The organism is SAR324 cluster bacterium (assembly GCA_015232315.1).
GTDB lineage: Bacteria > SAR324 > SAR324 > SAR324 > NAC60-12 > JADFZZ01.
Genome location: JADFZZ010000028.1, coordinates 1 through 57,671, shown reverse-complemented (window position 1 = coordinate 57,671; position 57,671 = coordinate 1). Strand labels below are relative to the sequence as shown.

The 57,671-nt window shown below is 45.1% G+C and carries 47 protein-coding genes (1 of these 47 running past the window's edge); 42 read left to right on the top strand and 5 right to left on the bottom strand.

All coding sequences use genetic code 11. From position 1 onward, the window contains the following. The 14 genes from HQM11_16345 to HQM11_16280 form a co-directional block, all read left to right on the top strand. Positions 1-613, top strand: partial view of an ATP-dependent 6-phosphofructokinase gene (locus HQM11_16345; GenBank protein ID MBF0352604.1) — the 3' portion only. 686 nt of this gene lie to the left of the window's left edge; only the last 613 of its 1,299 coding nucleotides appear in the window; the start codon falls outside the window, past its left edge; the stop codon is at positions 611-613. A gap of 101 nt (positions 614-714) precedes the next feature. Next, positions 715-1,020 carry a DUF4160 domain-containing protein gene (locus HQM11_16340; protein ID MBF0352603.1) on the top strand — a complete coding sequence of 102 codons (306 nt, stop codon included), beginning with the start codon at positions 715-717 and terminating at the stop codon, positions 1,018-1,020. Continuing rightward, on the top strand, positions 1,017-1,277 hold the full coding sequence (locus HQM11_16335) for a DUF2442 domain-containing protein (GenBank protein ID MBF0352602.1): 261 nt from the start codon (positions 1,017-1,019) through the stop codon (positions 1,275-1,277). Before HQM11_16340 ends, HQM11_16335 begins: the two co-directional genes overlap by 4 nt. 90 nt (positions 1,278-1,367) lie before the next feature. Beyond that, the gene (locus HQM11_16330; protein ID MBF0352601.1) at positions 1,368-1,589 is read left to right on the top strand and encodes a hypothetical protein; all 222 of its coding nucleotides are present in this window, start codon (positions 1,368-1,370) and stop codon (positions 1,587-1,589) included. Next, positions 1,579-2,013, top strand: a complete 435-nt coding sequence (locus tag HQM11_16325) for a type II toxin-antitoxin system VapC family toxin (protein MBF0352600.1) — start codon at positions 1,579-1,581, stop codon at positions 2,011-2,013. Before HQM11_16330 ends, HQM11_16325 begins: the two co-directional genes overlap by 11 nt. 174 nt (positions 2,014-2,187) lie before the next feature. After that, positions 2,188-2,820 (top strand): YchE family NAAT transporter, encoded by a 633-nt coding sequence (locus HQM11_16320; protein ID MBF0352599.1) that lies wholly within the window; start codon positions 2,188-2,190, stop codon positions 2,818-2,820. Positions 2,821-2,871: 51 nt separating this feature from the next. After that, positions 2,872-3,399, top strand: a complete 528-nt coding sequence (gene moaB / locus HQM11_16315; GenBank protein MBF0352598.1) for a molybdenum cofactor biosynthesis protein B — start codon at positions 2,872-2,874, stop codon at positions 3,397-3,399. 41 nt (positions 3,400-3,440) lie between these two features. Beyond that, on the top strand, positions 3,441-4,151 hold the full coding sequence (locus HQM11_16310; protein ID MBF0352597.1) for a sel1 repeat family protein: 711 nt from the start codon (positions 3,441-3,443) through the stop codon (positions 4,149-4,151). Beyond that, positions 4,129-5,391, top strand: a complete 1,263-nt coding sequence (locus tag HQM11_16305; GenBank protein ID MBF0352596.1) for a hypothetical protein — start codon at positions 4,129-4,131, stop codon at positions 5,389-5,391. The genes HQM11_16310 and HQM11_16305 overlap by 23 nt, the downstream gene beginning before the upstream one ends. Before the next feature lie 34 nt (positions 5,392-5,425). Next, positions 5,426-5,887: a cupin domain-containing protein gene (locus tag HQM11_16300; protein MBF0352595.1), complete on the top strand. Its 462-nt coding sequence runs from the start codon at positions 5,426-5,428 to the stop codon at positions 5,885-5,887. 215 nt (positions 5,888-6,102) lie between these two features. Continuing rightward, positions 6,103-7,077: a selenide, water dikinase SelD gene (gene selD, locus HQM11_16295; GenBank protein ID MBF0352594.1), complete on the top strand. Its 975-nt coding sequence runs from the start codon at positions 6,103-6,105 to the stop codon at positions 7,075-7,077. A gap of 74 nt (positions 7,078-7,151) precedes the next feature. Continuing rightward, positions 7,152-8,027 (top strand): putative selenate ABC transporter substrate-binding protein, encoded by an 876-nt coding sequence (locus HQM11_16290; protein ID MBF0352593.1) that lies wholly within the window; start codon positions 7,152-7,154, stop codon positions 8,025-8,027. A gap of 3 nt (positions 8,028-8,030) precedes the next feature. Beyond that, positions 8,031-8,687, top strand: a complete 657-nt coding sequence (locus tag HQM11_16285; GenBank protein ID MBF0352592.1) for an ATP-binding cassette domain-containing protein — start codon at positions 8,031-8,033, stop codon at positions 8,685-8,687. Beyond that, positions 8,684-10,174 (top strand): ABC transporter permease, encoded by a 1,491-nt coding sequence (locus tag HQM11_16280; GenBank protein ID MBF0352591.1) that lies wholly within the window; start codon positions 8,684-8,686, stop codon positions 10,172-10,174. Before HQM11_16285 ends, HQM11_16280 begins: the two co-directional genes overlap by 4 nt. A 17-nt stretch (positions 10,175-10,191) precedes the next feature. Here HQM11_16280 and HQM11_16275 read toward each other — a convergent pair whose 3' ends face one another. Next, positions 10,192-11,178, bottom strand: coding sequence for an SH3 domain-containing protein (locus HQM11_16275; protein MBF0352590.1), 987 nt, complete (start codon positions 11,176-11,178; stop codon positions 10,192-10,194). Positions 11,179-11,567: 389 nt separating this feature from the next. Between HQM11_16275 and HQM11_16270 the strand changes: the two genes are divergently transcribed. From HQM11_16270 to HQM11_16250, 5 genes are all read left to right on the top strand, one after another. Next, positions 11,568-13,646, top strand: coding sequence for a GAF domain-containing protein (locus tag HQM11_16270; GenBank protein MBF0352589.1), 2,079 nt, complete (start codon positions 11,568-11,570; stop codon positions 13,644-13,646). Between the two features lie 16 nt (positions 13,647-13,662). Next, positions 13,663-15,426, top strand: a complete 1,764-nt coding sequence (gene ispG / locus HQM11_16265; protein ID MBF0352588.1) for a (E)-4-hydroxy-3-methylbut-2-enyl-diphosphate synthase — start codon at positions 13,663-13,665, stop codon at positions 15,424-15,426. A gap of 22 nt (positions 15,427-15,448) precedes the next feature. After that, positions 15,449-18,109: a PAS domain S-box protein gene (locus HQM11_16260; protein MBF0352587.1), complete on the top strand. Its 2,661-nt coding sequence runs from the start codon at positions 15,449-15,451 to the stop codon at positions 18,107-18,109. Positions 18,110-18,361: 252 nt separating this feature from the next. After that, positions 18,362-18,649: a type II toxin-antitoxin system HigB family toxin gene (locus HQM11_16255; protein MBF0352586.1), complete on the top strand. Its 288-nt coding sequence runs from the start codon at positions 18,362-18,364 to the stop codon at positions 18,647-18,649. Beyond that, on the top strand, positions 18,624-19,091 hold the full coding sequence (locus HQM11_16250) for a helix-turn-helix domain-containing protein (protein ID MBF0352585.1): 468 nt from the start codon (positions 18,624-18,626) through the stop codon (positions 19,089-19,091). The genes HQM11_16255 and HQM11_16250 overlap by 26 nt, the downstream gene beginning before the upstream one ends. A gap of 60 nt (positions 19,092-19,151) precedes the next feature. On the opposite strand, the gene HQM11_16245 is transcribed toward HQM11_16250, so the two are convergent. The 3 genes from HQM11_16245 to HQM11_16235 all read right to left on the bottom strand — a co-directional run bounded on the left by HQM11_16245 (position 19,152) and on the right by HQM11_16235 (position 22,142). After that, positions 19,152-21,068, bottom strand: a complete 1,917-nt coding sequence (locus HQM11_16245; GenBank protein MBF0352584.1) for a DUF4105 domain-containing protein — start codon at positions 21,066-21,068, stop codon at positions 19,152-19,154. Between the two features lie 69 nt (positions 21,069-21,137). Then, positions 21,138-21,629 carry a DUF3015 family protein gene (locus HQM11_16240; GenBank protein ID MBF0352583.1) on the bottom strand — a complete coding sequence of 164 codons (492 nt, stop codon included), beginning with the start codon at positions 21,627-21,629 and terminating at the stop codon, positions 21,138-21,140. 318 nt (positions 21,630-21,947) lie between these two features. Next, positions 21,948-22,142: a hypothetical protein gene (locus tag HQM11_16235; protein MBF0352582.1), complete on the bottom strand. Its 195-nt coding sequence runs from the start codon at positions 22,140-22,142 to the stop codon at positions 21,948-21,950. 678 nt (positions 22,143-22,820) lie between these two features. On the opposite strand from HQM11_16235, the gene tssI reads away from it, so the two are divergent. The 19 genes from tssI (at position 22,821) to HQM11_16140 (ending at position 48,627) form a co-directional block, all read left to right on the top strand. Continuing rightward, positions 22,821-25,463, top strand: a complete 2,643-nt coding sequence (gene tssI, locus HQM11_16230) for a type VI secretion system tip protein VgrG (protein MBF0352581.1) — start codon at positions 22,821-22,823, stop codon at positions 25,461-25,463. Positions 25,464-25,486: 23 nt separating this feature from the next. Beyond that, positions 25,487-28,468, top strand: coding sequence for a DUF2169 domain-containing protein (locus tag HQM11_16225; GenBank protein ID MBF0352580.1), 2,982 nt, complete (start codon positions 25,487-25,489; stop codon positions 28,466-28,468). Positions 28,469-28,501: 33 nt separating this feature from the next. Continuing rightward, positions 28,502-29,575 (top strand): pentapeptide repeat-containing protein, encoded by a 1,074-nt coding sequence (locus tag HQM11_16220; GenBank protein ID MBF0352579.1) that lies wholly within the window; start codon positions 28,502-28,504, stop codon positions 29,573-29,575. A 16-nt stretch (positions 29,576-29,591) separates the two neighbouring features. Beyond that, complete coding sequence (locus HQM11_16215; GenBank protein MBF0352578.1) at positions 29,592-30,002, top strand: DUF4150 domain-containing protein; 411 nt, start codon at positions 29,592-29,594, stop codon at positions 30,000-30,002. Positions 30,003-30,059: 57 nt separating this feature from the next. Continuing rightward, entirely contained in the window at positions 30,060-30,743 is a 684-nt protein-coding gene (locus HQM11_16210; GenBank protein MBF0352577.1) for a DUF3540 domain-containing protein, read from the top strand. A 2-nt stretch (positions 30,744-30,745) separates the two neighbouring features. Next, a complete protein-coding gene (locus HQM11_16205) occupies positions 30,746-31,105 on the top strand; it encodes a hypothetical protein (GenBank protein ID MBF0352576.1) in 360 nt (119 codons plus the stop codon). A gap of 250 nt (positions 31,106-31,355) precedes the next feature. Further along, positions 31,356-32,666 (top strand): hypothetical protein, encoded by a 1,311-nt coding sequence (locus HQM11_16200; GenBank protein ID MBF0352575.1) that lies wholly within the window; start codon positions 31,356-31,358, stop codon positions 32,664-32,666. 156 nt (positions 32,667-32,822) lie between these two features. Then, a complete protein-coding gene (gene tssB / locus HQM11_16195) occupies positions 32,823-33,302 on the top strand; it encodes a type VI secretion system contractile sheath small subunit (GenBank protein ID MBF0352574.1) in 480 nt (159 codons plus the stop codon). A gap of 77 nt (positions 33,303-33,379) precedes the next feature. After that, positions 33,380-34,855 carry a type VI secretion system contractile sheath large subunit gene (gene tssC, locus HQM11_16190; protein MBF0352573.1) on the top strand — a complete coding sequence of 492 codons (1,476 nt, stop codon included), beginning with the start codon at positions 33,380-33,382 and terminating at the stop codon, positions 34,853-34,855. Positions 34,856-34,950: 95 nt separating this feature from the next. Beyond that, complete coding sequence (locus tag HQM11_16185) at positions 34,951-35,553, top strand: Hcp family type VI secretion system effector (protein MBF0352572.1); 603 nt, start codon at positions 34,951-34,953, stop codon at positions 35,551-35,553. A 40-nt stretch (positions 35,554-35,593) separates the two neighbouring features. After that, entirely contained in the window at positions 35,594-36,109 is a 516-nt protein-coding gene (gene hcp, locus HQM11_16180) for a type VI secretion system tube protein Hcp (GenBank protein ID MBF0352571.1), read from the top strand. Positions 36,110-36,149: 40 nt separating this feature from the next. Then, positions 36,150-36,674: a type VI secretion system tube protein Hcp gene (hcp, locus tag HQM11_16175; GenBank protein ID MBF0352570.1), complete on the top strand. Its 525-nt coding sequence runs from the start codon at positions 36,150-36,152 to the stop codon at positions 36,672-36,674. A 104-nt stretch (positions 36,675-36,778) separates the two neighbouring features. Continuing rightward, complete coding sequence (tssK, locus tag HQM11_16170) at positions 36,779-38,185, top strand: type VI secretion system baseplate subunit TssK (GenBank protein ID MBF0352569.1); 1,407 nt, start codon at positions 36,779-36,781, stop codon at positions 38,183-38,185. Positions 38,186-38,196: 11 nt separating this feature from the next. Then, positions 38,197-38,874 carry a DotU family type IV/VI secretion system protein gene (locus tag HQM11_16165; protein MBF0352568.1) on the top strand — a complete coding sequence of 226 codons (678 nt, stop codon included), beginning with the start codon at positions 38,197-38,199 and terminating at the stop codon, positions 38,872-38,874. Between the two features lie 105 nt (positions 38,875-38,979). Then, complete coding sequence (locus HQM11_16160; GenBank protein ID MBF0352567.1) at positions 38,980-42,012, top strand: hypothetical protein; 3,033 nt, start codon at positions 38,980-38,982, stop codon at positions 42,010-42,012. A 17-nt stretch (positions 42,013-42,029) separates the two neighbouring features. Then, positions 42,030-43,736: a type VI secretion system contractile sheath large subunit gene (gene tssC / locus HQM11_16155; protein MBF0352566.1), complete on the top strand. Its 1,707-nt coding sequence runs from the start codon at positions 42,030-42,032 to the stop codon at positions 43,734-43,736. Positions 43,737-43,911: 175 nt separating this feature from the next. Continuing rightward, positions 43,912-45,195, top strand: coding sequence for a hypothetical protein (locus HQM11_16150; protein ID MBF0352565.1), 1,284 nt, complete (start codon positions 43,912-43,914; stop codon positions 45,193-45,195). A gap of 8 nt (positions 45,196-45,203) precedes the next feature. After that, positions 45,204-46,376 carry a hypothetical protein gene (locus HQM11_16145; GenBank protein MBF0352564.1) on the top strand — a complete coding sequence of 391 codons (1,173 nt, stop codon included), beginning with the start codon at positions 45,204-45,206 and terminating at the stop codon, positions 46,374-46,376. 196 nt (positions 46,377-46,572) lie between these two features. Continuing rightward, entirely contained in the window at positions 46,573-48,627 is a 2,055-nt protein-coding gene (locus tag HQM11_16140; protein ID MBF0352563.1) for a ParA family protein, read from the top strand. Positions 48,628-48,666: 39 nt separating this feature from the next. Here the strand turns inward: HQM11_16140 and fliG are convergent, their stop codons facing one another. Then, positions 48,667-49,680 carry a flagellar motor switch protein FliG gene (gene fliG, locus HQM11_16135; GenBank protein ID MBF0352562.1) on the bottom strand — a complete coding sequence of 338 codons (1,014 nt, stop codon included), beginning with the start codon at positions 49,678-49,680 and terminating at the stop codon, positions 48,667-48,669. A 236-nt stretch (positions 49,681-49,916) separates the two neighbouring features. Here fliG and HQM11_16130 point away from each other — a divergent pair, with 236 nt between their 5' ends. From HQM11_16130 to HQM11_16115, 4 genes are all read left to right on the top strand, one after another. Continuing rightward, positions 49,917-51,839: a thioredoxin family protein gene (locus tag HQM11_16130; protein ID MBF0352561.1), complete on the top strand. Its 1,923-nt coding sequence runs from the start codon at positions 49,917-49,919 to the stop codon at positions 51,837-51,839. Between the two features lie 129 nt (positions 51,840-51,968). Further along, positions 51,969-52,523, top strand: coding sequence for a DJ-1/PfpI family protein (locus HQM11_16125; protein MBF0352560.1), 555 nt, complete (start codon positions 51,969-51,971; stop codon positions 52,521-52,523). A 215-nt stretch (positions 52,524-52,738) separates the two neighbouring features. Beyond that, the gene (locus tag HQM11_16120; GenBank protein MBF0352559.1) at positions 52,739-57,277 is read left to right on the top strand and encodes an ATP-grasp domain-containing protein; all 4,539 of its coding nucleotides are present in this window, start codon (positions 52,739-52,741) and stop codon (positions 57,275-57,277) included. 22 nt (positions 57,278-57,299) lie between these two features. Continuing rightward, entirely contained in the window at positions 57,300-57,545 is a 246-nt protein-coding gene (locus HQM11_16115; GenBank protein ID MBF0352558.1) for a hypothetical protein, read from the top strand. Positions 57,546-57,671: the final 126 nt, after the last annotated feature.

The window sequence follows — 57,671 nt, the reverse complement described above, 5'->3', positions numbered from 1 at the left end:
CAAGGGGGCCAGCAACGGGATTGGTCTGGTCAAACTCATGGGCCGCCATTCCGGTTTTATCACTGTCAATGCGGCATTGTCGTCCAAAGATGTCAATTTTGTGCTGATTCCTGAACAGGATTTTGATCTTGAAGGGGAAGGCGCGTTTCTTTCCGTATTGAAACAGCGGTTGCTCAAACGTGGTCATGCGGTCATTATTGTGGCCGAAGGCGCAGGGCAGAAGTTTTTCAAGGCACAGAATGAACGGGATGCCTCAGGCAATCTCAAACTCGGTGATATTGGTGTATTCATGAAAAACGCCATTGCGGATTATTTTAAAACCGAAGGCATTAAAGTCAATCTCCGGTATTTTGATCCAAGTTACAGCATTCGTAGCGTTCCTGCCAATGAAGAGGACTCTGTCTTCAGTGGCTTTCTGGCACAATTTGCGGTACATGCGGGCATGGCAGGGAAAACCGGCATGGTGGTTGGGATCTGGAATAATTATTTTACCAACATTCCCATCCGCCTGATTATTCAGGAACGCAAGGTTCTGTATCCGGGACGAAGCACCCTGTGGCAGGCTGTTCTGGCCTCAACCGGTCAACCGGATTCCATGCTGGCCAGGGAGTAGAATATGTGGATGCAGGATTGTTGCGTTTGATGGCATCCACTCCTCGGCACAATCGGTCCAGCAATTAAAACAAAAAGGGGAATGTACTGAAGGACTATTTTATGCCCAAATTGTATGAGTATTTTGGAATCATTATTTTCTTTTATTCCAATGAACATGAACCCATACATGTGCATGGCCGTTATCAGGGAAAAGAAAGCAAAGCTGAGATTATTATTCAGGAGGGTGAGATCCTGGAGATTCGAATTGAAGAAGTCATGGGAAAGCGACCATTGGATTCTGTTCAACTGAATGATTTTAGAAAATTTGTTCAATATTACGCTGATAATATCGTACAAAAATGGATTGATTATTTTGTATTCCATCGAAAGGTCATGACAGAAAAGATTGCAGGGAGACTTAAATGACAGAGGTAATTGAAAAAATAATTGATATCAATGCTATTCAGTACATTTCGGATTATAAACTCAAATTTCTGTTTAGTGATGGCAAGGAGCGAATTATTGATTTTAAACCATTTTTAGACAAATCAAGGCATCCTGATATTCGAAAATATCTCGATCTGAATGAATTTAAGAACTTTTCAATAGTTGATGGAAATCTTGACTGGAATGATTATGAATTATGTTTTCCGGTGAGTGATTTATATCGAGGTCAGATCTAATGATTAAAGTGCATTTCAGGTAGGTAGCGGTTTTTCTCTGCCACCTCCCACACTATCGTACATGCGGGTACGCTTTTCTAAGGAGAACCTATGGAGGCTATAAGAAAAATTACAACCATAAAAGATGGAATGATCGCCTTTCACAGTCTGGAACAATGGAACGGTCAAGAAGTCGAGGTGATCGTTTTACCCGTGTCTGAAGGAAAAATTGCGCCTCAATATAAGGATGTGTTTTTTCAATTTGCAGGCCAGATAGAGACGGAATTTTGTGATACTTCAGAACATGTGGACGAGTTGATTTATGGCAAGTGATTCAGTGTTCATTGATACCAGTGCGTTCTATGCCTTTTTTGACAAGAAGGATCGGCACCATGACCAAGTCTCTCAGGCTTTGTATCAGACGACTGCATCATTTGTCACGTCCAACTATGTTCTGGATGAATTGATCACGCTATTCCGTATGCGCCGCTTGAGGCTCCACCAGTTTCAAACATTTGTCGAAAAACTGTGGACAGGAAGCATTTGTCAAATTTTAAGAGTGACTGAAGAAATAGAAATGAAAGCATGGGAATTGCTGAAGCAATACCAGGATCATGATTTTAGCTTTACAGATTGCACGTCATTTGTATTGATGCGCACTCACAAACTTCAGCAAGTATGTACGTTGGATCATCATTTTGCGATTGCTGGTTTTGAAATGATTGTCCAATCAGCGTTAGGGTCCGCCAAGAAATAAATGGTACACTTTTCTTTTTCGGCACCGTGTCATACCGGACCTGATCCGGTATCCAGATTCCACCAAACGTTCAATGCCACTGGATTCCTGGTTTTCGTTCGGAAGGACAAACAGCGAGCATCACATCATCCTTATGTACTAGTTATTTCTTTATGCCCCCTTACGCGGAAAATTATGGGTGAATGGAACGATTATCTGAAATTTGGAATTGGTTTGTTTGCCATTGTCGATCCGGTGGGTGTGGTTCCCATCTTCATCAACATGACTTCACATTATACTCGGACTCAGCGTGAAAAAACAGCATGGCTTGCGGCATTGACCGTGTGCGGACTTCTGATTGGTGCGCTGATCATGGGGGAGGCGTTGCTCAATTTTTTTGGAATCACCATCGCGTCGTTTCGTGTGGCAGGAGGGATTCTTATTTTATTGATTGCGTTGTCCATGGTTCAGGCCCGTATCAGTCCTGTCAAACAAACTCAGGAAGAAGCGACAGATGCCGAAGAACGTGAGGCAATTGCCATCGTTCCACTTGGAACACCTCTACTTGCAGGTCCAGGCGCGATCAGCACCGTCATCATTTATGCCCATAGAGATCAGACTGTTCAGCATCATCTGATGCTGGCAGGGATCATTTTTATCATAGGATTGTCAACCTGGGCATCTTTCAAGGTTGCAGAACCGATCTCCCGTTTACTGGGGAAAACAGGCATCAATATTGTGCTCCGGTTGATGGGACTTGTCATGGCGGCGATTGGTGTCGAATTTATTGCCAATGGTCTCAAAGAGTTGTTTCCCCGTCTGGCCTGAGGGTTCAGTCATGTTCCTCATTAATTTCTAAAAAATTCAGGAGTAATCAATATGGATTCCGGTGCTGTTCAGGTGTTGACAATCGCGATTCTGACCATTTCAGATTCACGGGATGAAACGACAGATAAATCAGGCGCTTTGCTGGTTTCCATGGTGACAGAGGCTGGACATCATGTGATTGAAAAACGGATTGTTCCGGACAATATCTATCAGATTCGGGCTGTTGTTTCCCAATGGATCGCCGATCCTCGGGTTCAGGTGGTTGTGACGACGGGGGGAACAGGTGTCACCGGGCGTGACAGTACGCCAGAGGCTGTTCTGCCTCTGCTTGACCGTGAACTGGAAGGCTTTGGTGAATTGTTCCGCTGGTTGTCGTATGAAGAAATTAAAACATCCTGCATGCTGTCACGAGCGATTGCGGGAGTGGCCAATAAAACGTATGTGTTTTGTCTGCCGGGTTCCGCGGGCGCATGTTACACCGCATGGCACAAAATTCTGAAAGAGCAACTCAACGCGACCCACCGTCCCTGTAATCTCGCGGAATTAATTCCACGTCTTGATGAACACAAACACGATTGAGTGACTCGGTCACTTCTTTTAACACATGAAAGGATTCAGTCATGTTGGGTGCCATAAAAATCCTGGTTGTGGTTGCCTTTGTTGGCGTGATCATGGTCGTTGTGATCCTGTTGTTTACCTTCAATTATATGCGCCACAAAAAAGCCGTACAAAAAAGAATTCTGGCAAAAAAACAATTATGTGATGGCCAATCCTGCTGGAACCTGGCAGAACATTTGGAAAAATTACCAGGTGTTTTCTCAGAGCATGAACTTCAGCAATGTAGAGTCAGAGCGTTTAAACAGGGCTTTGCTCCGGCTCTTGAGTTTTTTGCGGGAAAGCCAGATCCGTCATCGGACACAGATTTTTTCGGGAAAGAATGGTTTGAATTCGTTTCAAAGGTGGCCCAACACAACCTGAACGAAGGTTTCTATCAACAGGGACGTTGCTATGAAGACGGCAAGGGTGTTGAACACAATATGAGTAAGGCCATTGAATGTTGGAAAACAGCAGCCAATCTGCGCGATCCTCTCTCACAATGGAGTCTTGGCGTGTGCTATGAACATGGTCTGGGAACCTCAAAGGATCTGGTGCAGGCGTATGTATGGTTGTCACTCAGCGCAAAATCCTTCAAGCCTGCGGAAAACGACCGTTATGATCTGGCGTTTATGCTGGACAAATCACAACATCAGGAAGCAAACCGACTGATCGAACAGAAAAACCTGATGACACCTGGAGAGTCAAGTGCCAATGAAGCGATCCAGACTGTTTGATGACTTGACCTCAGCGAGTACAATTTTCCGCGGAACATGGCTGATATTGTGGCTCACAGGGATTATTTTAATGGGCTGTGCCATTGATGAAAAACCAACGCCTGCCACAGAAAACCGAACCATTGTGAACAATCCTGCCTTGTCTTCCAGAGAATCTGTCGCACCGGAAGATTGTGTGAATACCGCATGGAATGACAGCGATACGGCGTTACCCGCATTTTCCCTGCATGAAATTGAACTGGACGGTTTCACCAGAAAAAAATCAGGATACTATTCTTCCAAACAGGCGTTTATAGTTCCTGAAGACACCCTGTCTTTTCAGGTCATGGCGTTTGAAGATCCACCTTCCACCGATCCTGATGGTATTCAGATCTGTTCGTTGATCAATCCTGAGGGAGACGAGTTGCTTCCAGGGAAGTGTTCGCTCTGGTTTTTTGGTATGGGCCGTCAGCCTGTTTTGCCAGACACGTTGACAAAAGCAGGTGTATGGACGTTTGAAGTGATCAGCGGCAAGTCTTCAGGGCAGGTTTTTCTTGGCTTACGAAACAATTCGATGCCGGTTACCCGGACCATCGTGATTCAGCCCTATCTGACAGGAACATCATTCACCACCGCTCAGATTCAGCAGGCCATGGACCGTGTGGTTGCTATTTACGCCAACGTCGGCATTCAACTTGTTTATGAACCGGTCGCACAGATCACGGATTCAGCATTTGAAACCATCACAGCGGATTTCAATCAGGACACAACCGTCAGCATGGTGTGCCAGTCCCGTTTGTCACGGGCCAATTTGTTTTTTGTGGAAGATCTGATTGGAGGCTCTTCCTCACGAGGTAGTTTGTTGGGGATTTCCAGCGGAATTCCCGGTCCTCATGGAATCAAAAGCCGGTACAGCGGCGTGTTGATCGGTCTGAATGCACACGTTCGCGGTGGTTTGAGCACTGGAACACTGGATATCAAATTACTGGGGGAAACCGCGGCGCATGAGATGGGACACTGGTTGGGGTTGTCTCATACCAGTGAACGGAATGGTGATTTATTTGATGACCTTGATGACACACCTCAATGCCCGATCAGTCTTGCGGCCACCCCTTCCCGCGGTGTGACTGTGGATGATTGTCGTGACCTGGACGGACTGAATTTAATGTTCTGGGCGGCTCCCTCCAACCGCGACCTTGAACAGACATGGCTGACCTCTCAACAATCGCAGGTCGTGGTCCAGACACCCATTATTCAATAGCGCGAAATTCGATGGCTCACCTGATAGAGATTCTATGCAAACAATAATTGAAAAATACGGATTGTCGCCACATCCTGAAGGTGGGTACTACCTTGAAATCTATCGTTCAGGACAATCGGTGGTTTCACCTGTGGCCATGGCACCACGCAGTGCGGTGACGCACATTTATTTTCTGCTGGTCAAGGGACAAATCAGTAGATTCCATAAAGTTCTGCATGATGAAATCTGGAATTTTTATGAAGGATCTCCTCTCAGATTGATACAGTTTGATGGGGTTCAACTTGCTGAAACCATGCTGGGACCTGGATGTGAAACGTATGTCTCCATTGTTCCGCCCAAGGTGTATCAGGCCTCTGAAACTACGGGTGAATACAGTCTTGTGGGTTGCACCGTGGCTCCGGGATTTGATTTTGCGGATTTTTCATTTCTGAAGGATGACGCGACTCAGGTTGATGTTTTGATGAGAATTCATGCGGATTATCAACGGTTTCTTTGAAAACATGGTTCGACAAAATCACGGAGTCTTTCCTGTCCGGATATATTTTCTTGCGCATCGCCGCAAAATGTATATTTTACGCGCTTCGTGAGCGTTTTTTTTGATATGTTTCCTCTTTCAGGGCCAATATGGGATTGATTGATTTATTCAAGACACCAACCTTGACGAGTCTGGCCAAAACCTGCGGTTGAGCGGCCAAGCTCAGTCCGGTCGGACTGGATCACCTGCTGGCAACACTGCCCGCAGTCAAGGATGCGAATGTACTGGTGGGAATTGAAACCAGCGATGATGCCGGCGTGTATCGTCTGAATGACGAGCAGGCGATGGTCATGACGGTGGATTTCATCACACCACCGGTCGATGACCCGTTTTTGTTCGGGCAGATCGCCGCGGCAAATTCTCTGAGCGACGTGTACGCTATGGGTGGCAAACCACTGGCCTGCATGAATCTGGTCGGATTTCCATCTGATAAATTGGGGATGGATATTCTGGATGGTATCATTGCCGGAGCACTGCACAAAATCACCGAAGCGGGTGCCGTGCTGGTCGGTGGGCATACGGTGGAGGACGAAGAACCCAAATTCGGGTTGTCAGTCACCGGGATGGTGCATCCTGAAAAAATCTGGCGCAATGTCGGTGCTCAGCCCGGAGACCAGTTGATTTTGACGAAACCGTTGGGAAGTGGCGTGTTATTCAATGCCAATCTCAAACAATGGGTTTCTCAGGAAGCTCTTCAGGAATGTCTGGAGCACCTGGTGGTGTTGAACAAAACCGCGGCGGAAGTGGCTTCCGGATTTGAAATTCATGCGGCAACGGACATCACCGGGTTTGGCCTGGCAGGGCATTGTCTGAATATGGCACGCGGCAGTGGTGTGACCCTGAAAATCACTGTGGCCGATCTGCCGGTTATGCGTGAAGCTCTGGAAATGTATGTGAAAGGCATGTCCACCGGTGCCAATCTCGCAAACCGGAGAAAAGTTGAAAAATATACTCGTTATGAAAAAACCTTAACCCGTTTTCAGCAGGAACTCACACTGGATCCTCAAACCAGTGGAGGCCTGCTGTTTTCAGTCGCTGGAACTCAGGCGGAATCTTTGCTGACGGCCCTGCACCTCGCGGGTGTGACTTCAGCAAAGATTATTGGTAGTGTGTTGCCTTCCATGGAAAACATCGCCCTCCATTTTGCCTGATTCTGTCGATTGACGTTTCAGGCACCCTTCTTTCGTGATGAAAGAGGATTTTTTCCCATTAACCCAAGGAGTGTATGTTGTTCCAAATTTCTTTAAAAAAAATCTGCCTATTGCTGTCCATGATTGCACTCATGAGTGCTGTTAGCCTGGCGCAAACCTTCAAATTCACTGCGATTCCTGATGAAGACACTGCCCGATTGCAAGAGCGTTTCAACAAGGTGGCTCAATATTTGTCCAAGGAATTGAACGTTAAGGTGGAATACATCCCTGTCAAGTCCTATAGCGCGTCGATCGCGGCCTTCAAGAACAACGATGTTCAACTGGCATGGTTTGGCGGTTTGTCCGGTGTGCAGGCACGTCTGGCCGTTCCGGGGTCACTGGCGATTGCTCAGGGTGAAGAAGACACGACCTTCATTTCCTACATCATCGCGCATACCAGCACCGGCTTGTCTTATGGCGAGGACTTTCCCGAAAAAATCGAGGGGAAAACCTTTTCTTTCGGGTCCAAAGGTTCCACCTCCGGTCGGCTGATGCCGGAATATTACATCCGTCAGTTTTTCAAAAAATCTCCGGAAGATGTTTTCAGCAGAGTCGGATTCAGTGGTGATCACTCCAAAACGTTGGCTTTGGTGCAGTCTGGAAGTTATCAGGTGGGTGTGCTGAATTTCAAAGTCTGGGAAAATGAAGTCAAAGCAGGAAATGTCGATGCCACCAAAGTACAGGTGCTCTGGAAAACACCCACGTATCCTGATTATAACTGGACGATCAGAGGCGATGCTGATGCTGTGTTTGGCAAGGGCTTCATCCAGAAAACCCAAAAAGCATTGATCGGTATGAAAGATCGGGAATTGCTCGACACGTTTCCACGGGATCGTTTTATTGAAGCGGACAATACCATGTATCAGCCCATATTGGATACCGCACAGGAAATCGGCATTTTGAGGGAGTAGGTTTTGTCCGTATTTCATTTGGAAAATGTTCAGGTTTCCTACAAGAACACTCCGGCTCTCAAAAATATCAGTCTGAGGATTGAGCAGGGCGAAAAAATCGCCTTGATTGGTCCAAGCGGGGCCGGGAAAACCACGTTGCTGCAAACCTTGTATGAACGACAGCCCAAAACATGCGCGTTTGTGCATCAGCATTATGCGCTGGTTCCGCAATTGAGTGCCTATCACAATGTTTACATGGGACGCCTGGACCGTTACAGCACCTGGTATAATCTGCTCAATCTGCTCAAGCCTCAGACCCGGGATGTGGAAGAAGTTGGCGACATTCTGACGTCTCTGCAAATGCGGGAAAAGATGCATGAACGCACAGGCGCTCTCTCAGGGGGACAGCAACAACGGGTGTCCATTGCCCGTGCCCTGTTTCGGGGGAGTCCTGTCCTGCTGGCGGATGAACCGGTTTCGTCCATTGATCCCCATCAGGCGGGAACGGTTCTGGAACTGCTCACCCACATTGACAAAACCCTCATCATGTCGTTGCATGCGGTTGACTTGGCCTTGAAATATGCCCAGCGGATTATCGGTATCCGTGAGGGCGTGATTCTGTTTGATCAGCCGTCCCGTCAGGTTTCGTCAGACCTGCTTTCCGCATTGTATCAGCCATGAAAAAGACCAGTCTGATTTTTGTGGGAATTGCGGTGTTCTGCCTGGTGTTTGCTGATATCGCCATCACCACGATTGATCCCTGGCATGAACTGGGCAGAATGCTGCTGGGGGCGGTCACCCCTGATTTCAGAGTGGCGTATGATTACCGTGAGGCCTTTCTAAACACACTGGTGTTCGCCTTGTGCGGGATTGCGCTCGGCGTTGTTTTGGGAAGCCTTCTGGCCTTCTTTTTTCATCGTGCCGGAGTGCGATTTTTCTGTGCGTTTCTGCGATCCATCCATGAAATTTTCTGGGCCTTCATTTTTTTGCCGATTGTCGGGTTGAATCCTGTATGCGGTGTGCTGGCCATTGGTATTCCCTATGCGGGAGTGTTTGCCAAGGTTTACGCTGAAATTCTGCAGGAGTCTGATCATCGGCCGTTGCAGGGAGTGCCTGACGGCAGTTCGCTGTTGAGCCGGTTTTTCTTTTCGATCCTGCCGGTGATTTATGCCGATATCAAAAACTACACTACCTACCGGTTTGAATGCGCGTTACGTTCCAGTGCCATTCTTGGTTTCATCGGCCTGCCAACTATTGGTTTTCACCTGGAAACCGCTTTCCGGGAAAGTCAATATTCTGAAGTTTCCGCATTGCTCTATCTGTTTTATCTGCTGATTGCCTCCTTGCGTTACTGGCTAAAACCACGCCTGGTTCCGTTGTATGTCATGGTGGCATTCGCGTTTTTATCCAGAGATATTTCCATTCGCTGGGAAAATGTGGTGCGGTTTTTCACTTATGAAATTCTGCCATGGCCGATGCGCAGAACTGGTTATTACGATGGAACACGCACCGTGATCTGGGCGTGGGAACCCGTGTGGAACTGGGCCTGGGGGATTCTCAGCACTGAAGGTTTGAAGGGCGTTTGGAACACATTTCTGTTGACGCAAATTGCGTTGGTGACAACCGGGATCGTGACATTGACCACGTTTCCGGGGATTTGCCGGCATCTTTCGGTCAAGTGGCTGGAGCGAGTGGTTTATTACACGCTGATTGTGATGCGAACCACGCCCGAGTATATTCTGGCGTATGTGTTTGTGCATCTGTGGGGACCCTCCATGTTGCCTGCTTTTCTAGCGATTGGACTGCATAACGGGGCAATTCTGGGGTATCTGACGGGCAATCATGCCAACCTGATTGCATTGAGATTTGATGCGCCTCCGGGGAAGTTGAACCGCTACTTTTTTGAAGTCCTTCCCAGAGTTTACGGACAGTTTCTGGCGTTTCTGTTTTATCGTTGGGAAATCATGATGCGGGAATCCGCCATTCTGGGAATTCTTGGAGTTTACACCCTGGGCTTTTATATCGACAGTGCCATTTCTGATGACAAGCTGGACAAGGCGTTTTTATTGATTCTGGTGACGGCGATTCTCAATATGACGATTGACACCACGTCTCAGATTGTTCGGAAAAAGTTAAAGGTTTCCAGCAAAATCAGCCTGTCTGTGTGAAATAAAATCAATTATTCTCAAGGTGTTGAGCTTGTAAGATTTCTCAACAGTTGTCGGATATGACTGCGGTAGGAGGAGGAAGGATAGGCTTGCAGAAATGTTCCATAGGCTTCCTGTGTGTTTTGCATCAGTGTCCATTGAAACAATGCGTGCTCCCGGAGTTTTACACACTCAGAACGATAATTCCCTTTGGGATATTCCTGCAGATACAGATCATAGGCGGCCGCGGTATGTTGGGCCAGGGCCTGTTCAAATCTCAGATCCTCTCGTGTATTGATCAGTTCTTTAGCATTTGGGTCACTCTCATAATTTTTCAGATAACGGTCGTAGGCTTCAATCGTTCGTTGGTTCAGTGCCCATTGTCTGAGGGTTGACTCTCGCAGGGTTTTTGCCTGTTCGAGATATTCAGGGTTTTTGACAAGCGTCTGATACACTAGGAACAGATCAAGCCCGCCACTGAACCGTGGATCTGGTTTCATGTATGCCGCATACACCCAGCCTTTGGGGGTTCGGTTCCAGTCCTGCTGTTTTTCAAGCACACAGATCATATCCTCCGGGGAGTAACTGCCGAGTTTAGCTGCTTTGAGATTTGGTTTTTCACGGATATTCAGACTTTTTCCCAGAATCTGGAAAATTTCCGGGCAATTGCTTTGAATCGGTGGTTGATTCCAGACGGTGTCAGGGGACTGTCTGAGTCGTTCCAGCCATTTTTGCGCGACATCTCCAGCAAAGACTCCCTTGGGAAATTTTTCCAGATAATATTGATACAGATTGGATCTGTTCTGTTGTTTGGCCAGTTCATACAAGACCCGTTCTTTGACATTGTTCAGTGAAAAATTGCTTTCTTCGTCATCCGTGGTTTGGGCGATCTGGCGTGTGGGTGCCTGTATCTGCGGAGTGGCTTCAGAAACTGGAGTGGGGGCACCCCATAATGTCTGTGTGGATACCGTCAGAAGCAACAGGTATGAACACAATAGCCGGAAAGAAACAGGAGCATCAATCATGAAACCGATTCGGATGACAGGGCAAAAATAAAAAATGGTATAAAATTGATTTAGCGTTTAAATCCACAAAGGATCAAGAATTTTGATGTGGATTCATACAATGAGTGGATTATAAGCTTCACAAAGTCGGCGAGATTATGTTAGCTGACATATAAAGAGTATGGTGTGATTTTCTGTTTTTGTCATTGTTCACATATTTCCTGCTGTAAATAATTTGGTGATGAAATCCTGTGGCCCGCCACGATGTCATCCCCGTGAAAACGGGGATCCAGGAGTGCGCCGATGGATTCCGTGTCAAGCACGGAATGACACCGTGCGAGGGCTTGAATCGGTTGCCGTCACCAGAAAATTTACAGCAACACATATTTCAGTGGTTGGAGAAACCATTTATGTCAGATTGTTGCGGAAAATTGAGTGCCCTGTTGGACATTGAGGGGCCGCTCAACAACAGTTTTCTCAGAGAAATTCTGGACACACAGGCTCAATTTGTCGCCTGTTTGTGTATTGAAAATCTGCATGTGTGCTTTTCCAATACCGCTTTTGATGCCTGTTTCTCCGCAAAACATGGAACACTGCATGGGCAATCTTTTTTAAATCTCATTGTTCCTGAGGACCATGCCAAAATTATGAAAATCCTCTCGGGCCTGTTGCCGGGTGTAGAACCGGAGTCTTACAGGCAACGCTGGATCGGACGCGAAGGTCGGATTCACTGGATTGAATGGCGATTCCGGCGATTGTCGTTTCAGGATCAATCGCTGGATTGTTTTTTGGTAGATGGCAAGGATATCACCGAATATCAGTTGTCCAATATCAGTTTGATAGAAGCCCACCGGGCACTAAAAGTCTTGAGTCAGGGCAATCAGGCCGTTGTATACGCAGAGGAAGAGGAACCTTTGTTGCGTCAGATTTGTGAAATTCTGGTCAATGAAGGGGGCTTCCGCATGGCCTGGATTGGCTGGGCTTCAGACGATAAAGAACAGCGGATTGTTCCTGTGGCTGAAGCGGGATTTACGGATGGTTATTTGAAAACAATTCGTTTGAGCTGGGGGGATAATGAATATGGACGAGGACCTTCTGGAATAGCGGTTCGAACCGGTAAACCCTCGATCGTTCAGGATATGCTGTATAATCCTCAATACCGGAGCTGGCGGGAAAACGCGATCAAGCGCCGTTATGCGTCATCCATGGCAATTCCTCTGGTTTCTGAGGGCAAAGTTTTAGGCTGTCTGAACATTTATGCGTCTGAACCGTATGCGTTTCGTCCGGATGAAGTTCAGTTGCTTAAACAATTGGCGGATAACCTGATGTATGGCGTGATTCACCTGCGGAAAAATATTGAACTGCAAAAAACTCTGGAACATCTTGAAATCAGCCAATTCCGCAACAAGGCCACGCTGGATTCCATTCCTGATCTGCTGTTTCTGATCAACAATGAAGGTGTGATTTTACAATACACGCCACCCTCCAAGGGAACATTCCCTTTCCTGACCCAGAATCTTGTCGGGAAAAAACTGGAACAGATCATGCCTCATGATTATATGTCATGGATCAAACTGCTCAAAGGTCCGTCTCCGGATACTGGAACCGTCAGGGATTTTGAATATGTTTTTAAGAGTGAGGAAAAACCGGTGTTTTTTGAGTCGCGTATCGTGAATGTTTCAGCAGAGGAACTGCTGCTGGTGATTCGGGATGTGACCACGCAAAAACTGTCTCAGCAGGCTCTCATTCGTGCCAAGGAAGAAGCTGAAGAAATGAGCCGGTTGAAAACCAGCTTTCTGGCCAACATGAGCCATGAAATCAGGACTCCGCTGAACAGTGTGCTGGGCTTTGCTTCGTTGCTGAAAGATCAGGTTCAGAGTGAGGATGGGCAGACGATGGTGAATTACATCAGCAAAAATGGTCAACGTCTGCTGGACACGATGAACAACATCATGGATCTCGCACAGTTGGAATCGATGTCTGGTGTTACGGAATGGCTTGAATGCGATCTGGTGGCTCAATGCCAGTCTTTTCTGGATGCGTTTGCAGGTCTGGCTCGTGAAAAAGGAATTTTGCTGGAATTCCACACTGAATTGAAACGGTTCATGATTATGACAAACCCTTCCATGCTGACCAAAATACTGCGTAAACTCATGGAAAACGCCTTGAAGTTCACCAAAACAGGCAAGATTCAGATTCATTTGAATATGAAACAACAGGAAGATCAACAAGAGGCGGTCATCATTGTGGAAGATACGGGGGTTGGCATCAGTCAGGATTTTCTGCCGCATGTTTTTGATGAATTCAAACAGGAAAGTTCCGGTTACAATCGCAGTTATGAAGGAACAGGTCTCGGCCTGACAATTACCAAAAAACTCGTGGACCTCCTCCATGGCCGGATTTTTGTAGAAAGTGTCAAGGAAAAGGGAAGCCTTTTTATCGTTGTTCTGCCGGTGAAGCCAACGGACTTCATCATGAAAAATCTTTGAAGAAACGGAAAAATCCATGAGCCTGTTTAATATTCCATTGTTTTATCAGCGTCGTTCAACTCGGGTCGTGCAGGTCGGGAATGTCGGTGTGGGTGGAACTGAACCCCTACGGATTCAATCCATGCTGACGTCGGATACGTGCGATCTCGTCAGCGTGATGGCTGAAATTGAAGCGTTGTCACGCACACCCTGTGAAATGATCCGTTTGACCGTGCCTAACCATAAAGCTGTGGAGGCCCTGCCGGAAATCCGCCACCGGATGCGTGATGCCGGACTGGAAATTCCGTTGATCGCGGACATTCATTTTAATCCGCAACTGGCGGTGAATTCGTGTGAGTTTGTGGAAAAGATAAGGATCAATCCAGGCAACTATGCCGATTCCAAACGATTCATGATCCGTGAATACACGGAACAGCAGTATCAGGAAGAACTGAACCGCATTGAACAGAAAATCAAACCCTTGATCACACAACTCAAAAAATATCAACGTGCACTAAGAATTGGCACCAACCATGGTTCGTTGTCGGATCGTGTGATCAATCGCTATGGCGACACACCGGAAGGAATGGTGGAATCCGCACTGGAATTTATACGGATATTCCGGAAGTACGATTATCATGACATCATCATTTCCATGAAATCTTCCAATCCTCTGGTGATGGCTCAGGCTTATCGTCTGCTGGCACTCAGAATGGATGAAGAGGGCATGGATTATCCGCTGCATCTGGGCGTCACTGAAGCCGGTAATGGATTGGATGGCCGCATCAAAAGCGCCGCGGGAATTGCCAGCCTGCTGTGTGATGGCCTGGGGGATACCATCCGTGTTTCTCTGACGGAACCCTCAGTGCAGGAAATTCCAGCGGCCCGGGAGATTCTGGAACAGCTCCGGCGTTTTCAGCAAAACACGGTGTTTTGGCCCGGTGTTTACAAACAAATCCCGTTGCGCTCCGAACGCCGTGTTACAGAATCTGTCACGATTTCGGAAACAGGTGTGGGTGGTGATCAAACCTTTCGGTTGTTGAAACTCGATTCAGGAACATCCGCTGTCATGGAAGAAGGCATCGACGCCTTGCTCCCGGTCGGTCAGTGTCAGCAGGTGACTTCCCTTGAAGAATGGCAACAGGCGTGTTCCCTTGGAAAAAATATTGTTTTATCAGAGCAGATAGTGAGAGATGGCGATCTGGCAGGATGGATAAAATCAGGGAAAAACAGTTTGTCGCCGCGTCTGATTCTTGTTCAGGGAGAGCATCCCTTGTACCCGGTCAGACGCCTCACCGGAATTCTGGACTCCGCGGGAGCGCGTTGGCCTGTCGGTTTTGTTTTGCCGGAAAACGCGGCTTTCCGTTGGGCTTTGGCCGGTGAACTCGGTGCCCTGATTTCAGAAAATACACTGGATTGTCTGGTATGCCCGGAATCCGGTTCCGCAGAACTGTTACTGTTTGCCCGGGTGGTGTTACAGGCCACCAGAGTGCGGTTGTTCAAGGCAGATTTTATTTCCTGTCCATCCTGCGGACGAACCTTTTTTGATCTCCAGCAAACCACTGAAGCAATCAAACTCAGGACAGCTCACCTCAAAGGAGTAAAAATCGGCATCATGGGGTGCGTGGTCAATGGACCGGGCGAAATGGCCGATGCCGACTTTGGCTATGTCGGCTCCGGTGAAGGGCGAATCAGTTTGTATCATGGGCAGGAATGTGTCCGGCGAAACATCCCGGAAAAAGAAGCGGTGGAGCATCTGATTGAGCTCATCAAACAACATGGAAAATGGGTTGATCCCTGAATAATCAACAATCTGAGGATACATGAAAGCTACCTCTGACAAAATGATGCGTTATTACACAGGACTGTTGATTTTGTTATGGCTGGGAATGACTCTTGGCTTGATGCTGTGGAATATCTATCAATCACAAACACAGATCAAACAGATGGCAATGGATGGTGCCCGCACCCATTTCACCAAGGATCAGGCCTTCCGTGCCTGGGCGAACAAGCATGGCGGTGTCTATGTGCCGCCCACCGAAAAGACACCACCCAATCCCTGGCTGGAGTTTCTGCCTGAGCGGGATGTGGTAACCACCGGGGGCAAAGAGCTGACGCTCATGAATCCAGCCTATATGCTGAGAGAGATGATGCGTGATTTTGGTGCCCTGTATGGGGTTCCCGGGCGAATTGTCAGTGACAGACCATTGAATCCGGATAACTTTCCGGATGAATGGGAACAACAGGCACTGCGGGAATTTCAGCAGGGAAAACAGGAGAAAATTGAATTCACAGAGATTGACGGGAAACCTTATTTGCGGATGATGGGGGCCATGATCACAACGGCCGGTTGTCTCAAGTGTCATGAACACCAGGGGTATCAGGTGGGAGATGTCAGGGGCGGGGTTGGGTTATCACTGCCGATGGCGCCTTACTTAAAGATTGAAAGGGATATTAAACAGACTGCTGTTGTATCTCATCTGCTGATCGGGTTGCTTGGCGCGCTGGCGATTTGGTGGAGTGGTCAAAAAGTCGGACGATTGATCAGGGAACGTCGACGCACTGAAGAACATTTTCAGACCATTGTGGATAACGCGCCCAATGCTATTTTTATGAAAGATTTACAGGGACACTTTATTTTGGTGAATAGAAAGTTTGCGGAACAGTTTCATCGTGACGTACCCGATATTATCGGAAAATCAGATTTTGATCTGTTACCTCATGACGTGGCTCGCAAACTGGAGGAAAGGGACCGGTTGGTACAACAGGAACAGCGCCCGTGTTCAACGGAAGAACAGGTGTCTCATAAGGATGGTCTGCATACCTATCTGACTTATAAATTTCCGATGTATGATGAGTCGGGAAAACTGTATGCGGTCTGCGGGGTGGCAACAGATCTGACTGAACTTAAAACGCTGGAAAAGCGCATTCTCAATGAGCAGGAACGTCTCAAGGAAGCTCAACAGATTGCCCAGATTGGACATTGGGAACTGGATCTGCGGACAGGCAGTCTTTACTGGTCAGATCAGATCTACCGCATATTCGGTCTGGAACCCCAATCTTTCGGGGCAACCTATGAAGCTTTTCTGGAAAACATTCATCCTGAGGACCGGGAAATGGTGAATGAGGCTTATGCCAATTCCCTGGCAAAACAGGAACCCTATGAGATTGTCCATCGGTTATTGCTGAAGGATGGTACCTTGAAATATGTGCGTGAGCGTTGCACCACAACGTATGAGGACAAGGGGCAACCACTGCATTCGCTGGGAACAGTGCAGGATGTAACGGATATGGTTGAGATGGAACAGAAACTCAAGCGTGCGCAGGAAAACGCCGAACAGGCGAACCGTGCCAAGAGTGTGTTTCTGGCCAATATGAGTCATGAAATCAGAAATCCGCTCAACAGCATTGTCGGTTTGAGCCATGTGCTGGTGCGGGATTCGAAAGACCCCGCGAATCTGCCGCTGATGGAAGAATATGTGAATTATATCCATGCCGGGGCAAAGCATTTGGTGGAACTGATCAACAACATTCTGGATCTGGCAAAAATTGAAGCAGGTAAGGTCGAACTGGTTCGGGAGCGTGTCGATTTAAAAACACTCATTGAAGGCATCATCCAGATTCACAAATCCCAGGTGCTGGAAAAAAATATCTCTCTGTCTCCTGACCTGGATCATTCATTGCCGGCAACCATGTTTCTTGACCGTACAAAGATCAATCAAATTTTGATGAATCTGGTCTCAAACGCAGTGAAATTCACGCCGGTTGGCAAAAAGATCACGGTGAAAGCCAGGGTGGTTTACAGTGAATTGGTGATGGCGGTGGTTGATGAAGGCATCGGGATTGCCAACGATCGCCAGGAGCGTCTGTTCAATGCGTTTGAACAGGCTGATTTGAGCATTGAACGGCGCTATGGCGGTACCGGGTTGGGGCTAAGTCTGGTCAAACAATTGGTAGAACTGATGCGTGGACGGATTGAATTGCAGAGCGAAATCGGGAAAGGTTCCTGTTTCACAGTCCGGATTCCCGTGGAATCTCTCGAAGTCAATCCATCAGAAGCGCAAAAGCAGGATTGGTCTGCTATCCATATCAATCCCGCCAGTCGGGTGCTGGTGGCGGAGGACGAACCGATGAATCAGCGGATGTATGAAATTTTATTGAATAAATGGGGTGTGAGACCTGTGTTTACCGGTGATGGCGAGCAAACTGTCGCCGCTGTGAAACAGATGGTGCAGGAAAACCAGTTACCGCATTTGATCCTCATGGATATGTTCATGCCGGTGATGAATGGTCTGGACGCAACCAGGATCATTCGGCAAATGCCGGGATGTGAAAACCTGCCTATCGTAGGGGTTTCCGCAGACGCAATGCGAGAGCAGATGGCCGAAGCGATTGATGCCGGAGTCAACACCTATCTCACCAAACCGCTGAATGTGAATGAGTTTATCAAAGTTCTGGGCGATTACCTTAAAGAGACCTCCTGAAAAATCCCAGCTCTTAAAAGTTAAGACCGAACTTGAGGCTCCATTCTTGGTGTTTCTCCTGCCATTTTTCTTTAAGATTTTTTAAAGAATTTTCGATTCACGACTGGATAAGGCCAAGGCCGATAACAAATATATCGGCAGGAATGTGTTGTGGATGTGTATATCGCAAAAAGTGATTTTGTGCTTGTTGTATATCGCAAAGAATGATAACTAACAGCGTATTCAAGCAGAAATCCAAAAGGAAGAGAGAATATGCACATTATCAGCAAGAAAAAAATTGAAGATTTTTCAAAAATTCATGCGGATGCAAAAAATGCTCTTTTGGATTGGTACAAAATTCTCAGAAACAGAGAATTTAGCAATTATGTGGAATTAAAATTGATTTTCCCCAGTGCGGACATGGTTGGAAGACGAACCGTTTTTAATATTGGTGGTAACAAATATCGTCTAATCGCCAGGATTAATTTTCTGCATAAGAAGGTATTCATCCTTCATATTCTCAGTCACGTTGAATATGATAAAGAAAAATGGAAGGAATAAAATGCAAGCACAAATATTGGAACGCATTGAAAATCATTGGAGAAGTATTTCAGATTTTTTCACCTACCCCACCAATGATGAAGAGTATCAACAAAAAGTCAGATTGATGGAAGATCTTCTCGAACAAGATTATCCTGATGATCATCCTGTCTTCATGTTGATTAACCTCTTGGGAGAGGTGATTGACGAGTATGAAATGGAACATTTCTCTGAAGTTCAGCAACTCGAAAAAATGGCATCGGATTTATCACCCATCGAGTTATTGAAATATTTGATACAAGAGTACGATTTAAAGCAAAAAGATTTGACCGATATATTTGGTTCACAAGGATATGTTTCAGATATTTTGAATGAAAGGAGAGAGTTAAATTTGCGTCATATCAAAGCCTTGAGTCAGAAATTCAAAATCAAACCTCAGTTTTTTCTTACCCTCAACGGATAAATTCCCCAACAAGGCGGTACAACGGATTTTTGGAAAGAGACCTCCTGAAAATTCCGGTTCTTAAAAGTTAAGACCGAACTTGAGGCTCCACTCTTGATGTTTTTCCTGCCATTTTCCTTCGAGCAGAAGCATCTGGTTCTGCTCAAGCGTGTAACGTTGTTGCACCACCCCTTCAGAAATCACTGTTTCCGACGATTTCTGGAATACTTGCGTGTATAAAAACCCGTGCAATTTCCAGCGTGGAGTCAGGTCTGTCATCGTGCCCAGTCTTAGTCCGCCGCCCAGTCGATAGTTTTCAGGAAGGGCCGGTCCATAGTCCAGCATCATTTCCAGCAAACCATAGTAAAAAGTCCGATGATCCCATTCTTGTGATGATGCCAGACCAATTCCACCAGTGCCTCGAAACAGCAGGCAATCTTCACAAATCTCATAAGTGGGTTGATACAATTCAACAGACGCTTTCCAGGAAATCTGCCGAAAAACAGAATCCATGGGAAACAGCGACAGGACGTTGATCAACAGAAATTGAGGCATCTGCACCTGTGAATTTGCCGGGATATAACGCAGACGAAGGTTGAAAAATTCAATTTGAGCGCCCGGTGAATAACCGGAGGTATTATCCATCAGTTCATGGTAGGACGCTCGCAGGCCAAGTTCCATAAAAGAAATGCCGTCGTTCATGCCTGTGCCCAGCATAATCCTTGAGGTTTCATGACTTTCGTCAGGCGGACGGGTAACAGGTGGAATTTCGAGGGGAGGGCTTGGGATTCCTAATTGACTTCGAGCGCTTAGAATAGTTTGTTGCTGTTCCTGATATAAGGCACGGTTGTTTTTGTCTTCGGCCATCTGGTAGCGCAGATAATCACTGATCGTATCCAGAATGGCGGCTTTACGGGCTGGATCCAGTTGTTCAAATTCAGGGAGTCGCACGTTGTCAATCTGTTGCGTGATTTGATGAAACCATTGCTGTTCCTGTTCGGACAGTTGCTGGTATTTGAAACGGATATGCGTGCTACGAGCGGGCCGAAAAACGACGTCTCTGACAAGAGACGGCTGTCGGGCCACCATCCTCAATGTTTCAACCGGTGCGGCCCACACATGAAACCGCGATTGAAAGTCAAGCTCGGGGTCAGCAACTTCCAGCAGGGACAGTAAATGATAGGAACAGTTTTCCTTGAAAAAGAAATAGTCGAAATAGGTATTGCTGAGTTCCCATAAATGCTGAAGGATCCGTTGAATCTGCTCAGGTGAAAGCTGGAGGCGATATTCCCAGAGATCCCGGCTTTCCCACTCATTGTATTCCTGAATTTTCATGTAATAGGGCATGATGGAAAATGTGCCCTTGAAACCACCTGCCAGACCATTCAGCACATACATCACACCTCCATCGGTGGAGGTGTTTGCCGCATAATTGATGACATAATCCAGCAAGGGGGTCGGGGGACCCTCGGTTTTTTGATCCAGACGGAAAAACGTGTGACCAAACATGGAAGACGGACTGTTGATATAGGCCGATGCAAACACAAGTGTGATGGCTTGCGGATTTACCAGTTTGAGAAACTTTTCATAATCCGGGCATTCAACGTGGGGGAGATACTCCGTGTTAATATTCAGTTGCTCCTTGATCCATTGGTATCTGGCCGGGAATGCGCAGATCGGGGGTTGCTTGAACCGTCCCCGGGCAATATCTGAAAACAGAAAAGCAAGGGTTGCTTCCAGTTCTGCTTCAGGGTTGGTCTGGCCTTCTGGCGAAAAGAAAAAATCAGGTCCATCGGCTTCGCTCAACCACTCACCCGTCAGGGTTGATTTGTAATGCAGTAAAATGTGCCAATAGCGTTTTTCAGCCAGTTTGAGTTCCCGACTGTGATGTTGAAGCTGTATCAGATAGGTCTGCTGATCTGGGGGAATCGCATGAACAGAGGATAAACTGCCCTGAAACACCAGCAATAAAGAAATGAAAGCAAAGAATCTGTGCATCAATCAGGCAGGGAGAAGGGACTGACCAAAGCCAGTCCCTGTGTGTTATTGGCGGAGGGAACCGGCCAATTACATCACGATGGAGTTCAGGGATTGATGGGTTCGCAGTTGTGAACTCAACTGGGATATCATTTCCTGAGGAGATGTTTGCGCGGATTGGAATAATTGAGTGTAATGGGATTGTGTGAACGAATAAAATTCCTGCTGTTGTGATGCGGGAACTTCAATGATTTGCGCCAGTGTGGACAGAAATTCTCCTTGTCCCTGAGCAATATCAGTTTTCAGGCTGTCAAAGTTTGAAGCGACAAACATGCGTGCTTTTTCTTCATTTTTGACAAATCCCTCATTGGTACATCCAAGTGTTCCAGTGGTGATCGCAAAACTCTGGTTTCCGGAAATACCATTGGTGGTTCCGGCCAGTAATTTTTGCAGAACAGTTTTGTTCTCATTGACCCAGGGGACAACAGTGGATAAACCACAACCAGCACCTGTATCAGCAAACAGGGAAGAAACAGGAATGATTGATGCGGCCATTGCAACGAATACCAATTTTTTAAACATAACAACTCCTCTGATTGTTAATGAACAAACAATTCTCAAACACTTTGAGAATGAATTGAATCGAAAACATGCCGTCCAGACTTGGATCCAGCAGAATTCTTAATGGTGGCTATAATATGCGAGGTACCCAATGTCAAATACAAATTTTTTGCAGTAAGTCAGAAACAATTTATTGTGAGACATCGACGCTCTTGCTACGGTCAAAGGACGCTTTGCCCATCAATGATGAATACCACGAGGATGTGCCCCTAATTCCTGGAAGTATTTCATAAACACTAGCCATATTGATGTCATCCAGCGGCAATGCGACGCGGAAGATCATTCAGATTTCAAGGATTCAGACCCTAAATATTGGTCGTGATGGTCAGCCCACTCTGGAACGTTACTTTGTATAGCTCCAATAAACGATTCCAATGGATCTGTGAGGGGTTGCCGGATTGCCTGATGAATCCATTGGATAGCCAATTTTTCAGGAGGTTCCCCGGTTTTATCAGCGATTCTTATAAGGTTCATATAAGTCTCTTCCGGAACGTGTAACGTTAAGACATGATCCATTCTGACCTCCTAAATTATGAGTTAATAGAATTATTACAAATAACTGTGATTCATCCTTATCTTTATCTGTTGGTAGCCAACCTTTCAACGTAAAAGTTTCTGTTCAGGATTTACAGCTTTGGAGATCAAATCCTTCAAGTTATCGTTGATTCCATGTCAAAGCGCCGTGGAAGGGCACCAGAGGTGCTTTATGGGACTGTTTCTGATGAGACGTCAGAAACCAGATTAATGTTAAAAAACTTTTGATTGGGTACGTATCGGATAAACGATTTGACAATGGCCCCTCAACAACGTTAGAGAGCATTTTAGGTCGTTTTCAGGTTCATTCCCGGCCATGTGTAAAAAAACGGTCGTTGATTTACCACCCGGTTTGGGTTTTGTCCCGTAGGGGCAGACCCGCGTGTCTGCCCGGGATCAGGGCGAACACACAGGTTCGCCCCTACAATTTGTGGCCGAAAATATGACCAACCCCAAATATTCAAAGTCCAACAATGTCAAATACAAATTTTTTGAAACATGCCTCACCAGAATTTCCTCATCAACACATGAATAAACCATTTGACAATGAATCCTTAAAAACGTTAGAGAGCGTTCAAAGGATGACTTCTTAATGTTTTAATTTTGTCAGGAGGTTTCATGTCAGAATTTTCCTATACATTTGCATGCAAGGCCGTAAAGCCTGATGAAACCCTGTTTGTTGTCTCATTCAAGGGTGTGGAGTCTCTTTCAACACCATATGAGTACACCATTGACCTGAAATCAAAAAGTGCCGAGATTGATATGGAAGCCATGCTTCACAATCCCTGCACGTTTACCATGAAAGTGGGCGATTCTGAGGCACCCGTCCATGGTATTCTTTCGAATTTTGAACAATTGCATCAGGTGGGCGAATACACACTGTATCGTGCGGTGCTGGTTCCGCGGTTGTGGCAGTTGTCATTGCATCGGGCCAATGAAATTTTTCTGGACATGAACATTGAGGACATTCTCAAGCAGGTGCTGGAAGAAGGCGGACTCACCTCCATGGATTATGAAATCCAGTTGAATGGGAGTTATCCGGTCTGGTCCTTCCGCTGTCAATATTCCGAAACACACCTGAATTATATTTCCCGCGTTATGGAGCACTGGGGGCTGTATTATTATTTTGTGCAGGAAGAAGACAAAGAAAAACTGGTCATCACAGATAACAAACAGAACCATCAGAAAATGCCAAAGCCAACCCTGAACTTTGCCGCTTCAACCGGATTGGCGACGACCTATGACAATGTTCAATCACTGGTCTGTCGTCAGAACCGCATGCCCAAAAAAATAATACTGAAAGATTATAATTATGAAAAACCATCGGTGGATGACAGCGGTGAAGCCACCGTGGATGACAAGGGCGAAGGGGAACTGTTTGTGTATGGGGATAATTTTGATACGCCGGAAGAAGGAAAACTTCTGGCTACTGTTCGGGCTGAAGAAATTCGTTGCACCAAGGAAATGTTTTATGGTGAAAGCCATGTGGCACGGCTGGTTCCCGGTTTTATCTTTGAGTTGAAAAAACATTTCCGGTCCACGTTCAATCAGGAATATCTGGTGACCCAGATTCAGCATGAAGGCAGTTCTCCGAGTCACATGGCGGGGGATTCTTCCAAAGTGTCGTATTTCAACACCTTCACCGCGATTCCTGCCGCAACCCAGTATCGTGCGCCACGCAATACCCCGATCGCCAAATTCTATGGGAATGTCAATGGCCGGATTGATGGCGAACTGGATGGCAAATACGCGGAAGTGGATGAACAGGGACGATACAAAGTTATTTTTCTGTTTGACCGGACAACAGAGCGGCAAAAAGGGAAAGCCTCCTGGTGGGTGCGAATGATGCAACCTTATGTGGGCGAGAAAGAAGGCATGCACTTTCCCTTGCGTATGGGAACAGAAGTGCTGATCAGCTTCATCAATGGCGATACGGATCAACCGGTGATCAGCGGCGCAATTCCCAATGCCACGCATAAGAGCGTTGTTCATGGCGATAATCTTACCCGGAATGTCCTCAAAACCAGTAGTGGCAACACCATTGAGTTTGAAGATCAGGAAGAAACCAACCGTATCAAGCTTTACACCCCTCAAAGCCAGACCTATTTTCACCTTGGCGCGGGCAATTTCCCGGGAGAAGGCGTGGCATTCTTCACGCAGGGATTAAGCCGTACCGAAGTGCTTGGCGGTGAACTGGAAACGGTCGTCGCCAAGGGTTACGAAAATGAGGACGCACCTATCGTAGCTGTGCAGGATGATCTGGAAGCGGAAATCACACAGGCGGAAGCCGCCGAACAAGGAAAAGATCTGATTGATGAACAGGCTCTGTTCACCTTCAATATTCTGGATGACGAAGGGAATGGGGGGACCGCCATGACGACAGCGGATGAGCTATCAGGAAAATGGCTGGTGTCACGCAGGGCTGGAGATCAATACAACTGGACTGCCGGAAATGTGTACAACTATGGCGGCGGCAATGAATTCAACTTCGGCGGCGGTTACGCTGAAACTCATATGGCCCAGGACATTAATATTGGTGGTGAAACCTTCACCGGCTGGAAATGGGGCGGTCCGAATATGGATAGCGATGATGTGGAAAAGGTCTGGGGAAATAGCTGGGCCTACACGAAGGGCAATGGTTATGAATATACCGAAGGCAACAGCTACTCTTATCAGAAGGGTGATGTTGATGAAGAGATGGACGGCAATACCAAATCCGTCACAACCGGCGATTCTGAAGAAACCATCAAGGGCAATAACAAGTCAACCCATTGGGGGAGGAATGATGAAATGTTCATGGGGGGGAAATCCGAAATGAATCTGTCCGCGGAAGTCACGCTGAATCTGTCGGTAACGACCGAACTGACGCTGGGTGCCGCCGCCGAAATTTTTATCGGTGTCGCGTATGAAGCGAAAATCGCGGCTTCCGCCGAGGTGTATATCGGTCCTAAACTGGAGATCATGATAGGCCCCAAAACAGAAATCGAAATTGAGGAAATTTCGCTAAAGGCCGGAGTGAATGCGTTGCTATTGCGCACAACAACCCTGGAGGCCATGAAAACCGCCGCCACAGCAACTGAGGTGGAGGCTACAGCAACCACTGTTCAAGCGGAAGGAACTGAGGTCAAGGCACAGGGAACTGAGGTCAAGGCACAGGGAACACAAGTGGAATCCAAAGGAACCCAGATCAATAGTGTCGGCACGCTCATTGGGGCCGGCGGGCCGCAGATTCTGGCAAAAGCACTTCATCTGAATGTATAGAAACTCACACACAAAAACAAATTATGAAAGACTATGAAGAAGATGTAGTACTCAGGGGGATCAAACCATTGGACTTGTGCCTGCTTTATAAAAATTTTGCATGGGAAAAAAAGAACTATCTTGCGGTCAGCACGCTACTGGGTTTTCCGCTGGGAGGCGGTGATCCTCTGCTGGAAACCGATTTCTGGAAAATATTGGGAAAAGAGCTGGGCAAGGACGTGATGCTGGACGAGGGCATGCCCAAGATTCACGGCGAATTGCTGGTGCTGGGAAATTTCTACGCTCCGGGAGGCGAGCCGGTTCCATCAGGCGCGGTGCGCGTCAAATTGGGAAATATTGATAAATCAATTCTGGTGAACGGCAATCGCTATTGGGAAACCGGCGGTCCAAGTCGTCCATTTCCTGTTGCTCAAATGCCGATTCAATATGCCTATGCGTTTGGCGGTGAAGGCTTTGACCGCAATCCTTCTGGCAAGGGATTCAAATCGGTTCAAACGCCTGACGGCACAGAACTGCATCCTCTGCCCAATCTTGAAGATCCTAAACATCCCGTCACTTCCAAGAGCGTGAGGCCTGACCCGGCCGGTTTCGGCCCGATTGACCTGACCTGGCAGCCGAGAGCCGGAAAAACCGGAACCTATGATGAAAAATGGCAGAGGGAATATGCCCCCGGTCTGGCACCTGATCTGGACTGGAGTTTCTTCAACACGGCTCCGCGGGATCAATGGCTGGATGGCTATTTTCAGGGCGGAGAAGCCTTTGTGATTCAGAACATGCATCCTTCCAAACCAATGATCAAGGGAACCATTCCCCGTTTTCGCGCCAGGGCATTCATTCATCAGCGCACTTCCGAAGGGTTGACCATGCGCGAAGTGGAAAACCGCCTGGAAACAGTGTATTTTATTCCTCATGCGGACATGGGAATTTTGTTATGGCGGGGAGCGATTGAAATTTCCACGGATGACGGCACAGATATCAAGGACATCATGATCGCCTATGAGAATCTGGCTGATACGCCCCGTACCTTTGAACACTACCATGACCAGTTGATTAAACGCACTGATCCAGATGAAAAGCTACGGTATCTGCTGACTACCACTGATTTGATTCCGGTTGGAATCAGGTGTGGATTCGCCCGTCTGGTTGAGGATGCCGCCAAAGAAGGGCCGCAGAACGAGATGCTCAAGATCATGGACGCGAAACGTCAAAAAATGCTGGATGACGGCATGCAACAGATGAAAGCCAAGTTGGAAGAGGGGAAACAAATGGCTGTGGCCGAGCAGGAAAAAATCAATGCCCAGTTAGCCATGGTGCTGGTCGCGCAGAACATGGATCCTGCGCCCTACATGGTCAGGATTCCTGAAGAAAAATTCGCGATTCCTGAGCCGCCTCCTGATCCCATGTTTGAAAAACTGATGGATTATCTGGAGACAGTATTGCCTGGATTTAAGGCGGGAAATATTGATATTTCCAAAATCGATATGAAAGGTCTTCAGGATCTGAAGCCTCAAATCGAGGAATACACCAACTATAAAAAAGCCGAAAGCATCGCACAGGTACAAACCGCCGTTGAATCCATGAAACAGGATCTGAACTTCGCGCCTCCTGAAGACATGCCTGACAATCCTGAGGCAAAAGCGGCGTTTGAAAAACTGGCTCAGGAAAAAGTGGCAATGTTTGAACAGATCGACGGAATTCTGCGGAAGTTTGACGAACCGCAGCCGTTGGTGAGAGCGCCGGGCAAGGAAACTGTGGAACAGATCCGTCAGCAGTTGCAGGACGCTCGTGAACAGATGGATACCGTTAAAAAAGATGTCACGGAACAGTTGTCCTTTGCGCCGGACGATGTGCGTCAATCCACTCTGGAGAAAATGGATGTACAGATTCCGTCAGATCTGGAAGATAAACTGGCGCCGCTGGAAAAAATGCTGGAAGAATTTCCAGAAAAATTCAAGGGGGCCTATATACTCGGTGCACATTACATGGACACCGGGACTCCGCCCCATACGGTTCCTGTCACTGAAGTCGGCGCGATGATGTTGGCGGGATACAACTCAAAAAAATCGTTGGCCAATGGTGACTATGCGGCGATTCGATTGCCGGGGCAGGATCTGAAGGGGATTGATCTGAGTGGAAGCTTTCTTGAGGATGTGGATTTTTCAGGATGTGATCTGACAGGAGCCAATCTTTCAGGAACTATTCTGGCTCGGGCGAATCTCTCAGGCGCAAAACTGATCGGAGCAAACTTGGAGGGCTCGAATGTGGGCGCGGCGTTCCTGATGGACGCTGATTTGACCGACGCTAATCTGACCAACGTCATTTTAAGCCGCTCCAATTTGAATGGTGCCCGGTTTCTCCGCGCAAAACTGATCGGGGCGCAGATGCTGGAAACCAAAATGGAGCGGGTCGATTTCAGCGAGACCGAATTTTTTCAAACTATCTTTCTTGATCTGAACATCAATGACTGCAAATGGAACAACGCGAAAATTCCCAAATGCATGTTTATTCGTGTTTCCATGCGAAAATCCGATTTTACCGGAGCTACCGCTACAGAATGCATATGGCTGGAGGCTGATCTGGATGAGAGCGTTTTTAATGAGGCGAATATGTCCAATGCCCGTTTTGTAGGAAGCTCGACGCTGAAAAAAGGAAAATTTATCAAAACAAATCTCGAACGGGCAAACCTCATGCAAACTGATCTGGAGGAAGCTGATTTTACCGGAGCAAATCTCACCATGGCCTATCTGGAGCGAGCCAATCTGAAAAACGCCAATCTGCAAGGCGCTCAAGCGATTCGAGCCTGTTTTATGAAAGCCAATCTGGAGCAGGCCAATCTGCGAGGGGTGAATTTGATGGAAGGCTCGTTGATGAAGGCCTATCTGGTCAGAACCATTTTACGGGAAGCAAATCTGTTTGGCTGTGAACTGATGGGGATCACTCATGGTAAAACGGATTTTACCGACGCCAACCTGGATCGAACCATTCTTAAAAACTGGCACCCCTGATGATGTCTGGTGAACAACCTCCAAAAAGGACAAATGGCTAACATCACAAAAGAAGAAGTCGTCAAGCTGATCAAGGGCGGCGACTTCATTGAACTGGAAAAAGCGAATCTGGATGGTATTGATCTGAGCGGCACGGATCTGGCTGGAGGTGTATTTCTGAGTACCAGTTTGGCGGGAGTTGATTTTTCAGGATGCCGTTTGAGGGAATGTACGTTTATTGAATGCGAACTGGCCGGCGCTGTGTTTGATCACGCTGATCTGCAATTGGCGACCTTCATCAAGGGCAATTTTACGAAGGGCAGGTTTCTTAAAGCCAATATGCTCAACACCAGCCTGGTGGACTGCTGTTTGAATCACGTTGATTTTGCCGGAGCTAATTTGCGGCAAACCAGGTTTGTGAACGCACAACTGGAGCATGCCAGGTTTACCGGATGTGACATGGAAATCACCTGTCTGCTCAACAGTTTTCTCAAAGAAGCTGATTTCACCCAGGCACGGATGAAACAGACCATTTTGATTGAGTGCGACATGGAAAATGTGAAATTTCACGAAACGCATATTGAATTGGCGGTCATGGAAAAACCCACGCTGAATAATCAAAATTTTGCGGGAATGAATTTAAACATGACACAATTCCGCAAAGCTAGTCTCAAAAATTGCAATTTCACAGGGTGTAATTTGAAGCAGGTGAGTTTTTTTGAAGCGGATCTGACGCAGTCGATTCTGGATAACGTGGATGCGTTCGGTGCCATTTTTTATGGGGCGAATCTGACCAATGTCAGTATGAAAAACGCTAATCTGGAGCAGGCGACCTTGCAGGAAGCCAATCTGACAGGATCGGATCTGAGCGGATGCCGCATGTACATGCTTATCGGCCAGAAAGCTAATTGTGAAAAGGCCATACTGGCCGGTTGCGATATGACTTATGCCGACTTTACCCACGCGAATTTCACCGAAGCCGATTTGTCCAATGCCAGTATGTTCCGCACCAAGCTTCATGAAATCATTGAGGAAAAAACAATATGGAATGGTGCCAGCCGATCAATCGCATTAGGCAATGACCCCCAACTCCAGAAAGCGGAACAATGGAGTTCCAGTGAAAAATAAAATATAAGGAGGATTTATGTTTGCAAGTACACAAATGGGAGGAATGAATTTTGGATTTCCGGATGTTTGTCTGACGCCGATGCCGCCCTTGGGTATCCCCGCACCGATCCCCTATCCCAACATGGCCAATGGTCTAATGGCTGTTCCGCCCACAGGCGCGATGAATGTGCTTTCTATGGGGATGCCGACCCATAACATGATGACCATGGGCACTATTAGCATGGGGGATTTCGGCGGAGTGATGATGGGCGTGATGTCAGGAATGATGATGGGACCGCATCGCACGCTGATTCCAGCGTTCACGAATTTGATGGGGGGGTTGCCCTGCTCACGGTTGACCAGCATGATGGGGCAGAATGGTCTCGCTCTGAACGCTCCGGGAGTCACTATTGTTCCAGCACAGTTCAAAGTGCTGGTGATGAAATGACTGTTCACAGCGGTCATAGTCAGCAAATATTCTAATCTCATTTTTAGGAGAGTATCTATGTCAGTCGCTACCACAATCAAAACCAGGGCCAGGACTGGAAAACAGACAATTCCACTTCCACAAATCATTTCAGAATATGCGGAGATAGGAGATTATGCCGACGGTTATTGGCATGTACATTGCTCTGATGGAAAGTTTAAGGCACGGAAAGCGTTCAGTTGTCTGGTTCATCCGATTGTGGGAGATAAAGTGCTGATCTCGCGCGATGCCGATGAGGAATGCTATATTCTGGCGATCATGGAGCGCAGTGGTAAGCAGAATGCATCGCTGGTGTTTCACGGGAATGTTCAAATCAGTGCGCCTCAAGGACAAATCGATGTTCTTGCAAAAGAGCGACTGGGATTGGTGACAACGAATCAAATCGAGATGAGTACATCCCAACTGAATGTGACCGCTCTGAACGCAACACTTAATACGGAACGGTCTCAAATCACTTCACAGGAGATCATGACCACAGCCAAAGTGATTCGTGTTCTTGCTGAAAAACTGGATACCTTTGCTGATCGTTTTGTATTACGTGCCAAAAACAGTTTTCGCTGGGTTGATGAGTTGGACCAACTCAAGGCTGGCGAAGTTATTCATCATATTCGTACAATTTTTTCTGTTCATTCATCAGGCCATGCTACACTGACTGCCAAAGGCGATGTCCGTATTGATGGCGAACGCATACATATGGGATAATTATGGTAGATAAACCCAACACCTCGTCCAGTCAGTCTGATGAGTTCTCAGCCAATGAAAAAAAAACTGCGCAACCCCAGGTACAGATCTATCTTCCACCAGATATGGAATATCGTTACAAAGATGTTTTCAGGATTTTTGTGGGTGTTGGTGATGTTGTGATTGAATTTGGGAATCAAAACAGATTTGTGCCAGATAGGGTGTCAATTTCTGATCGAATTGTGATGTCAGTGCCCAATGCCTATAAATTTATCAATCAGTTGCAACATACCCTTCGTGTGGCAGAAGAACAAATCAAGCGACATCTAAAAACTCAGGGACATAATCCCTCTGATAGCCAATCAACTAAAGAAAAGGGTTAAAGTTTTATAAATATGCAAAAGGACATTTTGCATGACCATGTGTTATTTTCAGGTGATAATTTTCATGAAAAATTATCGTATACTATAGAAGACAGCCTTGCTATGATTTGTTCGTGAGCGCATAGATAATAAAAAAAATAATTTCTAAAAAAACACTTGCCAAGCTTGAAAGAGAAATGTTAGAGGCTTGGTAAGTTAGGGAAACAACGATTTGTCCACAATCACAAAGTACGTTTATAGAGGAAAGAACATGCGTCTACAGGGTTTCATTTATCGTTACGGCCGATGGATCAGTTGGGGAATCATGGCAATTTCCATTGCCGGAATTATGTATGGCGGAGCTGACCTGACCACACCAGCTCAACTCAAGATTGCTTCAGGACGTGAAGGAACCTACTCCTATGAATTTGGCAAGATTCTAAAAAAACAACTTGAGAAGAATACCAACTTTGAAGTGGAAGTGCGGCCAACCAAGGGGTCTGCGGAAAATCGCTCACTGTTGTTATCCGGAGAAGTGGATCTGGCCATCCTGAACACCGGAATGGTATCCATGGAAAATCTGGCCGCTGTCAGACCGCTGTGGTTGGAATACCTCCATGTCATCATGCGGAAAAACGCCGATATTACGGATATGTCCAAACTTAAGAAACGAAGCGTGGCATTGGGTAGTGAGGGGAGTAAGAACAGGGAGATCGCAACCAGCGTTTTGAAACATTATGCCCTGAAAGTTGAAGATCTGGATGACACCGATGCCACCATTGCCCGATTGCGTAAAGATTCAACTTATGTTGGCGGGATTGTTGTTGATAGCATACTCAGTCCTGAATTTCAGGATGTGATCATGAGTGGTCAGTTTGACTGGATGAATCTGGGTGCTGTCGATGGATTGCCGTATTATTTTCCATTTTTTTTCTCAGCAACGCTTCCTGAAGGATCTTTTCCCACGATCACAACACCAGTACCCTCCAGTTCTCAGAAGACGGTTGCCACCACGGCAGTTCTGGCTGCCAAAGAAAGTATACCGAGTGAAGTGATCAAGAAGATAATGCCGGCGTTGCATAGGTTCTCAATGTATGAAGCTTCAACCGTATTGCTGGGCAAAGAATGGACTGAAAGTGACAGGTGGACAGCGTTGCCGATACATCCCGCGTCAAGTCAGTATTACAAAACTTATGCGGGACTTGAGATGTTGTCTGATACCATTTCGTTCCTCTACAAATTTAAGGAAATCATTCTGTTCAGTATCATCCTGATGATTGCGGTTATTTTTGAAATTCTCCGCCGACGACAGAATGCGGTAGAAAAAGAATTTCTGGAGGAAACTAAAAAGCTGGAATCCTGGTTGTTGGAAATCATGCATATCGAACAGGAACAGAAGAAAGCCAAGGATATTCGTTTGTTGAAGCAATACCATTACGATGCGTTGATGATCAAGGAGCATGCGATCAAGGATATGGTAGGCAAAAACATTCAGGATTCCAATTTCTTTCAGACATTTCTTCAGGAGTGTGTGCATGTGATTCATGAAATTGAATTCAAAATTTCAGGATTCAGAACATAAAAAGATTGCTTTCCCTGATTTTATTTGTCAGAGAAAATTTCAAGTTCCCATCCTTCGATGCCCGCAGTCCAGGCGGTGAAGGACTGTTTGGAAAGAAAATGATCAAAAGTAGTTTTTGATCAATTATTATAAAACCATCTTAATAAAGGATTCACAATGAGTCAAAAAGCATCGGTATCCCCAAAAGAGAGAGTGAATATTGTATACAAAACAGAAATTGGCGACATAAATCAGGAAGTGGAATTGCCCTTAAAAGTTCTGGTCATGGGTGATTTCAGTTTCCAGGCAGATGCAACGCCTCTGGAAGACAGAGAAGTGATGGATCTGAACAATGATAATTTTGATGATATTCTGGCCTCACATAATCTGAGTATTGATATGGATGTGGCAGATAAATTATCCGGAAATAAAGATGCCAGTATTTCCATGCATCTTGAATTCAAGTCCATCAAGGATTTTAATCCTGACAGTATTATTGAACAAGTCCCTGAATTGAAAAAAGTGATTGAGTTACGCAAGGCCGTGACAGCACTGAAGGGACCATTAGGGAATATTCCGGCATTTCGTCGTCAAATCCAGGAAATTCTGGACAACGAAGGGCTGAGAAATCAATTGATTCAAGAGTTGGGAATCTAATAGTTTCAGGTTTGGACTGTATTCAATCAATCAGGTGAAATGATCCTTTATTAAAATTGTTCAGGAGAGGAAAAAACATGGCTGAGAAAAAAGCATCAAAAGCAAAAGAAAAACAAATCAGTACAGATCGATCATTGCTTCAGCAAGTAATGGAGCAAACCAGAATTGGGGAAGGTGAAGAAAGTTACGCAACGGCAAAAACAGGATTGGAAGAATTTTTGAAAGAAATGTTGAAGGATTCTTCCCAAGTGCGTGTGGAAAAGAAACGCGTGGATGCCATGTTGGACGCTCTGGATGCGAAATTGAGCAGTCAGATGGATGAAATTCTTCATCACCCGGAATTTCAAAAGAAAGAAGCAGCCTGGAAATCCTTGAAAGTGATGGCTGAGCGAACCAACTTCCGTGAAAACATCCAGATTCAGATTATCAATGTCTCCAAGGATGATCTTCTGGAAGATTTTGAGGATGCCGGTGATGAAACAAAATCAGGACTGTATCAACACATTTATACCAATGAATATGGTCAATTTGGTGGTAAGCCAGTGGGCGTTCTGGTTGGAAACTATACGTTTGGCCCTGGTGCGCAGGATATCAAACTGCTCAGACACGTTGCCAGTGTTGCGGCTATGGCGCACGCCCCATTTATTGCGGCAGCAGGTCCAGCGTTTTTTAATATCAACTCATTTGACGAACTGCCCAATCTTAAAGACCTGGAATCAGTGTTTACAGGCCCACAATACGCCAAATGGCAGTCATTCCGTGAAGCGGATGATTCACGCAACGTCGGTTTGGCATTGCCCAACTTTTTGTTGAGGAATCCATACAACGAAGACAATCCGGCAAAAGCCTTCAATTACAAAGAAGAAACCAACGGTGTGTCAACAAACTATCTCTGGGGAAATGCGGCGTTTGCGTTGTGTACCAGAATTACGGAAAGTTTTGAAAAATACCGCTGGTGTCCAAACATTGTTGGACCTCAAAGTGGTGGTGGTGTGACCGATTTGCCACTGCATGTGTTTGAGCGAGATGGTAAAAACGTTGTTGTTGGTCCTACAGAAGTTCGATTCTCTGATCGCAGGGAATATGAATTATCAGAAGAAGGATTTGTGCCATTGACCATGCGAAAAGATTCAGACAACGCGACATTCTTCTCGGTCAATTCTGTGCAGAAACCCAAATTTTTTGGAACAGAGCCTGAGCAACGTCAGGCTGAAATGAATTATCGTTTGGGAACCCAGTTGCCGTATTTGTTTGTGGTGAACCGTCTGGCGCATTACATCAAGGTGTTGCAGCGTGAAAAACTGGGCAGTTGGAAAAGCCGGGCGGAATTGGAAACAGAACTGAATCGATGGCTCCGCCAATATGTTTCAGATCAGGAAAACCCCTCTGCAGAAATTAGAGGACGACGTCCTTTGAGAAGAGCTAATGTTCAGGTCAATGAAGTTGAAGGTGAAGCAGGATGGTATCGTGTTGATATCACTGTGACGCCGCATTTCAAATTCATGGGCGCAAATTTTACACTCTCCTTGAGTGGCCGACTGGACATGACTTGATGCACTGACAGGATGTAATTTCTGTAAATCCGATAGTTGAACCCATTTAATCAATGAGACAGTCCGAGGACTGTCTCGACAACAGCAGGAGGAACATGCCAATACCAGCTTATATGACGATATCCCTGGTGAATCAGGGTGAAATCTCGGAAGGTGCAAGCGACGAGTCGAGTATCGGGACCAAATCCAATGAGGCGCATGCTGATGAGATCCAAATTCAGTCTTTCCGACATAGTGTCCGGAGACCTGTTGATCCTCAAAGCGGACAACCGGTTGGTCCAAGAATTCATGAAGAAATGATCATTACTAAAATACAGGACAAATCATCCCCACTCTTTTTGCAGGCGCTGAGTACCGGTGAAAATATTGAGGAAGCGACCATTGAGTGGTATCGTCCTGGCGAAGGTGGAAAAGCTGAACATTTTTATTCGACCACCATCGAAAATGCCATTGTAACCCGGATTCGTTCCTATATGCCTGATAATAAATCTGCAGAGGCAAATCGGGAAGCCTTGAAACGGCAGGCGGAAGGTGCCGCTAAAGCCTTGGGACTCAAACTGGTGAAAGATGAAGAGAATCCGGGAACTTTTTCTCCTCAGATCCATATGGAAGAAATCACAATCCGGTATAAAGCCATTACCTGGACACACGAAATCGCAGGAACAGAAGGTACTGACAGTTGGGATGGTGAGGAATAAAAGTTTGATTGATTTAGATTAACTAAATAATGGAGGGACTATGGCTGTTACCGTATATTTAACAATTACAGGCGAAGAAGATGTGGCCGCCGGAGCGAACTCGGAAGATAGTGTGGGCGCTTTGGGGATTGCCTCTCATGAGGATGAAATCCAGATTCTTGGTGTTGAGGAAAATTATTATCTTCCCACTGACCCTGAAACGGGTCAACAATCAGGTGCTCCAATCAGCGAAGGATTGACAGTGCTCAAGTATGTGGATCAAAGCTCCCCATTGTTGTTTCAGGCGATGGTGCAGGGAGAGGTGTTTGAAGAAGCGGAATTGACCTATTTGTGGATTAATCCCTCGGGTGAAGAGGAAGAATATTTTTCGAAATCCATGGAAAAAGTCACTGTCACAGATATCCGCCCATATATTCCGAATACGCTGGTTTCTGAAAATGAAGGTTACACTCACATGGAAAAAGTCACATTCCGATATATCAAGACAGTGTGGGAACATGCGATAGCGGAGACCATCGGCATCTTCAATGTCGGCATTTTCCAGTCTGAGGAATAAAAATTATTCATTAATTTTCATCTAATACCAGGAGAGTGTTATGCCAATACCAGCCTATATGACGATCAGTCTTGTAGAAGAAGAAGAACTATGCGAAGGGGCCTGTACGACCGAAAGTATCGGAATTATGGCCGAGGAAATTGTTGATGAGGAAATGCAGAATACCATTCAGGTGGTGGGATTTGAAGGTTTAATCCATGTTCCTACCAATCCGAATTCAGGTGTTCCGACAGGCACTCGAATTCATAAAGGCATGAAATTCACAAAAGTGTGGGATAAAACATCACCACTTTTGTTTCAGGCTCTTTGTGATGGTCAGCAGATTACTAACTTGGAATTGCAATTCTACCGGATCACTGATGGTGAAGCAGAAAATTATTATACCATCACTCTGAACGATGCGATCATTACAAAAATTGAGTCATACATGCCAAACTGTCTGGACTGGAGAAATGAAGCATTAACCCAGTTGGAAGATGTGTGGATCAATTATAAAGCAATCACTGTATCTCATGAAGTCGCCGGAGTAGAAGGCGCCGATGAATGGGGTGGTGAAGAAGAATAAGTTATCGGGGTAAAAGAGTTTTGACTCTTTTACCCCAACTGGTTGTACAGAATTTAGGGTTTGCTGAAAAACACAGGAGTGCCTGCAACGGAGAATTGAAACAAATGGAAGTAGAAAATACAGCGTCGCTAAAACCAATTTTTTGGCATCAGGGGCAGTTCTTACAGCCTCAACATTTGCAACATACGGATTTGTATCATGAATCGCATTTATCAACATTGTTGAGAATCGCCAATCCATTTTTCTATGGGGTTGTTCTACTCGATGTGAATGAAGGTGCCCTTGAAAGTGATGTTTTTGAAGTGGAAAATGGTGAAATTCTGTTGAAAGACGGAACTTTTGTAGATTGTCCTGATGACGCGGTATTATTGCCAAGATCGTTCACGTCTGCCTGGATAGACAGACACCAGCCGCTTAAAATATACGTGGGCATTCGAAAAATGAATCCTGCAGGGGGGAATGTGACAGTGATCACAGATCCTAATGACCAGGAATTGATTGCAAAAGTGAGTACACGTTATTTGACACCGGCAGAACCGACCACCGTTCCCAGTTATCATGTGGATGGTCCTGTTGCCAAGTTACAGCATTTGAGTTATGTCGTACGATTGTTCTGGGAAAATGAGATTGAAGAAGCCGCAAAAAATTATGATTTGCTGGAAATTGCCCAGATTGTGAGTGACGGCGGTACAACGAAAATGTCCCCTACCTATGTGCCCCCATGTGTGCATATCGCAAGTTCCCAGCTTCTGGTTAAAACACTGAAGGAGATACGAGATGAATTAGCAGGGCGGATTCGCCAACTTGAGGATTATAAAACTCCAGCCGGAGCCTCAACTCAAGTTGATGGACGCACCGTTAATTTTAAGATGACGATTCAGTTATTAAGCCAGTACGTACCCATATTGTTTCACTATGTGGACACTCCATCCGTTCATCCCTGGGTAATTTATGGATTGTTACGTCAGTTGATTGGGGGGATCAGTACACTTTCAGATAAAATCAATTTTCTGGGAGAAACCACACAGGGGGACCGACTGCTTCCACCTTATATGCACAACAGGCTTGAATCCTGTTTTCAAAGTGCTCAAAAACTGATCATTCAAGTGCTCAATGAGATCACCATCAGTTCAGAAACTATTGTCCGACTGGAACAGGTTGGTACAGGACAATTCAGGGCTGATCTTTCCAAAGCATTGTTTGGTGCTTCAAATATTTATATTTCAATGATCACATCCGAGAACTTTGAACAAATGTTTGAACAATTTGCGAAATACGCAAAAATTGGTTCAGAGGAACAGGTGAAAATATATGTGGAACGGTCTCTGGCAGGATTGGAAGTTAAATATTTGACTGCTCAGCCTGAAGGGGTTCCGCGTCGACCCAACGCTTCTTACCTACGTGTAGACAGACAACATCCCGCATGGGAAGGGATTGTCAATCAGGGGAATATCAAGCTGATTTGGGATGACGCACCTGAAGATCTCAAAGTTGATTTTATCGCGGTTTAAGGAGTGCTGCTATGCGCATGATGGATTGTTTTTATGAAGTGCTGTATCTGACGATTGACTTGGTGGATGAGTTTAATCAGGGACAGTCTCGAGAATATGAAGAAGTTCGATTGATGCTGGAACGGGTCATTTCAGAACAGTCAGGGATTTATATAGATGGTGGGTATTCAGATGAACAGTATCAAATGGCTTTGTATGCGGTAGTGGCTTTTATTGACGAGTCGATCATGCTATCAGCATGGAAGCACAAAAAAGAGTGGAAAAAAGAATTGCTGCAGGCTAAATACTTTAAAAGTGTTCATGCTGGAGAAGAATTTTATACTCAGCTCAATAAGTTGAGTCCCTTTGACCCTGCGGAAAAAGATATCAGAGAAGTCTATTACTACTGTCTGACGTTAGGGTACCGCGGGAAATATTATACAGACGAGGATCAGTCCTATCTGGATAAACTCAAAGCAGAAAATCTCACCTTACTGAAGGGCGTTGAAGAACGTTCATCAGGATATGATAGAGACAAACATTTATTTCCTGAAGCGTACATTACAGGACAGGAAGGTAGCGGGATTGATCTCCATATTGATTACCGGCCGTTCGCATATGGCATTCCTGTTATTATCTTCATTATAGTGTTTTACATGTTGAAAGTTAAAATCTTCGATGCAGCCAGTTATCTGATCACAACGATCTGATCGTATCGTATCGAAATTGATGATTAATCCTCTCTTGATAAAGTACCAGTGAAGACGTTTTTCAAAATACTCATTTATACATTAGTTTGGTTATTAATTACTGGCGTGATTATTTTTACAGTGACTTCATTACTGGAACAACCCCTGGAGACGGCACTGAAAATTGCCGGAGGCCTGTTTGGAGTATGGGTTGTGTTTATGGTGATCAGACGAGTTATTGCCCGTCAGAAAGCTAAAAAACAGGTAGAGGGACTGATCACTCAGGAAGAGAGCGAGAATGGGAAAGAAAGTATCATGTCTCAAGTGATGAGCATGCGCACTGAAAAATCCCATATGGCGCAGCATTTTGGAAAATTTCAAAAAATACTGGCCCAATCCGCATTAAAAAATCAGGGCGATCCCATGTATGTTCTGCCATGGTTTTTGATGCTGGGATCTGAAGGTTCAGGGAAAACCAGTATGCTCTCACATGCACGATTACCCGCCCCATTGTTCAATACTGAGGAATTGTCCAACGACAGTTGCACCTGGTGGCCGTATAACCATGCAATCATCATTGATCCTGTCAAAAACTACATTTCAAAGGATAAAAGCGCCTCTGATGAATGGAATGATTTATTAAAAGTATTGGACAAAAACAGGAAGAAAGAACCTCTCAATGGCGTGGTTCTAACGATCAATGCCAATCATTTGCTGGAAAGTGATGAGACAGAATTATTTGAGGAGGGACGTCAGCATCAGGCACGAATTGATGAATTGATGAAAAAACTCAAAATCAAGATTCCAATTTATTTGATGGTTACCAAATGTAACAAAGTTGAAGGGTTTGAAGATTATGCTCAGGCCTTGTCTCATGAAGAACGTAACCAGGTAATGGGTTATACTCAGGAAAAAGATGAATTCAATGCGAGCCAATTGATTCCGAAGTCCATGGAAAAAATCACCGAAAGGGTAAAAGACCTGTTATTGAATGAAATCAATCAATCGGGAGTTTCACATAAATTATTAAGACTGCCCAAAAATCTTCAAAATCTTGAAAGTAAATTGATGATTTTTTGTAATGGCGCATTTCAGGAAAATCCATTTCAGGAAAATCCCTTTTTACGAGGTATATTTCTTTCAGGTCTCGAAGGTGGAACCGCAAACGACCAGGCTGGCAAGGGAATATTTATTCAGGACTTTTTTACCAGAATTCTCCCTGGCGACAGAAGTATGCTTGGCAGTTTAACAGCCGTTGAACGTGCCGGGATTATCATGCGACGGTTGTACATGGGGGCTTGGAGTCTGGGAATTGGAGCCTTGATTGGGGTCTTGTATCTGGTCAATTCGGGCAATCTGGGTTTTATCCAGCAAATGACTTCAGAATATGCTGGAGCCTTTGTGATGAAAGACAGCATTGATGAAAAAGTAAAATCAATGGCCAGTATGGAAAAAATGATCAAAACAATTGATTACGAGGTAAGCACATGGTGGGTTCCCTGGTTTGGTGTATTTGAGCAACCTGGATTTATAGAAAAAATGAAAACCATCTATGCGGAACGATTCAGACAGAACCTGATGAATCCATTGAACGAAAGTCTAAACACCGCACTGATTAAATCTGAAGTTGAAATGGCGGAAGGCAAAATTTCAGAAGCGGATATTTTAAGAAACACAGCACGGCAGGTTGATACTTTTGTGCGTCGGTTGAATACGATGGACGCATATTTTAAAGGAAATAGTTTTGAAGCATTACAAGAATTGCCAGCACCATTTGCCGAAGGCGGTTTATATTTTCCAAGTGGAACAAATGTGGATTTTCTCGCCACATTCAACGCATTGTATCTGCATTCTCTAAGTTGGTCAAAAGATGAGGGCTTACTGAAAGAAGAGCGGGAATGGTTGAGACAAAGTCTGACAAGCAAACTTGAAAAAGTATCCAAAGATTTACAATGGATTATTCCTCTCGCAAATGATGAGGTTCGCTCAGCAGATCAACTTCACCTCAAGTTTTACTGGGGTGGTACCAAGGAAATGGAGCAGGATATTTTTATTCCAAGTGCTTATACCCTCGAAGGAAAAGAATTTGTTGAAGGGTTCATTAACCGCTTGGTTCAGACAGATCCAGATTCAGAAGTCTTTAAGGAAATGCAGGCATTGTTTACGGAATCCTATCGAAAAGCATATCTGGATGCATGGGAAAACTTCTCTCTCCAGTTTGATTCCGGGATGAAAATGCTGGCTGGACGTGGAGAGTATATTGATACAATTGATGTCATTTCAACCCGTCATAATCCCTATTTCAAGGCTCTGGATGTTTTTACTGAACAACTGGAACCATTTTTGGATGAAAACGCTCCGGAATGGCTGACCTTGATGGATTATTATCAGCAGATGAAAGTTTATGGTCCAGAAGAAGAAGGCGGAAACAACAAAGCCCTGGCAAAACTGGCTATGAAGGCTGTGGGCGCTTTAGGCCCGGTTGGAAAAGCTATTGCCAAAGGTGGAAAATCAGGAATGAAAACACAGAAAAAACTGGCTAAAGGTTCAAAATCTGGTGAAGAACTGGATGTTGTCCTTGAACAGGCCGGTGGCTTGTTGACCGATTATAAGAAAGCCTTGATGGATGTTTCCTTCAATTCCAGCAAACCAGCGGTATCTTTCCGATCGATGCAGGCTTATTTTGCAAATCCAGATGAGCCGGGAGTTGGCGATGGTCCAGACGCGACAGCCTATAAGACTATTCTGAAGCTCCAAACTCTGATTGGTAAAGAAACCAGAGCCTCACGAGCCTTTTGGAAACTATATATTGGACCCATGGAAATTGTTTATGAATACATGCTGAATGAAGCTGCCTGTATGCTGCAAACCCAGTGGCGAAATGCATTTCTGGTTGAAATAGAAGGTGTTCCCAAATTCAAATTAGGTGGATTGATGTTTGGTGAGGGCGGACAACTTTGGAATTTCATCACGGAAAATGGAACAATGTTTATTGTACGCCAATATGGAAAAGGATATGTTCCAGCCGTAGTGAGAGAAAGAAAAATTCCATTTACCAATGAGTTTGTAAATTTTGTATCTATTGGTCTGGAAGAACGTCAGTCAGCAGCTAATCGAAAATTTGATGTCCCTAGAAATATTACTCATTGCTGGAAATAGACAGATCTGCAGGAATCATGGAACGTATCAGGCTAGTTTATTCCAAAGACGAATCGGATGATGTTGAACTTCCATACCGTGTTTTGGTTTTGGGCGATTTTTCCCTGAAATGCCAGGGGGAAGATTTAGACGGCATTAAGCCGGTTATGATTGATTTGATGAATTTTGATGAAATTCTCACATCAATGGATATTACCTTGCGGTTAAGAGTCACTGACTATTTGACCCAACAGGAAAACTCTTCAATTGATATCATTCTTCCCTTGAGAAGTCTTGATTCATTCAGTCCTGATGGTGTGATTCAGGCAAATCCGGTTTTAAGACAAATTGTACGGTTACAGCAAAATCTGATCAGATCGAAGCAAGCTTCTGCTGTTGATACTCCGGATGAAAAAAGTCTGGACAATTTACCAGAAGGATTCTGGGCAAGTCTGATTTTAGGACATAATGAAGTCACAAAAGAAAATATTGATCTGATTTTAGCGGAAATCGATCACAGACTGACTCTTCAGATGGATGAAATCCTGCATCAGGAAGAATTTCAGAAACTGGAGTCTGCCTGGCGATCCTTGTTTTTTTTGGTCAAACAGATTAAGGGTGGTGAAAACTGCGAAATTCTGGTGATGGACCTGGATCAAAATTCATTATTACAGGATTTTGAAAGTAGTTCTGAGATTCTGGATTCATTTCTTTACAAGATCACCTACACAGATGAGTTGGGGTCTTTTGGCGGGCATCCGTATGGTGTGATAGTTGCCAATTATCAATTTGGTCTGGAGGCAGAAGATTTATATCTGCTTCGTTGTTGTGGCGAAGTTGCAAGTGCCTGTTATGCCCCATTCATTGCAGGTGCACAGCCAACGTTATTAGGTTTGGAAGACTTTTCTGAATTAATCACGGCAAAAAATCTGGCAGACAACATTGAAAAAAATCTGAGGTTCGCAAAATGGCGGTCTGTAAGAAGTCATCAATCTTCCAGATTCATCGGTTTGACACTCCCGGAGTTTCTGCTACGAAAACCTTATGATTACAAATCGGCGTACATTCGAAGTTTCCCCTACGTAGAAAGTTCAGAATATCTTTGGGGAAATGCCTCATTTGCACTGGCATCCTGCATGATCAGAAGTTTTATAAAGTACCGCTGGCCTCTGGATATCATAGGCTCGGATGGGGGCCGTGTTGATGATTTGATTTGGCCCAGAGAGAATGCGATTTCAAAAGACCAGGTGATTATTCCATTAAAAATTCTGATGACGGACAGGGTGGAGGGGGAATTGACCAAGTTGGGGTTCATCCCACTGACGTATCAGAAAGGAAACCAGATTGTTTCATTTGAATCAGGCAATTCAATTCAGGCAGCATTGGTAGATTCAGGTAGTGAAAATTCACACTCACTGGATCAACGACTTGCGGTGCAAATTCCCTATTTACTGATAGTTTGCCGTTTGTCTCATTACATCAAAGTCATACAACGTGATAATATTGGTTCTTCGAAAAATCGCCAACAACTGGAAGACGAACTCAATAGCTGGTTGATTCAATATGTTTCAGACATGGAAAATCCATCAGCAGAGGTTCGAGCACGCAGGCCTTTACGGCGTGCCCGATTAAGCGTGGCAGCCGATGAGGAAAATCCATCTCAATATAAAATGGAACTCACAGTGATCCCGCATTTTCGCTATATGGGAGCTGCGTTTTCCTTATCATTACTTGGTAAACTATAATGGTTGGCAGTGGCGACTGTGGATGTTTTTGTAAGAAACATCCATGGATCACTCCTGTTTCAGTTTCAACTTTTTGTTAATGTATAACAGAAAAAGAGCTATGAAAATTATTAGCGTTACTAGCGGCATCATCTTAATCACATTGTTATCAGGCTGTTCAGCGGATTCGGCATTTATGCGATCGAAAAGAATCAATACGGTTGATGCCTATCATGCATTCGTTAATGAACATCCTGATAGTGTTTATAAGGATGAAGCCATCTTTTTGAAAGAAGCCGCAGTTTTTAATTCAGCGATGGAAACTTACACGGATGAATCTTTCAATCAGTATTTGGCGGCATATCCCCAAGGATTTTTTGTGAAGCTTGCCAATCAGGAAAAGGACCACATTTTATATCGCAAAACAGAACTGAACCATACCATTGAAGCGTATGCTGATTATCTGAAACTTTATCCGGGAGGCAGGCATGCTCATGAGGCAAAAACAAATCGAGAGGATCTGCTATTTCGTTGGGCTAAAAAAGAAAACAGTCTTGATGCTTATGACAAGTATCTGGACGAATTTCCGGTGGGACGTTACATCGACTCGGTTCAATCTGTCAGAGAAAATCTGATCTACCAACGAGCAAAAGATCTGAATACGGTTGAGGCGATGGATAGTTATCTCAATAACTTCCCGGATGGAAAATTTGTGGATAGCGTTATTAAAATTAAAGAAGATTTATGGTTTAGAAAGACTGCAAAAGATAACACTGTGGAAAGTTATTCCAGCTACCTCAATCAATATCCTCAGGGAAAATATGTTGAGAAGGCTCAGACCGACCGGGAAAATTTGTGGATTAAACGGGTAACCGATCAGAATTCAATTGATGGATACAACAGCTATCTCAATGAATTCCCGAATGGAAAATTCAGAGCCAAAGCGGATCGTTCCAAAGAAGAATTGATGTACCAAAAAGCCAAAAACGACAATACCAAAGAATCCATGGATAATTATCTTCTGGAGTATCCAAAAGGCAATTATCTGGCACAGATTCATCGTATCAGAGATTTGTTATTGTATCAGAAAGCTAAAAAAACCAACACGATTGAGGATTACGATACATACATCACAGAGTATCCTCAGGGTGAATATATTGTTCAGGCCCAGGACCAGCGGGAAATTCTGGTGCTGGCCAAGGATAAGCAGGAGTTAACACCAGAAGAATATCAGACCCGACTGGAAGCTTATGCTAAAAAGAAAAATTCAATTCCCGCATATACTCTTTATATTCAGGAGTTCCCTGAAGGAACCAAGACCGATGAGATTAGAGGAATTCGGGAGGAATTGATTTATCAGCGATCCAAAAAGGCGCACACGGTCAAAGCGTATGAGGAATATCTAAACGATTTTCCCAATGGTCGATATTCAAAAAAAGTTAGAAAAACGATTGAAAACATTAATCTTGGATGGGAGTGAAACACACCATGACACGTAAACTGGGGATTTCAGCCATTGCATTGGCATCGATATTGACTGCTTGTTCAGGACCTGGAACATTGAGAGTTCGAGTGAACCCGGACCTGGAAAATCTGGTTTATGTACGCGCCTATGATATGGAAAAGCCATACATGAAGCGCGATATGTTGCCAGAGGGAGAAAAAGGTCTTTTTGTGACCCGTTTCCCAGAGAATACGGATGTTGCAGTGAGCGTGAAAGTTGATAACGGCAAAATGATCGAAAAAACAATTCGGGTTGAAAAAGATTCAGATAAATTTCTGGAATTTAATATTGAAATGGAGGATCCCGATGTTGAATTTATTCGTTTACGCTCTAATCGAGAGTTCAAATTCAATCCAATTAATAAAACTGAAAAGCAGAAAATAGTTTATTTGTCTTATAGTGACTATATTGGACAAAATCTGTTGCTAAAAGAGCAAATTGAAGAACACCTGCTTAGATTAGGTTATGTGATTGCCTCGAAACCGGATAAAAATACCGAGATCTTTGTAACCATCAATCTGGTGGATTTTGCCTCTGCAAAAGAAGTTAAAGGCGTTAATGAATTCACCATCAATAAATATAAATTCAAAATCAATATTGAACAACGTCTGAAGGGAAAAACGATAGTAGAAGAAAAATACGCTTTTAAAACCACAGATCCGGATAATATTTCCTTCAAGCAGGAAAGTTATCCAATGGATGGAAAGCAAAACGTTTTTGAAAGAGATGAATTAATTGATACCCCGGAACCGCTGCCCCCGGCAGAGGCACCACAATCTCCGGGTTTGCTGGTGTTGTTGGGTTATGTTGAGGATGACAAAGCCGCAGAAAAACCGGAAGAAGCTAAAAAAGAGGAAGCGACAGATCCAGCCGCAGCGGCAACTGCCCAAGCTGGCGGTGAAAAAAAAGAAGAAGCCGCACCTGCTGCAGGTGGTGGCGGAGAAGTGGCTTCGCCGGCTGATGCCGTTGGCGACAAGTCATTTCTTAATACACGAGGTGCCTTGGCAAATTCAGTTTTCGACTATCATCTTTATCATGAAGAGGCCATTCTTGAAGCCAGCGTGAAATTTGTAAATATTGAACCTCAAAATAATTTTGCGATTTCAAAAACAATCACGTTGCTTTCACAACGATTAGCCCACATTTTTAATTTATAATCCCTCCCTATACTCCGCAGGGGGCGACTGCTATTCCCCTGTCGTGCGCTTCTTGTTTTCGTAAGCTACAGGTTTTTTCCTGATTAACGGTCGGAAAACCTTGATTTTCAGAAACCCCAGATCAATCAGCCATGATATGAACCTCAAAAACTTATTCCAATCCACAGTCAGTATATTGTTGTTTTTGATATGTTTTATGTCAGCGGGCGGACAGATTAATGAAGCCTATGGTCAGGACTGTCAAGAATCGACAATCATTGAATTTCCCTATACTTATCGACTGGTTCCTTCTACCAGAGAAAAACAACGCATCAAGGAAACTGTAGAATCTAATATTCTAAAAAAACTGGGTGAGATCACTGGTCATAAAAATTTAAATCAAATTAAGGGAAATTTAAAAATTTTAGTGGTTGAAGTTAGCGGATATTCATCACCTGAATCAAGGGACCTGGAAAGTTTATCAATTCTTCCGGAAAATGTCAGTGAGATCAATAAGAATTTTGGTGTTCAACGAGCATTGGTGTTCAAAGAAGCAAGTCTTGATATGCTGACTCAAATGGGCGTGAACTCAGATAACATCACTATTTTGGGAAATGAAAAACAATTTACAAAAGATGATTTGATCGCCTTAAACAAAATTGCGGGAAATGATGAAACGTCAACGCCTGATCTTCAACAAATCTATAACTTGCTGAGACGATACAATGATGGGCAAGCTGCGGATATTGAGGGACTGGATACGCTTAAATCAATTATGGATTCCAAAAAGCGGGTTGAGATTCGACTCTGTTATGAAAAAATCAGCAGTGTCACAGCACCATCATCACCGGTTGTTCCGGTTGCTCTTCCTGAAGTATCAAATAAGACAGAATCTGTTTCTCAAGGTGAATCTGGAAAAAAAGATCAACCCCAAATTCAGATACCACAATCAACGAATGTCGCACCAATAGGATCTGCTGTAGATAATACAACTCAAGCAAATACAGAAGCACTCATTCCTGATGCTACGCTACCAGAGATTGGTTTGACTGAAGGTCTCCAGCCTCAAATATCGGAGTCAGACAATCCAGTGATGGAGGAAAATCCAGCCACTGACCGGAGTGAATCAGATGATTCAGATTTACCAATTGTCAAAACAATCGTATTTGTCTTTGTTGTTTTGGTTTTGAGCGGAATTGTTTGGCTGTTATACAAAAAAGGAGTGTTTCAGAAAAATATAGTGTATTCGCTGGATGGTATTCCTGAATATGACAGACGAACAGGATCTTTTACATCCCACTCTCAAACTCACACTCTGACAAATACTACGCAAAGAATGCAGGAAGAATCAGAACCTGAAATAGAGGTGCCTAAAGAAGCCTTTATTTCCACCAATCGGGACACAACCATTATTCCACAACATCTTGAAATATTGACGATTGTCAGTAGTCGTGGCGGTTCAGGTAGAACCAGTCTGGTCGCCTCTTTTGCTCACATGCTTGCCTCATGTGGCTTTAAGACCTTGCTGGTGGATATGGATATTTTGACGCATGGATTGACTTATTTGATCCTCACAAATCCAGATACACAAATACCAAATACCATGTCCAGGATGGTAGCAAAGCGATCGGATTTAAATATTGTTCCATTGATGGTCTCAGATCAAATTGAAAACAACCTCTTTATTTTACCAAGTGCGACATTGAAGGAAAAGCAAAGGTGGAATCTTGATAAAACATTGAATGACCAAACAAACTTGACTGCATATTTGAGGAAAATATTGACGGATATCAGAAGCCAATATGGCTTTGATTATGTGATTGTGGATCCGGAAAGTGGTGTAGATGTTTTGAGTGTGAGTTCTGCTCTGGCCGCGGATTCCTATGTTGTTGTTACAGAGTCAGACCGGCCTTCCTGGAATATGAATGATCAACTGCTTGTGACCTTGAGAGAAGCGGCGCCACAATTGGATCATCATTTCCATGAACTGGGATTTGTTATCAACAAAAACACTCTCCCGGAAGATGCCATTGTCACTCATTTAGCTGAACGTTGGAAATTGTCACATCTGGGAACGCTGGCATGGAATGAAAAAGTGAAAGAAAATTTTCAAAAAGCCATGAACCCCATTGGCAATCATCCGGGGGCAAGCTGGTTTAAGTCATTCATGGACTTGTTCACGGAAATTTATTTAACGGATGACTGGTCTGATGATGCAAAAGCAAAATTGAATACGATTGTGGAGCAAAACACTAAAATATGGCAGTTTTAACAGGCCGCAATCAGATCGCTGCCTGTTAAATATTGAGGCTTAAACCACTTCGGAGCCACCTCCTCGCCCACTGACCACAATTTTTCCTTCGTCTTCCATCTTTCGAACGATCTGAATAATTTTTTGTTGGGCACCTTCAACATCCGAAACTTTTACAGGTCCCATCACTTCAAGATCTTCTTTGATCATTTCAGCCGCACGAGAAGACATGCTGCTGAAAATCAATTCCTTGACTGATTCGCTGGCAGTTTTCAATGCCAGAATAAGTTCTGACTGATCGATTTCTTTGAGTACCATCTGCATCTGTCGACTGTCGATGAGTACCAAATCATCAAAGGTAAACATCAATTCCCGAATTTGTTCTGCCAGGTCGGGATTACTTTCCTCGATGGTGGCCAGAATCCGGGTTTCGGAGGCTTTATCCAGGGTATTGAGAATTTCAGCCACAGATTCCACACCTCCAACCTTGGTTCCAATACCGCCAGCGGTTTTCATTTCTTCAGAAAGCACTTCGTCCATTTCAGCGATAACACCAGGAGGAATACTTTCCAGAACCGCCATACGATACACGACATCTGCCTGAAGGTTTTCTGGCAGTTCTCGCAACACGGTGGAGGCCTGTTCCATGTCGGTAAGGTGAGCCATGATCAACGCGATTGTTTGGGGATGCTCGTTGACAATGTAACTGGCAATGATTTTGGGGTCCATCCACTTAAGTGAATCAAGAGCGCCTTCTTCCTGATGTGCTTTGAGGTTATCCACCAGATCTCTGGCACGTTCTGTTCCAAGAGCCTTGGTCAAGGCATTGCGCACAAAATCGCCGGATGCGCTGATATTGACACCTTCTTCCTGAATGACGGATTTTCTGTAATATTCTTCAAGCACGATATCGAGCTCTTCAGGAGAGACGTCTGTGAAACGTGTCATGTAATAACCAACTTGCTGGATTTCAGATTCCTCCAGATTTTTCATGATCTCCGAAGCGCCTTCTTCTCCCATGGCCAGCAACAGAATTGCGGCTTTTTTGGGTCCGGTCATTTTCCCAACACTCATATCGGTCTCCCTGTGTATTCTGAAATAGTGAGCTGTAATTTTTTAGAAGTCATACCAATGAACAATTACGCAGATTGTAAACCAGTTTGCTGGTTTCAACAATCATAATGTTCAGTTTGATCAGGAATATGCACCTTGTTATTTTGTTGAGTGTTTATACAATCGCCACATACCTGATGTCTCAGGGCGAAGATAGATATTTGATATTGTGAAATCAAGAATAAATTTGGGTAAATATGCGATGGTTGATAATTGGGCAAATATTATTGATGTTGTTACCATGTGCTGAGCAACGGATATGGGCACAATTTGATGAATCTATACCTGCGACACTCGTGACTTTCAGTGGTTATATGGTCCCTGAAGAATCACATCCGGGGGAAGAATTACGGGGTGTGATTGAAGTGACTGTGGCCACAGGATGGCATATCTACTCCCTGGTCCCCTCTGAAGAAGAATTGGCCCCACCGCCTACAAAGATTGAATGGAAGGCAAACTCCCTGATCACCAAAGGACCGGTTTATGAAACCAACCCCATTGTGCAGGAAGATCCCGCAATTGGATTGGTTCTGGCGTTTCATGAACACAAGGTCAGGTTTTATCAGAATTTTCAGGTTCCTTCCAGCATGTCGCCTGAGAACATGATCTTGTCCGCCACAATTTTCTATCAGACATGCAGTGATAAAATTTGTCTTCCTCCCAAAAAAGAAACATTGGAAATTCCGCTCAAAGTTTCAACCGGAGAAATTCGTTCTCCTTTTGCGTTCATGGACAGGACTATCGACTCTCTTCCCACAGAAGGTCAATGGTTGCCTGATGCTGGATCGATTGAACAAGCAACGTCACAGGGAATATTCAGATTCATAATTCTTGCCGGCGTCATGGGGATGCTGGCCTGGTTCACACCATGTGTGTTTCCGATGATACCGATCACCATGTCGTTTTTTTCCAGACAATCTCAAAAATCGCATCGCGAATTGTTGCGTCTGGCGTTGACTTTTGGTGCGGGAATTATGGTGACGTATACGGCCACAGGATTGATACTTACCTCTGTTTTGGGCGCAGCGGGAACCTTGCAGATTGCCTCAAATCCATGGGTTAATCTGGCAATCGCGTTGCTGTTTATTGTGTTCGGTCTGAGTTTTATGGGCTTCTTTGAGCTTCAGTTGCCAGGTGCCTGGCTTCAGTCAGTGGATTCTCTCTCTCGTCATCTCAAGGGGTGGATCAGTGTGCTGTTGATGGGGGTGGCGTTTACCATGACAGCGTTTACCTGCACGGTGCAATTTGTTGGAACCTTGCTGATTGCGGCGGCTCAGGGACAATGGTTCTGGCCGGTTCTGGGGATGCTGGTCTTTTCTTTTATGTTTGCGCTACCATTTATGCTTCTGGCATTATTTCCACGTTGGATCCCAATGATGATGCAAGCCAGGGGGCCATGGATGGTGCGAGTGAAAATCCTGTTGGGGTTGGTTGAAATTGGGGCAGCTTTCAAATTTCTCAGCAATTCCGATCTGATCTGGCAATGGGGGATACTGGATCGCGAGGTGGTGTTGGCTTGCTGGGGGATCATTGCACTGCTCATGGCGATGGTTTCCTTGGGCGGAATCCAGGCGCTTCGTGAAAAGTTAATTCCAGAACCCTCAGCCATTGCTGTCGCTGTGTCATTCACCGCTTTTTCATGTTATCTTCTGGCCGGTGCCAGCGGGCGTATTCTGGATACCTGGACGGAGTCCTATCTACCTCCGCCTATTGCCGCGCTGACATTAGGGAAACCGATGGCTGTGGAACGAGTCCATGAATTGCCGTGGGAAAGAAATCTGGACATGGCCTTGATCAAAGCTAACGAACAACATAAACCGGTATTCATTGATTTTACGGGCTATACCTGTGTCAATTGTCGGTGGATGGAAAAAAATGTATTTGCCGCACCGCGGGTCTTCGAAATGCTCAGAGAGAATTTTATTCTGGTCCAGCTCTATACGGATGGCGGTGAGGGCTATGAAGAAAATCAGCAGTTGCAAATGAATCGGTTTAATACGATTGCACTTCCCTTTTACGTGATCCTTTCGCCGGATAATGCCGTCCTTGGAAAACATGCCGGTATTTACTCTCCTGAAGCCTTCCTGCTATTTCTTCAGAACGCAAAGGATGCTATCTGACAGTTTTATTAAGCAAGACTTCTCTGATTCCCGTCTTTGTCACAGGATAAAAATCTTGTTAATTGGAGATGTGTGTGATGAATGAGAAATTATGATTTATTGAAGAATAACTTGAAGGGAACGGTGTGAATGGGAAAAAAAATCTTGATTCCGGTTGCGGACGGTACTGAAGAAATTGAAGCGGTTTGCCTGATTGATGTGTTGCGTCGGGCTGGTGCCGATGTGACGGTTGCTTCTGTTGGAGAGTCACTCCAGATTACTGCTTCGCGGGGCGTCAGAATGGTTGCGGATCAACATATCAGCGATTGTCAGAAGACAGTCTATGATTTGATTGTTCTGCCAGGCGGGATGCCCGGTGCGGAACATCTAAGGGATAATCCGGAACTCATTTCATTGTTGCGCGCACAGAAGGCTTCAGGTCGATTATATGGTGCGATGTGCGCATCGCCCGCAGTGGTGTTGCAGACACATGGGTTGCTTGAAAACATGCAGGCCACCTGTCATCCGGCATTCAATGAAAAACTGGTTAATTTGAAGCCGGACCGTGTGGTTGTCGATGGAACATGTGTGACCAGTCAGGCACCGGGCACAGCCCTGGAGTTTGCGTTGAAACTGGTGGAGTTACTCTTTGGGCGGCAAAAGGCCGAAATTGTTGCGACACCCATGCTGGTATTATCGTTTTAATTCAGATATATCACTCCAGAGTGAGGTTAATGTTGACTGAAAATGGAAGGAACCGGGGGTTGATCCCACTACCCTGAGAGGATCACATGAAGCGGTTATCTGCCTTCTATTTTCATAGACCCTGAAAATATAAAGTTTCCGGAAATGGAATACCGGAGAAGACTACAAATCAAGTATATTTTTGAACAAATATTTCAATAACAATCAGGAGTTTTATGGCACAGAAAAAAAAACGTGTTGAGCCGTCTTCTCTTTCAGTATTTCTGGAAGCGGAACGGATTTCCAGTGATCTGTCACTGGTTCCCGGGAAATGTCCCCCCTACTTCAATGAAAGTGGAATTGAAGGCTTGTTGAATCGCGACCATATCGAAAGTCGCATCAAACACCTTGAAACCCTGGAGGTGGATGCCTACATTCAGCAGACAGTCATGCCTTCCGAAAATCAGAAACGCTTGAGCGCGCCTGAACTTATCAGGCAACTGGGCGGAAAAATCATAGATGAATCCACTCATGGTCCATTGTATTTTGCGGAGATGGAGTTTTCACATGAGGGAAGAATCCGGCGTTTGGGATTCATTGCGCAGGACCGTCGATTTCGTCAGGGAATCTGGTATCCTCATCATCATCGGCTGGCTGCTGAAAAAGCCCGGTTTTTCGCATCGCATGGCATGCCTATTGTGACGTTTATGGACACTCCCGGTGCGGCGGCGGATCTTGAGGCAAACCTGGATAATCAGGCCCATAGCATTTCTTTTCTGATTGCGGAAATGGCCAATTTACAGCTTCCCTCTGTCGGCATTGTTTATGGACATGGCTACAGTGGCGGGGCCATTCCGTTGGCAACCACCAATATTCTGTTGTCTGTCAAGGACGGGGTGTTTAATACCATCCATCCCAAGGGCTTGAGCAGTATTTCCCGGAACTACAATTTGTCTTGGCAGGAATGCGCAAAATACGTGGGGATTTCTTCCTATGAACTGTTTGCCGGAGGCTATCTCGATGGCATCATCAACTATAGCCCCAATGAACATCACTTGCTGCCCAATTTGCGTGCCGCGATATTGAGTTCTATTGAATGTATCGAAAAAAACGCGAAAGTGTTTTTGCGAACGCACGAATTGTTTTTTGATCATTACAAGGAAAGCATCAAACACTATCTGGATCCTTCTGAACTGCTGGTCGAAGAAAACCGGATTGCTGACAGATCACCCACAGGGATTCTGAACGTGTTTGGCAGTGTGTACCGTTTCATGCGTTATCTGAAGTTGCGTAATCGCATTTCAAGTCAATCCATTCTTAATTATTCCCGCCTGAGCCACCTGAAAATTCCGGAAGGCCGTCTTAATGAACGTTTGGCCAGTGAACGCCAGGAAAAGTTCCAGAAATGGGTAAAGACCCCGCTGGAAATTCGCTATAATGAAAATTTGAACAGAAGCTTTCAGGAATATCGGGATGCCCGTGATAACCGTGGCAAAGAGCGTGGAAAGATCGCGACATTTTTCATGGGAGATCCCAAGGAAAATTTTGGGCAGGCCGTGGATAAAATGACCATGGAAATTCTGGTCTATCTTTATAATTACTGGAAAGAGGATGCTTCAGAAAATCTGATTCAGTTGCATGAATATCTGAAGCAAATTGAAAATCGTCCAGTGACTCATGCCTACAATATTCTCCAGATTCTGCAGGACAAAGATATTCTCCTGGGATTTCAGAATTCTTTCCAGAACATCATTTTGTTTGATCTCTTGTATGACAATGTGATGGAAAGTCTGTCGATGATTGCGGGAGAACTCAAAGGTACCAACCAGATTTCCCAGAATTCCGTCGCAATGTTATTTGAACGGGCATTTGACCTGGCAATGCAGGCTTTTGAAAAACAATCGCTCAATTACAAGAGTGATGTGATCAGGGACAGTTTTTTCAAATGGCTGGTGGTTTTTATCCGTCAGAAAAATTGTGATCAGATAATGAAAACTGTGAGTGATTGGAAGCGCATGGTGTTTCCTCGCCTCAGTCCACCTTTGTTTGCGCTGGTCAGTTATTATTTTTCCAATCTGTTGCCCGGATTGCACAGAAGTCAGTCTGAAAATGTTCCGTTTGACGGTCGAATCACTCCGAAAAATATTGGTATCCGCGATTTCTGGAATCGGCTGGATCGAGCCTATAAAGATCTGCTGATTTTTAATCTGCTCCGTGAATACAAAAAGACAGCCCTTGCGCCTGATACCATCATTCAGGAATTTTTTACCGATTTCAAAGAAACCTATCAGGATCTGATGACCAGCGACCCTGTTCGTTTTCCCGGATTCCGTAAATCCATTGAAAAGGCGATTGATAACCAGATTCGTCCCTGTGGCGTGATTACCGGGATGGCGACTTACGAAGATGGAAATCTCAAACGTAAAGTAGGCCTGGTCGTCAGCAACTCATTGTTTCAGGCTGGGGCCTTTGATATGGCCAGCGGAGAAAAAGTGTGTAAATTGCTGGTGGATTGCGCGGAACAAAAACTGCCTGTTGTCATGTTTATTTCTTCAGGCGGAATGCAAACTAAAGAAGGACCGGGATCATTGTTTTCCATGGCGGTGGTGAATGACCGTATCACTCGTTTTGTGAAAGACCATGATCTGCCTGTGATTTGTTTTGGTTTTCGCGATTGTACGGGTGGTTCACAAGCCAGTTTTGTCACGCATATTCTGGTCAGAACCTATTATCTGTCAGGTTCTGTCATGCCCTTTGCCGGGCAGTTGGTGGTTGAGAGTCATTTGCAGGCCAGTGCGATTCTCTCCAATTATTTGTCTGTTCGTCAAGGTAGCATGAATGGCCTGGTTCAAAACCCTTTTGATCAGAATATTGATGAGCGTTTGCATGAAATTGATCCCGAAATCCCTAAAGCGGAATTAACGGTAAAAAAGGTGATTTCCAGCATTCTGACCGGAGAATATCGGCCCTCCGCTGAATCACACATTGATGAAACCCAGGACGAAATCAGTGAACAACTCCATGTCAAAAAACTGGAAAATGTGTTGATTCACGCCAGGGGATGCACTGCCGCACGCCTGATTCAGGGGGCTCATGATTCAGGGTTGACTGTGATTCTTGTTCAGTCTGATGCCGATATTGAAAGTTATCCCACCAGGTTACTCACCGCCAATGACAGGCTGGTGTGTATTGGCGGCAATACTCCGCAGGAAAGTTATTTGAATGCCATGAGTGTGATCCGGGTGGCAGAACAGGAAAATGCCCAGTCCATTCATCCCGGAATCGGATTTTTATCGGAAAATCCGGCGTATGCCAAAATATGCAGGACGCATGGTTTCAATTTTATTGGTCCTCACGCAATGACGATGCATCTGATGGGGAATAAAACGAATGCGATTGAAACAGCAAAAAAGCTCAAGGTTCCAGTGGTTCCAGGCAGTGACGGTGTTTTGAGTGATCCAGTGCATGCCAAGGCTGTGGCGGAAGATATTGGTTTTCCTGTATTGATCAAAGCCGCGCATGGCGGCGGCGGGAAAGGCATCATGGTGGTGGAGGATCCCGCGCAATTCATCCCGCTCTATTCACGCATGTCTCAGGAAGCCCTCAGCGCTTTCGGCAATGGGGATTTATATCTGGAACGTTACATTCGCTCGATGAGACATCTGGAAGTTCAGATCTTGCGCGATACCCATGGGAATTCAAAAATTCTTGGTGTTCGGGATTGTTCTGTTCAACGGAAATTTCAGAAAATCATTGAGGAAAGTGCCAGCAATGTCCCTGATAAAATTCTCAAACAGCTTTACAAATACACCAATACGTTAATCAATGGGATTGACTATATTGGTGCCGGAACTGTGGAGTTTATTTATGATCGGAAAGAAAAAAAGGTGTATTTCATGGAAATGAATACCCGCTTGCAAGTGGAACATCCTGTTTCAGAAATGACTTCAGGCATTGACCTGGTGCATCAGCAGTTCCGTATCGCTTCCGGTGAAAGCATCGAGGATCTTGATGTTCGGCAGGATGGTCATTCGATTGAATGGCGAATCAATGCGGAACGGGTGGAAAAAAATACAAGCGGGTCTATCGTTTTTCTTCCTGATCCCGGGTATCTCTCAGAATTGTTTTTACCTGCGGAACAGCATGTTCGCGTCATCACCGCGGTAGAAAAAGGTTCGGTGGTTCCTCCGTATTATGATAGCATGATTGTGCAGATTGTTGTTTGGGGGAAAGATCGTGAAAGCGCGATCAAGCGGTTGTTGGGATACCTCAAACGGGTTCAGGTACATGGGATTTCCACCAATCAGGCGCTGGTTCAGAACATTCTTGAAGACCAGGTTTTTGCTTCCGGTGATTATGACACCCATTTTCTGCCAGAATTTCTGAAACGTATTGATGAACATGAACTGATTCGCCAAACCATTGAGTATTCCGGTTCGGCATCAACTTCCACGGAACAGGAATCTCTGGCTTTGCCCGGTAGCAATGAACTCAAAGTTATTTCTCCACGTATGGGAACTTTTTATCGGGCAAACTCTCCGGAGGATCCGCCTTTTATCAAGGAAGGCGAAGTGATTAATCGAGACAAGGTCATGTGTCTGATGGAATCCATGAAAGTTTTCTCGGAATTGACTTTGCAAATGTACAAGGGGCTTGATGGTGAATCTTTGTATCATGGTTTTGAACAGTTCACGGTTAAAAAAATCATGGCAGATAACGGACAGACTGTGAGTCGTGGCGATTTGCTGTTTGTGATTGAACCAGTCACTGCCTGAACTTCCAATCACATGAGGGTATATGGATATAGAGAATATTCTGGAAAAATGTTATGAGCAGGCACAATGCGGTCTTAAACTTTACCGGAAAATGCATAATACCAAAGTCCTGGGGGTGATTGAGGATGTCCTCATAGAATTGGCCCGCATGAGCATTTCATGGATTGTTCTTACCGGTAATGTTGCGAAGTTGTTCATTGAAGTATTCATTTTGCAAGGAATGCTCTGGTGGTTCAGTCCGCTGGAATCTCCGGTTGTCCGTGCCTAGGAGGCTGTCCGAGAATAAACCTGACAATGTAAAAACTAAAAGTTATAGGGTGGCGTAGAAAGGAGCTACTTATGAAAATACCATTTAAATCCCCCTCCAAAGATTTCTATCGCACCAGCGCGGAAC

Coding starts and splice junctions, on each gene's coding strand:
- HQM11_16200 (MBF0352575.1), top strand. CDS start 31,356: ATGCGTCTACAGGGTTTCATTTATCGTTACGGCCGATGGATCAGTTGG.
- tssK (MBF0352569.1), top strand. CDS start 36,779: ATGGAAGTAGAAAATACAGCGTCGCTAAAACCAATTTTTTGGCATCAG.
- HQM11_16310 (MBF0352597.1), top strand. CDS start 3,441: ATGTTGGGTGCCATAAAAATCCTGGTTGTGGTTGCCTTTGTTGGCGTG.
- HQM11_16235 (MBF0352582.1), bottom strand. CDS start 22,142: ATGAACCTTATAAGAATCGCTGATAAAACCGGGGAACCTCCTGAAAAA.
- HQM11_16280 (MBF0352591.1), top strand. CDS start 8,684: ATGAAAAAGACCAGTCTGATTTTTGTGGGAATTGCGGTGTTCTGCCTG.
- HQM11_16335 (MBF0352602.1), top strand. CDS start 1,017: ATGACAGAGGTAATTGAAAAAATAATTGATATCAATGCTATTCAGTAC.
- HQM11_16150 (MBF0352565.1), top strand. CDS start 43,912: ATGCGATCGAAAAGAATCAATACGGTTGATGCCTATCATGCATTCGTT.
- HQM11_16330 (MBF0352601.1), top strand. CDS start 1,368: ATGGAGGCTATAAGAAAAATTACAACCATAAAAGATGGAATGATCGCC.
- HQM11_16140 (MBF0352563.1), top strand. CDS start 46,573: ATGTCAGCGGGCGGACAGATTAATGAAGCCTATGGTCAGGACTGTCAA.
- HQM11_16325 (MBF0352600.1), top strand. CDS start 1,579: ATGGCAAGTGATTCAGTGTTCATTGATACCAGTGCGTTCTATGCCTTT.
- HQM11_16145 (MBF0352564.1), top strand. CDS start 45,204: ATGACACGTAAACTGGGGATTTCAGCCATTGCATTGGCATCGATATTG.
- HQM11_16185 (MBF0352572.1), top strand. CDS start 34,951: ATGCCAATACCAGCTTATATGACGATATCCCTGGTGAATCAGGGTGAA.
- HQM11_16320 (MBF0352599.1), top strand. CDS start 2,188: ATGGGTGAATGGAACGATTATCTGAAATTTGGAATTGGTTTGTTTGCC.
- HQM11_16270 (MBF0352589.1), top strand. CDS start 11,568: ATGTCAGATTGTTGCGGAAAATTGAGTGCCCTGTTGGACATTGAGGGG.
- moaB (MBF0352598.1), top strand. CDS start 2,872: ATGGATTCCGGTGCTGTTCAGGTGTTGACAATCGCGATTCTGACCATT.
- HQM11_16275 (MBF0352590.1), bottom strand. CDS start 11,178: ATGATTGATGCTCCTGTTTCTTTCCGGCTATTGTGTTCATACCTGTTG.
- tssC (MBF0352566.1), top strand. CDS start 42,030: ATGGAACGTATCAGGCTAGTTTATTCCAAAGACGAATCGGATGATGTT.
- HQM11_16115 (MBF0352558.1), top strand. CDS start 57,300: ATGGATATAGAGAATATTCTGGAAAAATGTTATGAGCAGGCACAATGC.
- HQM11_16130 (MBF0352561.1), top strand. CDS start 49,917: ATGCGATGGTTGATAATTGGGCAAATATTATTGATGTTGTTACCATGT.
- HQM11_16205 (MBF0352576.1), top strand. CDS start 30,746: ATGGTAGATAAACCCAACACCTCGTCCAGTCAGTCTGATGAGTTCTCA.
- HQM11_16245 (MBF0352584.1), bottom strand. CDS start 21,068: ATGCACAGATTCTTTGCTTTCATTTCTTTATTGCTGGTGTTTCAGGGC.
- HQM11_16165 (MBF0352568.1), top strand. CDS start 38,197: ATGCGCATGATGGATTGTTTTTATGAAGTGCTGTATCTGACGATTGAC.
- ispG (MBF0352588.1), top strand. CDS start 13,663: ATGAGCCTGTTTAATATTCCATTGTTTTATCAGCGTCGTTCAACTCGG.
- tssB (MBF0352574.1), top strand. CDS start 32,823: ATGAGTCAAAAAGCATCGGTATCCCCAAAAGAGAGAGTGAATATTGTA.
- hcp (MBF0352571.1), top strand. CDS start 35,594: ATGGCTGTTACCGTATATTTAACAATTACAGGCGAAGAAGATGTGGCC.
- HQM11_16260 (MBF0352587.1), top strand. CDS start 15,449: ATGAAAGCTACCTCTGACAAAATGATGCGTTATTACACAGGACTGTTG.
- HQM11_16225 (MBF0352580.1), top strand. CDS start 25,487: ATGAAAGACTATGAAGAAGATGTAGTACTCAGGGGGATCAAACCATTG.
- HQM11_16250 (MBF0352585.1), top strand. CDS start 18,624: ATGATAAAGAAAAATGGAAGGAATAAAATGCAAGCACAAATATTGGAA.
- HQM11_16255 (MBF0352586.1), top strand. CDS start 18,362: ATGCACATTATCAGCAAGAAAAAAATTGAAGATTTTTCAAAAATTCAT.
- tssC (MBF0352573.1), top strand. CDS start 33,380: ATGGCTGAGAAAAAAGCATCAAAAGCAAAAGAAAAACAAATCAGTACA.
- tssI (MBF0352581.1), top strand. CDS start 22,821: ATGTCAGAATTTTCCTATACATTTGCATGCAAGGCCGTAAAGCCTGAT.
- HQM11_16215 (MBF0352578.1), top strand. CDS start 29,592: ATGTTTGCAAGTACACAAATGGGAGGAATGAATTTTGGATTTCCGGAT.
- HQM11_16290 (MBF0352593.1), top strand. CDS start 7,152: ATGTTGTTCCAAATTTCTTTAAAAAAAATCTGCCTATTGCTGTCCATG.
- HQM11_16305 (MBF0352596.1), top strand. CDS start 4,129: ATGAAGCGATCCAGACTGTTTGATGACTTGACCTCAGCGAGTACAATT.
- HQM11_16125 (MBF0352560.1), top strand. CDS start 51,969: ATGGGAAAAAAAATCTTGATTCCGGTTGCGGACGGTACTGAAGAAATT.
- HQM11_16340 (MBF0352603.1), top strand. CDS start 715: ATGCCCAAATTGTATGAGTATTTTGGAATCATTATTTTCTTTTATTCC.
- fliG (MBF0352562.1), bottom strand. CDS start 49,680: ATGAGTGTTGGGAAAATGACCGGACCCAAAAAAGCCGCAATTCTGTTG.
- HQM11_16210 (MBF0352577.1), top strand. CDS start 30,060: ATGTCAGTCGCTACCACAATCAAAACCAGGGCCAGGACTGGAAAACAG.
- HQM11_16300 (MBF0352595.1), top strand. CDS start 5,426: ATGCAAACAATAATTGAAAAATACGGATTGTCGCCACATCCTGAAGGT.
- hcp (MBF0352570.1), top strand. CDS start 36,150: ATGCCAATACCAGCCTATATGACGATCAGTCTTGTAGAAGAAGAAGAA.
- HQM11_16240 (MBF0352583.1), bottom strand. CDS start 21,629: ATGTTTAAAAAATTGGTATTCGTTGCAATGGCCGCATCAATCATTCCT.
- HQM11_16120 (MBF0352559.1), top strand. CDS start 52,739: ATGGCACAGAAAAAAAAACGTGTTGAGCCGTCTTCTCTTTCAGTATTT.
- HQM11_16220 (MBF0352579.1), top strand. CDS start 28,502: ATGGCTAACATCACAAAAGAAGAAGTCGTCAAGCTGATCAAGGGCGGC.